Origin of the sequence: Pseudoalteromonas luteoviolacea DSM 6061, from assembly GCF_001625655.1 — a bacterium.
Taxonomy (GTDB): Bacteria; Pseudomonadota; Gammaproteobacteria; order Enterobacterales; family Alteromonadaceae; genus Pseudoalteromonas; species Pseudoalteromonas luteoviolacea.
Genome location: NZ_AUYB01000013.1, coordinates 1 through 57,671, shown reverse-complemented (window position 1 = coordinate 57,671; position 57,671 = coordinate 1). Strand labels below are relative to the sequence as shown.

Genomic DNA, 57,671 nt, shown 5'->3' with positions numbered 1-57,671 from the left:
TATTTGAAGTTGTTTTAGCATTAACAGTAACTGCAACTATTGGTGAAGAGACTGCTTTCCTATGCGAAATTCAGCAAGCAGGTATCTTCTCTGTAGGCGAGCTAGAAGAAATTCAACTTGCTCACATGCTAGGTGCTTTCTGCCCGAACATTCTATTCCCGTACGCACGTGAAGCAGTTGCTAGCCTAGTAAACCGTGGTACTTTCCCACAACTAAACTTAGCTCCTGTTAACTTTGACGCGCTATTTGCACAATACATGCAACAGCGTGCAACGCAAGAGCAAACAGCTGACGCATAATCTATGAATACATCACAGTCTGCTGTGACCGTATTAGGGGCGGGGTCTTATGGCACCGCCCTTGCTATTTGTTTTGCTCGCAACGGTCACCGAGTTACTCTATGGGGGCGCAATCAAGCTGATGTGCAGACATTAGCAAATGAGCGTCAAAACCAACGCTACTTACCAGACATTACATTTCCAGACTCATTGGAGCTGGAGGCGGATCTTGAACGTGCCGTTAAGGCTAGCCAGATCATCTTGGTTGTAGTGCCTAGTCATGCTTTTGCACAGACTCTTAATCAAGTTAAGACCTATTTACAGCCTGGCGCACAGGTGGCTTGGGCAACAAAGGGTCTGGAACCTAATACTGGTCGTTTATTAGAAGAGGTAGCGAAAGAAGTATTGGGTGAGTCCGTATCACTAGCCGTGTTATCAGGGCCAACTTTTGCAAAGGAAATGGCGGCAGGGCTTCCTACTGCAATTTCGGTGTCTGCGAGAGACGAGTCATTGCGAGACAAGCTTGCCAATCTTTTGCATTGCAGTCGTTCATTCCGAGTATATAGCAACGATGACTTTATCGGCATCCAACTTGGTGGAGCGGTAAAAAACGTAATTGCAATTGGTGCGGGTATGTCTGATGGTTTTGGCTTTGGTGCAAATACACGCACGATGTTAATTACCCGTGGATTGGCTGAGCTTTGCAGATTGGGTTGTGCACTGGGTGCTCGTACAGAGACTTTTATGGGTATGGCGGGACTTGGCGACCTGATTTTAACTTGTACTGACAACCAGTCCAGAAACCGTCGATTTGGTTTGGCACTTGGAAAAGGACAGACAGTGGACGGCGCCATGGACAGCATAGGCCAAGTTGTTGAAGGCTATCGCAATACCAAAGAAGTTTACTTATTGGCAAAACGCAGTGGTATAGAAATGCCAATAACAGATCAAATATACCAAGTACTTTATGAAAATAAAGACGTAAAAGAAGCCGCTATGGCACTTTTAGGTAGAGAGCAAAAATCTGAATAGCCATCATAAAAAACCACCTCGAATAAGGTGGTTTTTTTCATCTTTTAGAATACGTACTTAACCGATAGCTGAAGCCTATTTAAATCACCATCTGCACCACTTTGAGTTTCTCTGTTGGCCATTTTATACTCTGCACCGAAGGTGAGTTTTTTGACTGGGGAATACAAAATATTTGCACTGTAGCTCATTGTTGACTCGGTAGGATCACCGGTTACAGTTAGTAAAGAGGTATCGTTGTCGGCACTAAAGAATGAATATAAAAACGTCGAACGCCATTGATCATTCCAATAGTGTTGGTAAGCCACAAAACCAGAGGTTGAGTCTATTGCATGTAATTCATTTCCGTCGTACACCGCGCCATTAGCTACATTTAAGCCGACGTAGCGGCCGAGTCCTTGTCCATGGGTCACCATAAACTTTAAGTTATTCTTACCAAAATTCACACGACCAGAAGCACTGATACCAAATGACGTTTCTGACTCGTCAGCTGCACCAATTTTATAGGTAAGCTGTCTACCTAGTGCTGCAACAGTTAAATGGCCCCAATCTGCTTTGTAGTTATACCTTGCTGTGAAATCAGGCATTTGAGCGTCATCGGTAACAGTTCGTGTACCACCAGCTGTGGTCACGGTGCTTTCAGGGTTTTCTGCTGAAAAGGACCAATTACCTACTGTGTATTTTGCCATGGCTTGTCTGACAAACACGGTACCCTCTGCTGGGCCTACAAAGTCGAGCGTTTCTGGTAGTGCACCGACATTTTGAAAGTTTGACCAAGCTTGGCCGAATAACCAGCCTTTGTAGGTTACAAACGCTTGTCTAATTCGAGGAGAGTATGAATTACTAACACGTTCATTACCTCCAACAGACGCAATAAAATCCAATTCAATTTTAGTTTTTATGGTGCTGCCATCATCTAGCTTTGATGCTGTACCAAAGTTAAACCTTGATTGGCGCGCGTGCATATCAAATACTGCATCTTCTCCAGTGCTTGGCGTAACAGGTGTTGTACCAGGCACATAAAAATCACGACCGATATGTTGCGAACTCAATGTGCCATCAGAAAAGTCACTCCAAATTGCATCAAGCTTGATATAGCCGCCATAGTTTACTTCCGTATCACCAATACTTGCAGCGAGTGCATGACTAGATAGCAATGAAGACACTGCAACAGCAGCAAGAGTTTTTTTCATATTAATTTTAGTTGTCATAATGTTGTTCCTATATTACTGCCTGTTCAATTGCATTGCAGAGAAAGTATTTCATCATCCACTTTTGATGATGGTTGTTAATTGCTCAATTACCCATTGGTCTATAAGACTAAGGTTGAATAGGTTTGTGAATAAGCCAAAAAAGCCTTTGGCAATATATAATTACACTTCATTTTGAACCATATGAGGCCCGTTTCTAGCTTTATTTTGAAAGAGTCAGTATGCTGTTTCTGGTTAATTTATAGTTAACACTTAGGGATTTGAGTAAAGTTAGAGCAACAATTACAACTAAGGTCTAATACTTAAACGCGTAGTAGTAAGTGATCCTTGAGTGAAGCCGTAAGGCAAGTAATTAATATGGAGATAAGTATGTCACAGAGCATTTATCCGGTACCTGAAGCGATCAAAAAGGCTGCACTGGTAGATAACGAGCAATATCAATCATTATACAAGCAGTCTATTGATGACCCTGAGGGGTTTTGGGCTGAGCACGGTAAACGCCTAGACTGGTTCACACCGTATAATAAGGTGAAAAATACGTCTTTTGATAAAGGCCATATCAGTATTAAATGGTTTGAAGACGGTATCCTTAATGCTTCCTATAACTGTATAGATCGTCATCTTGAAAAGAATGCCAATAAAGTGGCAATGATTTGGGAAGGGGACGATCCTAATCAAAGTGAAAATATCACATTTCAAAAATTACATGACGAAGTTGCTAAGCTTGCCAATGGTTTGAAAAAGCTAGGCGTTAAAAAGGGTGACCGAGTCGCAATTTATATGCCGATGACGCCACAGGCAATATATGCAATGCAGGCGTGTGCACGTATCGGTGCAATTCATTCAGTTGTGTTCGGCGGCTTCTCTCCTTCAGCTATCGCGGACAGAATTAAAGACTCTGGTGCAAAAGTAGTTATTACATCTGATGAGGGCCGACGTGGTGGTAATTCAGTACCACTAAAAGCAAACGTTGATGAAGCAGTGGCGCAAGAGTCTGTTACGACGATTGAGCATGTAATTGTGCATCAACTAACTGGTGGCGAAGTTGAGTGGAATAGCCATGATGTATGGTGGCATGAGCTAACTGCTGATGTACCTGCCGAGTGTGCGCCAGAACCAATGAATGCAGAAGACCCACTATTTATTCTTTATACGTCGGGATCAACTGGTCAGCCTAAAGGTGTGGTGCACACCACTGGTGGCTATCTAGTGTATGCCTCAATGACTCACGAGTATGTTTTTGACCTGAAAGAAGATGATGTATTTTGGTGTACCGCTGATGTGGGTTGGATTACTGGCCACAGCTACATGGCTTATGGGCCTTTGGCAAATGGCTGTACACAGGTTATTTTTGAAGGTGTTCCGACCTATCCAAACTCTGGCCGCATTGGTGAAGTTGTTGACAAGCACCAAGTAACAATTCTTTATACCGCACCAACAGCGATTCGTGCTCTGATGGCAAAAGGCGACGAGCCTACAGCCAGCTCTAAGCGCACTAGCTTGCGTATTATGGGTTCTGTTGGCGAGCCAATTAACCCAGAAGCGTGGGCATGGTATTACGAGCAAATAGGCAATAGTGCTTGCCCAATCGTGGATACTTGGTGGCAAACTGAGACTGGTGGCATCATGATCACGCCGCTGCCTGGTGCGATAGATATGAAGCCAGGTTCTGCAACACGTCCTTTCTTTGGCATTGCGCCTGCGTTGTTTGATGCAGAAGGCAATACATTAGAAGGTGCAACAGAAGGTAACTTGGTTATTTTAGATAGCTGGCCTTCTCAGGCGCGCACAGTTTACGGCGATCACGAGCGTTTTGAGCAGACATATTTCTCTGCATACCCGGGCGTATATTTTACGGGAGATGGTTGTCGCCGCGATGAAGATGGCTATTACTGGATCACGGGTCGCGTAGATGATGTATTGAATGTCTCTGGACACAGACTTGGAACCGCTGAAATTGAAAGTGCATTGGTAGCCCATGAAGCTGTTGCAGAAGCCGCTGTTGTTGGTTATCCACATGACATAAAAGGCCAAGGTATCTATGTATATGTCACACCTAATGAAGGTGTGGTTGTTACAGACGAGCTAACAAAAGAAGTCCGCAGTTGGGTAAGAAAAGAGTTAAGCCCAATTGCATCACCGGATATGATCCAATGGTCACCAGGGTTACCTAAAACTCGCTCTGGTAAAATTATGCGCCGAATTCTGCGTAAAATTGCTGCCAATGAATATCAGCAGCTAGGTGATACTTCTACACTTGCAGACCCTGGTGTGGTGGACGAGTTGATTGAAAACCGTTTGAACCGTTAATTGAGCGTTAAAAACTTGAAATTTAGCGAATTCTAAACGTACTATATCGGCTGTCTTTACAACAAAGGCAGCCGATTTTTTAGGAGCTATGCATGAATCAGTTTTTAATTGCGGATGATCACCCCTTATTTAGAGAAGCGCTAAAAGGGGCATTGCAAAATCAATTTGAGGGACTAGACGTCATTGAGTCAGAGAACTTTGAGCAGACGTTAGAGCGGCTGTCTGAGAATGACGATTTAGATCTTTTACTATTGGATCTACATATGCCAGGCAATGGCGACTTGTACGGACTTATCCGCATTAGAGAAGATCACCCTAGTTTACCAATTGTGGTGGTATCGGGTAGCGAAGATCTCAATACTATTTCTAAGGTGATGGGATATGGCGCGATGGGCTTTATTCCAAAAGCTTCTTCTTCGCAGGACATTGTGACGGCGCTGTTGCAAGTGTTAGAAGGGGAAACTTGGTTACCCTCAGACATCAAGGAAAAAATCAAAGATTTAGATGGCGAAGAAAGGCAGTTAGCTCAACAAGTTGCATCTCTTACTCCACAGCAATATAAAGTGCTGCAATACCTCCACGAAGGTTTGCTGAACAAGCAAATTGCTTACGAGCTCAATATTTCTGAAGCAACTGTAAAAGCACATATAACAGCAATATTTAGGAAATTGGGTGTTTATAATCGTACGCAAGCAGTATTAATCGCTTCAAAATTACAATTAGAACCAATCGAGGCGGCAAAGTAGCGACGAGCTACTTTTGCACCTTTCCCTAATCGATTATTTAAAAACGACCGTTTTATTGCCATTAATAAATAGCTTGTATTCAGACGCAAGCTGAAGTGCTTTGCAAAAAACGGTTTTTTCAATATCTCGTCCTATTTTTGCCATTGACTCTGCATTATTTGCATGTGTCACTTGGGTGACATCCTGAACGATAATAGGTCCTTCATCTAATTCGTTATTGACAAAGTGTGCTGTCGCCCCAATGATTTTAACGCCGCGCTCAAAAGCTTGATGATATGGTTTTGCGCCAATAAAAGCGGGTAAAAACGAATGGTGAATATTTATAATTTTGTCTTCAAAACGAGCTACAAACTCAGGACTTAAAATACGCATGTATTTTGCGAGACCAATTAAGTCCGGTGAATATTTTGCAATTAAATCGCCCACTTTTTTATCATGCTCATTACGGCTTAAGCCCTCGTGAGATACACAGTGAAAAGGCACATTAAATGCGCTCGCCAATGGCTCCAAGTCAGAGTAGTTTGCGATGACAGCTTGCACCTCGATGTTAAGTGCATTTTCAAACTGTTTGAGAAGCACTCCTCCTAGGCAATGTGCTTCTTTGGTGGCAAGCAGTACTACTTTAACTTTGGTCGGGCTATGCAAGTGCGTGATAGCACCTTCTGGCAAGTTGGTCTGCAATTGTGAAAGAAATCGCTCGCTTGGCGTGCCTGTAAGCTCAGTGCGCATAAAAAAACGCTTTCCTTCGGTGTCTACAAACTCGTTGTTGCGCACAATATTTAAGTTATGCTCATGACATAAACTGGTAATTTTGGCTATTAAGCCGATTTCATCACGGCATTGTGTGGTTAATATGTAACTCATGGTCCTCATTCCATTCGTTTATCGGTCTTTCAGATTAACCTAATGACACGCAATTGCAATGCGACTTTTGAATCGATTATTCTGTTGTTTGCGTTTAATCAAGCCAAATTATAAAAAGAGCGCTGAACACGCAAAGCGCTTTTGTACTACACTCATACTTCGTGAAAAACAGCCTAGGTCTGCAGGTGCGTATGGCCCGAATAAAAATATTGATCGCGGATGATTCCAATACAATGAGGCAGTTAACATTACAAACGTTGAGAGCATTGGGTTATAGGGAGCTAGATGAAGCAAGAGATGGCCGACAAGCGCTTATGAAACTGAATACTTATCATTATGATGTTTTAGTCACAGATTGGAATATGCCAGGTTTAAACGGATTTGATTTAGTTAAAATTATGAAGTCGGATGAGCGCTTAAGCCGAATTAAAGTGATTATGCTGACGTCAGAAACGTCTTTATATAAAGTAAAGCAGATAGTGGAACTGGGCATTAACGAGTATATTTGCAAGCCATTTTCGCCAGATATGTTGGCGAAGAAGATTTCACGCTTGAACTTAATTTAGAGAGGTTATGGGTCACACCCCAAGTTTTCTGCGTATCCTACTTAGTGCAATTGGTGTAATACCAATGTGAGAGGCAATCATTTTTAGTGGGACTTTGTTGCTTAACTCTGGGTTCCGATCGAGAAAGTCCAAATACCTTTGCTCAGCGCTGTGGTGTGCAAAAGCATATTCTCGTTCTTCTTTTTTGATGAAGAGATTCTCTAGCAATTGACAATAAGCCTCCAAAAAACCTGGCTGCTGCTTCATTGTGCTAAAAAAATTACGCCATTCAAACTCTAAACAAATGACTTCATCCAGAGCTTCAATGCTGAAAAGAGCTGGGGTATTTCTTGTCATGGCTCGAGTTGAGCCTGCTATGCTAGGCGCACTGGCAAAAGACTGGGTGAACTCTTTGCCTTCGACTGACACATTAAAATAGCGCACGTAACCTTGTGTGATAAAAAACAAGTTGGGTGCCGGGCAGCCCTGTGTCATTAATAATGCTCCCTTCTGATAATGTGTTAATTTGCCTTGTAGGCCAAACTTTTCGAAGCTGTCTACACTCAGGGGCTTTTGCTCATCGCTAAAAAAGGCAACAAACCCATCTAGCTGTTGTTGTATATTCAAATCTCAGACCCGCTAATAAATACATTTATGGGTACAATCCTATGTGTCTCGTGAAATGAAGTAAAGCGCCAAAAGTGTGATTAAAAATGCCGGGGTACAGACTAGAAGAGTCTCTACCTGCGAAAGCCCTTGAAACAGTAAAACCAATGTCGGTACCAAGTAAGTGGCGGCCAAAAAGGCATTAGGGTTCAAATGCTTGAGTAAGTACTGTTGCAAAAAAAAAGTGCCCAAAGTGGTAAACAGGGTTAAGTAGATAATACTTAACCAAAAATTGCTGTTACTCCATGCGATACCTTGTAGATTACCAGATAGAAAAAGTGATGGGAGCAGCAACAAACAACCCAGAGAGACGATGAAAAAAGTACTTATTAGTGCAGGTTGTGTACTCGCCCACTTTTTTGCCAGCACAACATGGATAGCGAGGCTAAAACAAGAGAGCAAAAATATGCTATCACCTTCAAACCAGCGATCTGTTATTGTTGCATTGCCGTTTGCAATAGACACTGTCCAAGTGGCACCGAAAATCCCCAACATAAATCCCCATAACTGCCCTGTATTGGGTACGATATTCATTAATAGATAGCTTAAAATTACGCACATAACGGGCAGGAATGTGTAAATTATCGCGGTTCTCTGTGCCGTTGTTGTTCTTAAAGACTCGAATAGCCCAACAAAAAAAAGCACGAGAAATAAACTGATGACCGCATATTTTAATAGTTGTTGAGCCTCAATTTTATAACTAGCACCAACCCCCACGATGGGTATTAGGCATAAACTGGTCAAAAAAAATCGCAACCAAGTGGCGGCTATAGGTGACGCATAAGGCAGCACTTGTTCCGATACAATAAATGAGGAAGCTAACAGGCTAACCCAAAGAAGCAGCAATGCCGTGTGAAAGTAAGTAGAGTGCATACATGCCACCTAGCTTTGCACTGCGGTCTTAGCAAACTTTCTGTACAAGAAAGCTGAGATAGCTAAATCTAAGTTGAGACCAAACACGTGATTAAGTATTTGGTGCAGTTGCTTCTCACTTCGTATGGTTGTGATTTCCGTGTGGAGCGACGTGATGTGGTGGTACTGACTGTTTCTTAGGGAGTATATTTCATCAGGCGTTTTTTTGCTTACTACCAAGTTGTTAACAAATGCCGCATCGGGATGTTTGTGAGAGTAGAAGTGGCTAAGGTCGCAATCTGGCTCCGTATAGTCATTTAAATCAAAGGTGTATAAAGTAAAAAAAGAACCATTTTTAAGAACTTGAAAGTGATACTCACCGTTTTTGTGCTGGCTTATCTGGAAAATGTCATTGCCCTGTTGTTGTGGGGTGTTTAAAACAAACTCGATTGGGTAACAAGCCCCTTGAGGACCAAACCCAACATCTAACAGGTAGTGTATACCCTCGTAGGTGACTAAAGTTGCTCTATGGGTTCTCGGTACATCAATATCTCGGTTGTACACCACTTTTGCTAGCAGCAGCTTCACCTCAAATCCAAGAAACTGTAGCACGTTAAATACCAGCTTATTGTGTTCAAAACAGTACCCTCCATTTTGTTTAGCAATGAGTTTGTTAAACAGGTGCGAGACGTCCAACGGCATTGCCTGGTTGAGTAGCACCGAGATACTGTTGAAGCTGTATCTCGCGACATGTCTACATTGCAATTGGTGTAAAAATTCGAGATCAAGTATGGCGTTTTGAAGCCCCAACTCTGCGAGGTATTGCTCTGTTATTTGACAAAGGTTCATGATGTGCGCTCGGTTTATTAAATAATTGCGTCAAGCTTAAAGCGCAACACGTCGGCTGTAATGAACCTAGGTTTATTTTGTAAAAAAATCTCTGCGGCTAAACCTCGGTTAATTTCTCTTGCTAAAAAGGGCGCTAAAGTAGGCCTCAGTAAAGCCTAAAACACATTTAAAGGAGAAATTCATGCGTATTACAATATTTGGTGCAACAGGTAATATTGGTCGGGTAGTGGTTGATGAGGCGCTTAGTCGTGGTCATCACGTTACTGCTATAACTCGCGATGCTAAAAAAGCGGCCCATTTACCTTCTGGAGCTAACGTTGAAGTTGGGGATGTTAATAGTATCGCAGATGTAATTCGCTTTAGTCGTGGTCAAGATCTGGTGATAAGCGCAACAAGGCCAGCTCAGGGACAAGAGAAACAATTAGCCGCCATTGCACATGCTTTGTTAGAAGGGCTTTTAGAAACTCATACTCGTTTACTGCTTGTTGGCGGCGCGGCATGCCTCACCGTGCCAAACACCAAAGGTAAGTTAGTACTTGATGATGAGCAATTTGTTCCCTTGGCTTGGAAAGCCATTGCACAGGCTTGCTATGAACAGTACCAGCACTGTGTTTCGCACAGAAATCAAAACTGGACGTATATGAGTCCCGCCGCATTAATTGGCTCTGGAGAGCGTACTGGGCAGTTTAGAATCAGCGATGCCGAGTTGCTAATTGATGAAGCTGGCAAATCGCAAATCTCTTGGCAAGATTTTGCAATCGCTTTACTTAATGAGGCCGAGTCTCCACAGTTTCTTGGCGGCAAATTTACGGTTGGTTATTAGTACGTTACAAACTATGTGTAGTTTTCACCTGAAGCACTGAGTTTCGGTATTTGTGTGGGGTACTTATGAAAAGAGATTTAAATGCTCGAATGTAAGCTGTGTCTGAGGCAAAGCCTAAGCTAAGGGCTATGTCATGTATTGAGCGAGTTGTAGTCAGAAGTTCTAAAGACAATACCAGTCTAAGGTGCTGACGCCAAGCACTGAAAGATTGATTAAATTCTTTCGCGAATAAGCGACTTAATGTTCTCTCTGAAGCGCCTACTCGTTTTGCCCATTGCACCAGTGTTAAGCGTGTATCGGGCGCATTGAGTAGCGCCTCGAAAATAGTAAGAGTGCGCCTATCAGTAGGTTTTAAAAGTGGAATTTCATAGTTTGACGCGGTATTAATCTGATCGTTTAACACGCGCAATAAATTCGATGTGGTATCGCAATCGAGTACATCTGCGTTATGGAGTAAAAGTAACACCAGTTCTTTAAAAAAAGGGGTGACCAAACACGACTTAGGTGACTTACCAAAAGAAGTCTGGCCTATTGGATTCAAATAAAGCGCAACAAATTGGGTGTGAGTGATTGCCACTGATTTATGGCGTGTGCCAGCTGGTATATATAACAAAGCATTGTGCGGCAGCACCACACTGCGGTTTTCTATATCCGACTGTAACAGCCCGGATACTGGAAAAATAATTTGGTGCCATGGATGTTGATGGTAGTCATCAAGATAACCTGAAGGCATGCTCATTTTTTTGGCTAACAGTTGAGTATGCGCGTTCTTAGCGATAAGTGTGTTGGCATCCATATGTGGCGGTTTTTATATGTTTTATGTCTTATATATTAAATTAAGCCAGTTCGGTTTGTTATACCATAAACTCATATTCTTATTATAGGGTTGGGTTGGTATGCATCTTCATTTTGTTATCCACGAGCACTTTGAAGCGCCAGGTGCTTTTGAGAGGTGGGCAATACGGTCACAACATCAAGTAAGTTATTCTCTTTTATATCAAGGTGATAGTTTGCCAAATAATGATAAAGGGGCTGATATGTTAGTTGTAATGGGTGGGCCGCAAAGCCCTGCCACTACGCTAGAGCAGTGTAGCCACTTCGACTCAATCGCCGAACAGCGGCTTATTAGGCAGTTTATTGAGGCAAATAAGTTAGTTATTGGTGTCTGCTTGGGAGCGCAACTCATTGGTGAGGCATTGGGAGCCCCGTATCAGACTAGTCCTGAGAGAGAAATTGGCAAATTTCCTATTTATTTAACAGAGGCAGCAAAAATACATCCACTCTTTGAGCACTTTGGGGGGATGCTAGAAGTTGGACATTGGCACAGTGATATGCCGGGCCTTACATCGGAGGCTAGAGTCTTGGCACACAGTGCTGGGTGTCCTAGACAAATTGTTCAGTATCAAGATAAGGTTTTTGGTTTTCAATGCCATATGGAGTTCAATACTAAACTGATTGATCAACTCATTGCACATGAAGACTTCCGTGAGGCCGCTCGGTCCCCTTATGTGCAAAAGCCCGATGAGCTACTTAAGCACGATTATGAGCAAATGAACGAGGTACTTTATGGTTTTCTAGACAAGCTCACAAAAGCTTATGAATAAGCTCAGTGTCTTTAATGTATTGATATATAGCTCAAAGGGGTAAATATGATTATACTGCGACTGTCGTTGTATTTACTGGTCAAAACTAAAATGGAAAAGTACGAAGAGCTCTTGGTTTCGATAAGAAAAGTGATTCGAGCCATAGATCTGCATTCAAAGCAGCTAAATAAGACGTCAGGTCTGACAGGGCCACAGCTGCTAATTATGCAAGAAATTGCGCGAGTTAAAGGCGTTACAGCCAGTCAAATAGCTAAAAATGTCAATTTAAGTGCTGCAACGGTAACAAATATATTGGACCGCCTAGAAAGCAGAAGCCTTGTTGAACGAGTACGCAGTTCGCAAGATAAAAGACGAGTTAGCTTGTTTTTGTCTCAACAGGGTAAAAGTTTGCTGATCGATGCTCCACAGCCTCTTCAAGAGCACTTTATTCAAAATTTTTGTGAGCTGGAAGAGTGGGAGCAATCTCTATTATTGTCTTCGATGCAACGCATTGCGACTATGATGGATGCTAACGAGCTGGATGCTGCACCAGTATTAGAAATTGCGCCAATGAGCCAAAATGAATCAGGTAAATAACTAAATGTGCTACTCGCGTAGCACATTTAAAAAGTGTAAATGTTTTTGGTACTGTGACAATACGTCATTAATAATGGCTGTTTCTGACCATCCCATAATGTCGTAATTTTGCCCCCCCTCACTTAAGTGAACCTCTGCACAATAATATGAGTCACTATCAGTTACATCGCTTTGTGTGAAGTCCGGTTGCAAGCGTTCATTTTTATATACTCCATATATAAAGTCATGCTCGTCACCATGATGAACAGTTAACACAACGGCAGAGTTTTTTACCGTGACCTCGGCATCGACTTGATTGTTATCAAACTCATTTCTGATTTTTTTCAAGGCTGTTTTCACTTCCTTCAAAATGAACTTATCCACTTTGCCCTTTGCTGGTGTGGCTATAAGCAATGCCAGGCTCTCTTGCCAAGTTTGTTCGTCATTAACTTGATTTTCGAAAGTCATCGGCATCGTTTGTGCACTGCGCTTGGTATCATCAATGCGAAGTGCTTTGATCAGGCCATAACAGGCAACCAATAGCACAATAGAAAAAGGCAACGCACTTACAATTGTGAGGGTTTGTAGAGCATCCAAACCACCAGCAAGGCTCAATGCCGCAGCGACGACTCCAACACCTATGGACCAAAATAGTCGTTGCCACAGTGGTGTGTCGTTGTTGCCATTTGAACACAGCATATCTATGACCATTGCGCCAGAGTCACAAGATGTGACAAAAAACACCACAATCATAATGATTGAAAGGCCAATCAAGAGTTTTGAAAGCGGGTAATTTTCTAAAAAGACAAACAAAGCAACGGCTGAGTTATTGCTCACCATTTGTGAGATGTTTGTCAAACCTTGCTCAAAAATCATTGCCAGCGCAGAATTACCAAAAATGGTCATCCACAGTAACGTAAACGCTGTTGGTATGCAGGTCACACCTATCACAAATTCACGAATGGTGCGTCCTTTAGATATACGTGCAATAAAAAGCCCCACAAAGGGCGCCCATGCAAGCCACCAACCCCAGTAAAAAATAGTCCATCCACCTATCCAGTCTTTCTTTTCGTAAGCAAATAAATTAAACGTAGTCGATACAATATCTGAAAGATATTCACCAGTGTTTTGTACGTAGGCTTGAAGTAAAAAAATGCTTGGACCAATAAAGAAAATAAGGGCTAACAACACCACTGCAAGGATCATATTAGTCTGCGATAAAATTTTAATGCCTTTGTCTAACCCTGTCGCCACGGAGATAGATGCCAGCGCCGTTATGGTGATCATAATGAGTACTTGATTTTGCACAGAGACATCAAAAGAGAACAAGTAAGCTAACCCTGAGTTGACTTGTGCTGCACCTAGTCCTAGAGAGGTCGCTACACCAAACACCGTGCCGACAACGGCAAAAACATCCACTGCGTGGCCTATCCAGCCATGAATTTTGTCGCCTATAATCGGATAAAGCGCAGAGCGCAATGTCAGTGGCAGTTTATGCCGATAACTAAAATAAGCCAAAATCATCGCCACAATGGCGTAGATGGCCCATGCGTGAAACCCCCAGTGAAAAAAGGTGATCCGCATGGCTTCTTTGATAGCTTCAACTGAGTTTGTGCCGGCAGAAGGGGGCGAGACAAAGTGCATCACGGGTTCTGCTACCCCAAAAAACATTAAGCCTATTCCCATGCCAGCTGCAAATAGCATGGCCAGCCAAGTAGAAAAACTATAATCAGGGTCTGAGTGATCAGGTCCTAATTTAATTTCGCCAAAACGTGACATGCTTAAATACACAACTAAGCCCAATATGATAGCGACGGTCAAGACATAAAACCAACTGCCATTTTGGGTGATGGCTGATTGGGTGACAGAAAAAATTGACGAGGCGGTTGAGGGACTGAACACGGCAAAAATCACCAACGCTAATACAATCGCAGATGCGCTGTAAAAAACGGGGAGATTGAGTGAGGAATTGTCTTTTTTCATAGTGAAACTCTATTAATTAGACTACAAATTACTTTGTTTGGCTAAGGGTGAAAATAAATACATTTTCCCTTGAAGTAACCGCATCAAAGGTCTTTTGATAACTTCTTGGACCACATGTTTACGGAGTGTAGCTGGTCCTGAACAATAACTTGGTTAGTAAGGCGTCCACCAAAATTAAATTCATGGCGCGCTAACACTTTATTCATTGCATAATCATCAGCAATGCATTGACAGTGTATTGTCTCTACTCCATTGCGAAGTAGTCGGTGAAGCACGAAGTCAATTAAAGTGGTCGCCATGCCTTGATTTTGAACGAAGGAGGCAACAGACAGATCTTGCACAAAGCAACTTTTTGTTTTTTCGTCATACTTGATGTTGACCGCAGCGACTATGTTATCCAAGTAGTCAATGACAATGTATTCATGTTCGCCTTGCATACTTGCTTTAATTCTCGGCTCATCCTCTTGCCATTGCGAGTAAAGCGTTTCATCATTTGCGAAGAGTTTGGCAATTCCCCTTGCATCAGAGCGATTTGCAAGCCGTGCTATTGAGGTATTATGTTGTGTTGTTTCAACGTGTTCGGTGTTGCTGATGACATGCTCAAGGATTTCATCATATAAACCGCTGTTTGCCTCTATCTTGCGCTGATTATCTAAATATTTTGCAGCAAAAATCGCATCTTCATTACAGTATAACTTGGGGATGGTTGCCTCGATTTGATATCCATTCGACATTAAAGCAAGTGAGTTAGACTCTTTAACTTGTAGCAGCACTTTGGTGTTGCAGTTTTGATTTGCAGTATTCTCTATATGATTGAGTGTGTTATCACAAAGGTGTTGAGTTTGTACTTCCATTGCAAGCAGTTTATGTTGCTTGTCATTAGGCAATAATGGTGTTGCCTCATAAGTTTGCATATAACCCTCTATGCCTGTTTTAATATACAGGAATCTATTTAGTTAGAGTTCTAATGTTTTGTATTGTAACTTTTTGGAAGGGATAATTAAAGCTGCGTTATAGATTGCTATAGAATTAAGCAAAAAAGCCCAGCTTTTTACGGTATTTAGCAAGTGTCTTCCTAACCTTAAAGAGGTATGTATTCAGATATTAATGAGTTTGAAATGTTCAGAAGGCCTATTGATTTTAATTGAAACTAAATTTGGTGGGATTATTTATTCTTCTTTGTAAGTTGCAGTTCAGATTGGGCTGATTCGCGCAATTGTGTTTCCAGCTCAAGTGTATAAAAAGGCGCATAGCGCTGAATGATTTCAAGTCGCTTATCATTTTGGTCGAGCTGATCAAGGGCATTTTGCCACTGCGCGACGATGTTATCTGGGGTGTCCAGTGAAAATGCCATGTATAAACCATGGGCGGGCAGCTTAATATTCATCGCCTTGAGGTGTGATAAAGAGTGTCCAGCAGAGTTCAGGACTTCGCGGGTATTCATAACTGATAACATGGTACAATCGAAGCGACTTTTTGGCTGTAAAAGTAGTTGTATTGCACGCTCTTGGCTCTGTGTTTCATGAAATGGAATTTGGTGCTGAGTATAGAGCTCGGTATCTCTTACTCTATGCTGTGTAATGCAAGTAGCTTCGTTCTGTTTAATTTCCTCTAAGCTATTAAACTCTCTAGTATCTTTTGATCTTTGATAGAGTACCGGGCCATCGAATAAAAAAGGCCCAACCCATTTAAACCGTTCTAGTCTGGCGGGGGTTTGAGCTACGATTAAATGTGCACGGTGATAAACAGTGGTTTGTCGGTACCTAGCCCGAATAACCTTGGAGCCTTTTTCTAACATTTTGATCCCGCGAGCAAAGGAACTGATTTGAACTGAGTGTTTACGGCCATTGATCCGCTCTAACTCTTCGAAAATATCGACGACAAACCCGCTTTGCACCTCCCCTTGCTCGGTTATGATAAACGGGTCAAGAGGGTGCATTGATATCAGTAATTTATGTCTAATATTTTGCGCGTTGGCATGTTCGCTAATTACCCAAAGGCACAAGAAAATAGTCAACCACTGTACTTTCATAACGCTTAAAATTAATCCAATCTATGTTTGAGTATTGTGTCCAGAGGTTGATTTGTCTAATTTGACTTAATTGAGAAATAAATTATTTACCCGCTGCAGGTGGAATAATAGAAGGGTTTTTGTGTGCCTACGGAAAATTTCAAACAAGTTAGGGAGTTTTGACAATAAAGCCTAGCTGTAAACAAGGCAAGTGTTTGGGAAAGATGATGGGCTAGGCGTTAGCCCATCATCACAGTGTTATCTCATAGTAACAAATTCTTCAGAGCCCGTAGGGTGAATGGCGACTACTGAGTCAAAGTCTGCTTTGGTTGCGCCCATCTTCATCGCTACGCCAAAACCTTGGATCATTTCATCAACCGCAAAGCCAATACCATGTAGACCGATGATTTTCTCATCTGGCCCCGCGCAAACCAGTTTCATTCTACAAGGTTGACGGTGCTGGGTTACTGCGGTGTACATGGCTGCAAAGGTTGAGTTATACACTTTGATGTTGTCTTCGCCATATTCTGCAATTGCTTCTGGCTCAGTGAGTCCTATCGTGCCGATTGGTGGGTGACTAAATACCACGGTAGGTACTAAGTTGTAATCCATTTTGGCATTCGGTAGCTCTGGGTTAAACAGACGCTCAGCCAGCATTCGACCAGCTTTTACGGCTACAGGTGTTAATTCAATACCACCTTCCATGATATCACCTAATGCATAAATGCCAGATACAGACGTGTTTTGCCACTCGTCAACTTTGACATAGCCTTTGCTGGTGGTTTCAACATCAGTTGCAGCTAAATTGATTTTGTCTGTCACTGGCTCACGACCGATAGCCCAAATGACTTGATCTACAGTATGTGACTCGCCGTTTTCGAGATGCAGTGTGACAGAACCGTCAGCTTCTTTGACAAGCTCCTTAGGTGTTGCATGGGTATGCAAGTTTGGCCCTTCTTTTTCCATCACTTCAGTTAAGGTTTCAACAACCATTGGGTCGAAGTTACGAAGTGGCGCATGTTTTCGCACAAATAAATGCGTTTCAGTGCCTAGGCTATGAAGTACGCCAGCAAGTTCTACCGCAATATAACCTGCACCAATCACAGCCACACGGCGTGGTTGCTCATTTAATTCAAAAAAGCCGTTTGAGTCGATACCGTGTTCAGCGCCTGGAATATTTGGAATACTAGGGCGTCCACCTACGGCAATACAAATGTGATCCGCGGTATATTGTTCGCCATTCACTTCAATAGTTTTATTATCAATAAACTTGGCAAAACCATTGATTACAGTGACTCCATTACTCGCAAGGTATTTGTTGTAACCTTGATGAATACGGCCAATATAGGCTTCGCGGCTTTCAACTAATTTGGCCCAGTTAAAGTTTTTTAGCTCAACATCAAAGCCGTAGTCCGGTGCATATAACTTTATGGCTTCTGCTACCTGAGCGCCATGCCACATAACTTTTTTAGGTACACACCCTACATTTACACACGTGCCACCCATATGTTTTGCTTCGACAAGAGCGACTTTTGCGCCACGCATTGCCGCACGGTTAGCTGATGCGATGCCGCCACTGCCACCACCGATGGCAATGTAGTCAAAATGTTGAGCCATAATTTTTCCTCTTATGAATTCGCTGAACTAGTCTTGATATGACAGGTTAAATACGTCATAACTTTCAACTAGGTTAGTAAGTTTTACTTGTATTTGCGCTATTTGCCCTTATTTCAAGTTTAATTAAGAAATAAAAAATTGAAGAGAGACATTATGAGCAACCCATTAATCGGTTTAGAAGGATTACCACCATTTTCAAAAATCGAGCCTGAGCATATTGTTCCTGCATTAAAGGCGGCTATTGAGCACTGCCGAGATACCATAGACAGCGCCGTGGCGCAGCAGCAATTTACTTGGGACAACTTTGTTCTACCTCTAGAGGAAGCTGATGATAAGTTGTCGAGAATGTGGTCGCCTGTATCTCATATGCATTCAGTTGTTAATAACGAAGAACTAAGAAAAGCATATGATGAGTGTCTGCCTCTGATTTCCGAATATTCGACTTATGCAGGCCAACACCAAGGTTTATATAATGGTTTTTTAGCGTTGCAACAAAGCAGTGAGTTTGCCAATTTATCTACAGCGCAGCAAAAAACAATAACCAACGCACTGAGAGATTTCAAATTATCAGGTATTGCTTTGGATGACGCGGGTCAAAAGCGCTACGGTGAAATCAGCGCGAGACTTTCAGAATTAAGCGCCAAGTTTGGTAATAATGTGATGGATGCGACACAAGCGTGGCATTTACATGTAACAGAAGAAAGTGAGCTAAGTGGACTACCAGAGTCGGCATTAGCGTTGGCCGCACACACTGCGCAGAGCAAAGAGCTTGAAGGGTGGGTCTTTACCCTAGACATCCCTTCTTATTTACCCATCATGACATATGCTGACAACCGTGAGTTGCGTGAACAAATGTATCGCGCCTTTGCAACACGTGCGTCAGATCAGGGACCAAATGCCAACGAATTTGACAACTCTGAGTTAATGACTGAAGAACTTGCACTGAGACATGAAATTGCACAACTGTTGGGCTTTGAGAGTTATGCAGATAAATCCTTGGCAACTAAAATGGCAGAATCACCAGCACAAGTTTTTGAGTTTTTGAGTGATTTGGCAAAAGCGTCTAAGCCACAAGCAGAAGCAGAACTTGCAGAGCTTCGAGCATTTGCTAAAGAGCAGCATGGCGTTACTCAACTTGATGCATGGGACTATGGTTACTACGGTGAAAAGTTAAAACAGTCGAAATACGCCATCTCTGATGAACTGTTACGCCCATACTTCCCTGCCGATACTGTGTTAAGTGGCCTATTTGAAACTGTAAATCGCCTATTTGGAATTACGGTAACAGAAATCGATGAATTTGATACTTATCACGAAGATGTTCGCTTCTTTGCAATTCACGATCAGCAAGGGACGTTACGTGGCAACTTCTATTTAGACTTGTACGCGCGCGAGCACAAGCGTGGTGGCGCGTGGATGGATGACTGTATGGGTCGTCGTGTTGCTGTTGATGGTTCATTGCAAACACCGGTTGCATATCTAGTGTGTAACTTCAACAAAGCAGTGGGTAACAAACCAGCATTGTTTACACATAATGAAGTAACGACATTATTCCATGAGTTTGGCCATGGCATTCACCATATGTTGACACAAGTAGATGCCCCCGCGGTGGCCGGTATTAATGGCGTTGCTTGGGATGCGGTTGAGTTACCAAGCCAGTTTTTAGAAAACTGGTGCTATGAAGAAGAAGCATTGAGTTTCATTTCTGGTCATTATGAGAGCGGTGAGTCGCTTCCAAAAGAGCTACTAGACAAGCTGTTGGCTGCGAAGAATTATCAGTCTGCGATGCAAATGCTCAGACAAATTGAGTTTTCGTTATTTGACTTCCGAATTCACGCTGAATACAACGCATCTGAGCCTTGCCAAATTCAAGCTACGTTAAATAAAGTACGCGAACAGGTAGCTGTGACAAAAGCGCCAGAGTTTAATCGCTTCCAGCATGCATTTAGCCACATTTTTGCAGGTGGTTACAGTGCTGGTTACTACTCGTATAAATGGGCTGAAGTGCTGTCTGCTGATGCGTTTTCTCGTTTTGAAGAAGAAGGCATCTTCAATCCGCAAACGGGTAAAGCATTCATGGAAAATATTTTAGAAATGGGCGGTTCAGACGAGCCTATGGCCTTATTCCAACGCTTCAGAGGTAGAGCGCCAAAAGTTGACGCCCTATTACGCCATAGTGGCATAGGGAAAGCGGCTTAATTTACGCTAAGTATTTTTTGTTTTAACAAAGCGCCTAACTGGGCGCTTTGTTGTTTTTTGCACTCGCAAAATAAGCAGTACCGTCTATGCTATGGTAAAGACCTGATCTTGTAGGGAAAGCCATATGACCAACTTAGTGCTTGCCATTGACGATGACAAGCTGATCCACCATGTTATCGAGCAGTCACTATCTCAAAACTGTAAATTGATCCACGCTAAAAATGGTGAGCAAGGCTTAAGATTGGCAATAAAGTATCAGCCAGACATTATCCTGCTTGATGTTGAGATGCCCGGTATGTCTGGGTTTGAAGTGTGTGAGCGCTTAAAGGGTGGGGAACATACCGCTGATATTCCCGTGATGTTTTTGTCATCTAAAGGTGATATTAGTGAACGCATGCGTGGCTACAATGCGGGAGCTGCGGATTATATTGTTAAACCTTTTGAAGGTTCAGAGTTACTCGCGCGTATTAAAGTGCTGGACGACTATAGACGTCAATCAGTAGCGTTAAAACAAGATATGCAGCGTGCGCAAATCACCGCTGAGATTGCGATGACAGACTCTGGTGATATGGGCCGTATCATGCGTTACGTTGGCCAGTCTTATCATGCGCATGACTTAAATACGCTATCAGAATATTTTTTAGAGTTTTTCACGCCACTTAATTTAGAAGTCGCTCTGGCATTTTGGTATCACAATCAGGCTGTTTTTTTCTCTCAAGAGGGGGCTATACAGCCTATAGAGCAGGAGCTATTAGAAACCAACAAAGATGGTAGCCGCTTTGTTGATTTTGGCCGGCGCACCATTATTAATTATCCGAAAGTGTCTTTGCTGATAAAAAATATGCCGACGGACGACCCTGCGCTATACGGTCGATTTAAAGATTTACTTCCCCATATTCTAGAGGCAACTAATGCCAAAATTAAAGATATGGAAGTGAGTGAAGTTGCGCTCAACAAGGTGGAAGAAATTGGTTTGGCCTTTGCACAGCTAAGCGAGCAGCTCAGTTGCATTGGCGAAGTATACGGTAATAAGGTTTCTGAACTAGAAGAGTTTGTAAAACAAGATGCGGTTAAAGAGGCATTGGGCGAAGACTATAAGGCGTCGATGGAAAGCCTGTGTGAGCACTTTGCTTTTGTGAACGATGAGTTTTCAATTATTCGGTATAAGCTTGGCGAGATCACTCAGGTACGTCAGGAGCTTATTCAGAGCCTCAATCAAATGGCTAAACCTTGGGGTGAAGAAGAAGTCCCCTCACAAACAGACATTGAGCTTTTTTAGTATCACTGAGCAGATGCGTTCTTTTTTATCTTATTAAACGTTATACTCTGCAGGCTTAAACAACAGGAGTCTGCAGTTGTACATTCATACGCCATTTACTGAAAACCGCACTTACCTAGATGAGTTAACTCAACGCTTTAAACTAGATACGTTGACTGAACTCGATAACGAATTTCGTCTTGTTTATGATGAAGAGGGCTTGCAGCTTTTTAAAAAAGATGAGCCTAAGCTTGGGGCAATTCGTGTGGACTTTGTAACTGGTGCCAGTGCACATAGGCGCAAATTTGGTGGCGGAAAAGGTCAGGCAATAGCCAAAGCTGTGGGTCTAAATAAAGGCGTGACGCCTGTTGTTTTAGATGCGACAGCAGGGCTTGGCCGAGACGCATTTGTATTGGCCTCTTTAGGGTGCAAAGTACTGATGCATGAAAGGCATCCAGTCGTTGCAGCACTCCTATATGATGGATTACAACGAGCTTATCAAGATCCTGAAATAGGCAATTGGATGAAAGACAATATGTCCATCGCATTTGGTTCTAGCCATGATTTATTAGAACAAGCAGCAAAAGATGTTTCGTCAAAACCCGACGTTGTATATTTGGACCCCATGTTTCCTCATCGCGAGAAGTCTGCTCAGGTTAAAAAAGAAATGCGTGTGTTTCAGTCTTTGGTTGGAGCCGACGAAGATGCGGACGCCTTGTTGCCTTTTGCAACTGAGCTTGCAACCAAACGAGTGGTTGTCAAACGCCCCGATTATGCGCCGTTTTTAAATGCTCATACCCCTAGTATGCAAATTACAACCAAGAAAAACCGTTTCGATGTCTATGTGAATGCGGCCATGAAGTAGTGGCACAGCTCAAAAGTTAAAAATTTAACCTCATCAGCATAGAAGCTTCAAAAAACTGTCAAACTTGTACACAAAAAGCATACGTAAAAAGTATGCTTTTTCACTTGGGTGAGCAGGAACTATACAATTTACATCAAATTGTCATAAAACATTAATAGTCTAGCGTCGAAATCAACTGATAAGGCCTGTAGTACATATGCGTGTTTCGTCTTTCACCCGGTTGCTTGCTATTTTATTAGCGACAGCCAGTATCATTCTTGCGGTAACTTTATTTTGGGCAAGCCAAGTATTTAGCAAGTTAGATCAACAGGACAGTGCGTATACGCAGTTAAAAAATACGGTGTTGATTGATCTCGCAGGCACAATTGAAGACTATTTAAGTGCAGGAGACAGCCAATATTTAAACCAAGCAAGTGAGCAGATCAGCACCATAAAACGTGTTCATTTGTCAAAAATATCCTCCGATACCATGTCGACCATGACTCAGCAGTTAGACGAGTTAGATGCCGATATACAAGGTAAATACCGTGCGCTGGGTAAGCTATCTGGCAATGAGTTGGCCCTGCTCGACAATGCATTGAGACAAATGGCAGGCTCAGCCTCTTCGTTAATGAATTATGTTGCAGAGGCTAATGGTCATGCGCTGAGCACGCGCTATTATTCGCTGGCGTCAGATTATTACTTTGAAACGACTAATTTAAGTATTTACACTTATCAATTGGTTTTGCACTACGACAAGGCAACTCAGCAAAGCTTGAATCAGTCATTGAGTCGACTGCAAGAGCTTGCGCGTCAAATAGAGCGCCTCGACGATTTAGGGGTAATGACTGAAATCGATGAGGATGAGCTGTTTTTGGGTGAAGAGCCAGAGGACTTGGCGCAAGAAATTAAAGCGGAGTTGACCAGTTGGCCTAATCGTTTTAGTCGCGATTTACAAAATACCCTTGTACAAGCCCAACAAAGGCAACAGGGGATCACCGCCTTGAGGGACGATATCAAACAGCTATCAGCTTTAATGCTAGAAGCTGGCGAGGAGCTGAAGAGCCAGCAGACAGCTGTTAAATCTCAGGTATTTACGATTTTTGGTGCGGCAATTGGTTTACTGGTGCTACTTGCAGGAGGTATGTATTGGGTGCAGTTTAGTCAAGTACTGACCCCACTGCGTAACTTGCGAGATGGCTTTGCATTTTTGATTGAAAGTAATGAGCTCAAGCAAATTAAATGTAAGCGCGCAAATACCGAAGTAGGTGAAATTGCCCAGTACTTTAATCAACTCATTGAAAGACAGCGCACAGAAGCGCAAGAGCGTGAGCAAATGCTACAAGTCATTAATGACTTTATGCAGGAGATGAATCGTAACTTGGCCAGCATAGGGCACCAGTCTGAAAATACCTATACGCAGGTGGAGCACAATCAAACTCAATTGGACGAAATTAAAGTCATTGGTGGCGAAGCGAGTAATATTAATCAACAAGTGGCGGACAATGCCAGTGATACATACAATGCCATGACACAGAGTGTTGGTTTTGCTGAGTCCATGCTTAAAGCCAGTTCTAGCACACAACAGCGGGTCGAGCAGGGCCTAAGTAGTTTGAACGAATTGCTAGTCGGGGTTGAGGATGTAGGTAAGGTCATTGAGATGATCCATACCATTGCCGAGCAAACCAACTTGTTGGCGCTGAATGCTGCGATTGAGTCAGCTCGTGCGGGCGAGCATGGGCGAGGTTTTGCGGTGGTGGCAGATGAAGTAAGAAAGTTGGCGCGCCAGACTCAAGACTCTTTAACAGACATTAACGAACAGCTGAATATTCTGAGTGACAATTCAAGTAAGGTATCTAATCAAATAAGTGCTTTGGCGTCAGAAGCACAGCAACAAACAGAGCATGCACAAGAGCTCAAACGCAATTCCGAAGGTGTTGCAGAGCGAGCACAAGGTGCAAGCCAAGTTGCAGCAGACGCGATGGTTTTATCTAACCAACAAACTGAGCTGGTGGATAGTTTCAGTAGTTCAATGGCATCAATGAAACAACAGGTCAACAGCTCGAATCAGCAAATACAACAAATTCAACAAAGCCTAGAGCAGCAAATGGCTCAAATCAGAGACAGCTTAGGTTTGTAAGCTAAAGTATTAACGTGAGAGTAAGCGAAAGGCCAAACTTCTGTTTGGTCTTTTTTTATGGGTGTGACAACGATACGGCCACAATAAGTGGGCACTTATTGCCACTCCACAAGAGTAACGCATGCAAAAAACGCCTGAGTGAAGACAAAAAAGGGGCCGAACTATGTCGGCCCCGCATTTACTGCAAGTTGTAGGGGATTACTTGTATTGAGCGTCTAGTGTTACACCTGAGAAAGTGCGGTACGCTCTTACACCGAAGTGCCAAACGCCAGCTGCTGGGTTTGTGATAGTACATGTTTCAGCGTTACCACTTTCGTAAGGACGACATTGGTAAGTTGAAGTAGAAGGTGCAGCACCTGGATTTACATAAAGGTCAGCATCACCAGAACCACCTGAGATTTTAACTGTAAGGCTAGACATGCCAGCTGGTACAGTTAGTTGGTGACGGCTCCAGTTACCTGTAGACGCTGAAAGGTTGTTTTCAGTAAGGCCACCTGGTTGCGTAGTACCAGAAGTTTCTGCGTTAGCAACAAGGCTTACACCGCTGTATGCTGAGTAACCGCGCATCATTACATGGTAAGTACCTGATGGGTTGTCGATTGTACATACTTCGTTGTTACCACTTTCGTATGGACGACAGTCGTAAGTTGACGTTGTAGGCTTAGAACCCGCTCTTACGTATAGGTCCGCATCACCTGTACCACCGCTCATAGTGAAAGTGATTTTGCTTGCATTTGCAGGCGTTTCGAAAGTGAAGAATGCTTCAGCATTTTTCGCACCGCTTAGGCCTGTTTTCGCTTCGCCGTTAACTAGCGCGTTGTCACCTGGGTTTGTATTACCATTACCAAGTGCCATATCTACTGCTGCGTTTGCATCGACAATACCAGTACCACAGTTAGTACACGTTGCAGGGAAGCTACGTGTTGTGTCTTTTAGAATTGTTTCGATTTCATCCGGCGTTGCAGTTGGTTTAGCTTGCTTAATTAGCGCAGCAATACCCGCTACGTGTGGCGCAGCCATTGAAGTACCCTGAGAGTAGCTGTAGCTGTCGCTTGAAGGTGTGTTGCTACCAGAGTTGTACGTTGAAAGGATACCTTCTGGGTCGTTAGCAAAGCTCTGAGCGCCACCTGGTGCTGCAACGTCGATTGAAGTACCGTAGTTTGAGTAGTAGGCACGGCCACCGTTACGACCAACAGAAGCTACGTTTACAACGCCAGAACAGTTACCTGGGTTGTAGTTGTTAGCATTATCGTTGTCGTTACCTGCTGCGATTACAACTACAGTGCCATTTGCACGAGCTTGGTTGATTGCACTTTGTGTTGTTGAGCTACATGCACCGCTGCCACCTAAACTCATATTGATTACGTCAGCTGGATTTGCGTTTGCAGGTACACCTGATACTGAGCCACCTGATGCCCAGATGATACCGTCAGCGATATCAGACGTTAAACCACCACACTTACCAAGTACACGAACTGGTACTACTTTAGAGTCATACGCAACACCCGCAACACCTTCACCATTATTTGTTACCGCTGCAACTGTACCTGCAACGTGCGTACCGTGCCAGCTTGAGCTACGCGCGCTGTGTGTGTATCCACACTCGTTTGCTGTTACTGCATCACCCGGGTCACGTGCATCGCTATCACGACCGCCACCATCATTCGCTACAGATAGGTTAGAGATCATGTCGTAACCTTGTAGGATATTCGGGTTTAGGTCAGCGTGTGGACGGTAACCAGTATCTAGTACCGCAACTACAACACCACTACCTGTCGCTTTATCCCAAGCTGCTGGTGCGTTGATACCGCCCGCAGCTTCAAAGTAATGCCACTGTGAGCTGTAGCTAGGATCGTTTGGTGTCGCAAATGGTTGTAACATTTGGTCAACTTCGATGTGTTCAACGTTGCCAGATGCGATCATGTCTTGCATGAACTTTTGCGTTTCTGCTGCACTTAGCTTTTTGTCTGCACGCATTACGTGGTGGTTAGAAAGCGCCATCGGACGAACGTACTGCGCTTTAGCTGCTGCACGTTTGCTGTTGAAGCCTTTAACGAAGCTACGAGCGCGAGTGTTCATCATTGCTGGTGACATATCAGCGCTTGAAAGCGACATAATGTCGTTGTTGTTATTTTTGTACTTGATGATGAACTGAGTGCCAAACCCGCTTTGTGATTCTAGTTTTTCAGCGAGTTGTGCTTGGCTTGGTACGCTTTGACCAAATTGCTCTGCTTGCATGTTTGCTAGCTCTGGTAATGCCATTGCTGCGTTTGCAGAAAGTAGTCCTGTTACTGCCATTGAAAGAGCAGCTAATTTGAAATTTCCTGTTGTCATGTTTTTTACCCTTGTTTTACTTGTTGTTATCTTGGCAACCTTTGCTCGCCAAGTGGTTAACAAAAGTAAACTTGGTGTGATTTGTGTGAAAGTATTGTTTTGTTATTTACACTATTGTTTTGGTTATAAGGGGATGGATAAAAGTCTTTATTATTTCATTATCATTATGTTTTCATTACATTTTATCAAAATATTCCTGATTAAAGAATAAACTATTTCTTTATGTAAACGATTGTAAATGATTTATCTCATATTCTAAAAAGTGATAAAAATATGTCTTTTTGATTGTCTTTTGAACTATAAACTCCCCCTCTAGCTTAAAAATAGTTATAATTGCGACATAAGTTTTTCGTTTCAGAGTATACAATGTTGCAATATGACGTAGTGATCATCGGTGCTGGTGCGGCCGGATTAATGTGTGCGGGACAGGCGGGCTATCGTGGACGCAAGGTAGCCATCGTTGATATGGGTAAAAAAGTGGGAAGAAAAATTCTCATTAGTGGTGGTGGACGTTGCAATTTTACCAACGAAAATGCCAGCCCAGATAACTACCTATGCGCAAATCCACACTTTGTTAAGTCGAGTTTGAGTCGTTATACCCAACATGACTTTATTGAGTTAGTAGATCGCCATGGACTTGCCTATCACCACAAAACACTTGGTCAACTATTTTGTGATAACAGCGCACAAGACATTGTGGATATTTTGATGACTGAATGTGAATGGGCTGGGGTCGAAGTCTTCTTACGTAACGAAGTACTTAAAGTGTCCCGCGATGAGCAAGGTACATATATAGTCAAAAGCTCTGATCATACATTTACCTGTGAATCTTTGGTCGTGGCATCTGGTGGACTTACGATGCCAAAGTTGGGTGCCTCTCCAATTGGGTATAAAATTGCGGAGCAGTTTGGCCTGCAGTTATTGCCTACCACCGCCGCATTGGTGCCTTTTACCTTGCACGATCATGACAAGGCACGTTTTGAAGGGCTATCAGGGATCAGTGTAGACAGCTTAGTAACCAGCGAAGATGGCACACAATTTAGAGAGAACATTTTGTTTACCCACCGCGGTTTGTCTGGCCCTGCTATATTGCAGATCTCCTCATTTTGGGAAGCTGGGCAAGCGGTGAGCATCAATTTGCTCCCAGACACGCACATTGCAGATCTATTACATGACTGGCGCCAAACCCAAGGGCAAAAGTCAGTCAAAAACCTACTGGGTCAACTATTACCCAAGCGTTTTGTTGAAGCGTTAATTGCAGAAAATACCGTACCTGACAAACCCGCTAACCAGCTTTCTCATGGCGAGATTGACACCATCTCTAGCACATTAAGTCGCTGGCAAATCAAACCTAATGGCACAGAAGGCTATCGCACCGCTGAAGTTACATTAGGCGGTGTTAACAGCGATGAGTTGAGTTCCAAAACCTTTGAAGCAAAAAAAGCCAAAGGCCTCTACTTTATTGGTGAAGTGACCGAGGTCACTGGCTGGTTAGGTGGATACAACTTCCAATACGCCTGGTCAAGCGGCTGGGCATGTGGGCAGGTGTGCTAGTTGTTGCCCAATATATAGATTGGCACTTGTAGAATGAGGTAAGCACTCCGTTTTTACTAAACAAACACCATTGGGGTTTACAGCAAGCCAAAAATAGTTATTACCTATAAAAGCAGTGTTTTTTGTTTCTATTAAAATTCTTAGTTCAAAGTAGTCCTGCGCTCATAGGGCTTATCAGGTAACTTTGTTTTTGGCACAATTATAAAAACTCAGTGTGGAGAGCCTATAACTGCGATTAGATGGTTTGCGTCGTAGCAAGTAAATCCAACAGCTTAAATGCTGCACCACAATAGTCAAAAAGTGGGTTGGTCAAGTTAAAGTCTCATGTTTTAAGTAAGGAGTGTCGAAATTGACGCTCCATGGATATCCAATTCAGCCCACGTGAATACTTTGTACTAAAAAGCCATCTTTATCTGATCTTTTAAGTCTAGTAATAGATTTTGGTTGCCACTCTTGTATAGCAAGAATGTTGAAATTGCATAATTTATATCTTCTATTTTTTGGGATTGAGCCGAACTGTCCATGCGTTTAATCACTGCCGCTTGTTTTTCACATTTTAAGTTGCTGAGGAGTGAGTGAAAAGCTTCTTGATATAAGTTAAATGATGGCTTGGTTTTTCACAATTAAAGCGTTTTTATATCTCTGGGTAGATTATTACCATACCTTGATTTTATCTTGTATGTAAGTATTTGCTTACTATGTGTTTCTTTATTTGTTTACCTTTAATCTTGAAAGCTCGAGCTGTGTTGTGTTTTTTATAACTAAAGTAAATTAACATATACTTATATATTATACATTAAATAGGAACGCTCCTATTTGCATAGATACCTGCACAGGTTGATTTTTTATCCGCTATATCCTCAAAGTACCGAAATTACATTCACCTTGGCGAAGAGGTATTTTTTATGCGTTGAATTTTTGTACTTGTTATAATTGTATATTTTATACATTCTAATTTTGCTTCATCAAAATGTAACAAGGTTCATTACATCAATATCAACTAGGGGAGCCTCCAAGTTGTATGGAGGAGGGATTAAAATGCGAAACATCTTTATAAGAAAAACAATACTGGGTATAGCGATAAGCAGTGCTCTAGGCGCAAACCAGCAAGCTGCTGCACAGGAAAGTGGTGCACAAGAAGAAAAGATTGAAAAAATTGCCGTAACCGGTAGCCGAATTTTACGCCAAGGTATGACAACGGTTGCGCCAGTTATGGTGATAAGCTCTGATGAGTTGAACGTCGGTGGAAGCTTGAATGTTGGTGATGTTCTCGCAACATTACCGCAGTTTGCGCAGGGGATTGAATCTACAGACAATGCCTACAATCCTGCCAACGCGGGCTTGTCAGTCCCTGATTTGAGAGGGCTTGGTGAAATTCGCACTTTGGTGCTTATTAATGGTCGTCGTCCTGCACAAACGGTAGATAGCAGTGGCTTGTTAGTAACAGACGTCAGTAATATTCCCGCAAGGCTTATTGAGCGGGTAGAGATTCTTACTGGTGGTGCTTCCTCTATTTATGGCTCTGATGCGGTCGCTGGGGTGATCAATGTCATTTTAAAAGAAAGCTACAATGATTTTACCGTGGATGCGCAAGCGGGCACGTCTGAACAGGGAGATGCAGAATCACAAAGCCTGACATTGACCTACGGTAAAGAAATCGATGGTGGCAACATTATGATGAGTTTCGATTTCTTTAATCAAGAAAGCCTTAGAGTTGTCGACCGTAAAGGTGCTAGAGGCCAAACAAGCTATATTCGCAACCCTGATGGCGATAACCCGAGAAATATCATTCTTAATAATGTGGGTTGGTCGGACTACAATATCACGCCAGACCGTCCGACTTTTATGATTGATAAGACCTACAACTATTATCAATTTCAACGTCAAGATGACGGTCAGCTGGGTGAAGGGTATCTCGCCATTTTAGATTCTGAACTACATTCATATTACAAGCAGTCCCATGATTTAAATCCTAATTTGTATTCCAGCGCAGGTCCTACAGAACCCATTCAGCCATATCAGCGCTACAGTGCGTATGTGACGGGCAACTATGAATTACCCTCTGATATTTATATGACGGGGAGTGTGTCATATAGCAAGGTCAGTGCGACAACACAGCTTGACCCTGAGTTTATCTTTAGTAATAAGGGCTGGGTTGATATTACCGATGCGCCATTTACTGTTCCACAGCAAGTTATTGATACGGTGAAGCAAGCAGGTACAGGTTCTAACTGGATTGCGATCCCTTATACGTTTAATGATTTTGGTAATCGAACAACCGACACAGAGCGGGAGTATTTTGGGGTGTCGCTCTCTTTTGAAGGCGAGTTAAACAACGGTTGGGTGTGGGACGCATACGTTGCAAGCGGTCAAACAACCTCCCAGGCGACGTCATTTAATCGTATCAATAGTGAAAGGTATGATGGTGGTTATACCTTGATTGGTGAGTGCGAACCGAATTGCCCTGAATTCAACCCATTTATGCCTTTGAGCAAAGAGGTGGTAGATTACTTGCGATTAGACCCTTTTACCGATGAGCGAGTGATCTCTCAGCATACATTCTCGGCAAATATTACGGGTGATATTTTTGATTTACCTGCGGGATACCTCTCTTTTGCAACTGGTGTAGAAATACGTAAAGAGGGCATGGAAGTTAACTTATCAGAAACCACATTACTGGGCTTGAACCGTAACAAGAAAAGCCAAAATAACGATGTGGATCGTACGGTGAAAGAGGCCTATGTCGAATTAGTCGTGCCAGTTTTGTCGGATGTACCAGCGGTTAAACAGCTTGACATTGAAACCGCCTACCGTAAGGCCAACTATACTTATGCTGGCACAACGGATAGTTGGAAGTTGGGAATAAATTGGGCTGTGACCGATGATCTGCGTCTGCGCGCGGTTAAATCAAAAGCCGTGAGAGCGCCTCAGTTAACCGAGTTATTGAGCCCAAGTTCGATTACCTTTATTCGTGGCGATGACCCGTGTGATGCGACGGAAATTGATACCATATCTACAGACAAACAAGCGATCCGTAAAGCCAATTGTCAGGCCTTAGGTTTATCTGCAGATTTCAATGCCGCGACGAATGTCACAACCGGCGTGGATGTGACTGTGTCTGGAAATGAACAGTTAGAAGTCGAAACGGCTTACACAAAAACGGTTGGGTTGGTTTTCACACCAAGCTTTATTGAAGACTTAAGTTTGACAGTGGACTACTTTGATATTGACTTGAACGACGGTATTGCGCGATTTGGGGCATTCGATACCGCAGAAATGTGTGTTGATTCTGCAACCATTAATAACGGGTTTTGTGCGCAGGTTACGCGCGCTGCAGATGGCAATATCACCAATATTAACGACACTTGGGTAAATGCGAACCTACTTTCTCGAAGAGGTGTTGATGTCGGCGTTTACTACCCTTGGAAGTTGGGTGACTACGGCAGCCTTCAGTTGAGCGCTTATGCTACACGTATTATCAATTCAACCTTTGTGGACTCTCCTTTAGAGGGAGAAACTGTTTTTGAATATGCCGGCTCATCTGGCACGCCTGAATGGAAAGGCAGTTTCGTCGCAAAATACAGCCTAAATGACTTATCAGTGCGTTGGAAAACCAATTACGTCCATTCTGTTTTATACAGAAGAGATGTTACTGCTGAAGACTACGAGCAGCATGTTTTACCAACGTCAGTCCTTCATCATTTGCGTGTAGGTTACTACCTAAATGATGACTTTGAGGTTTATTTCAACGTAAACAATGTGATGGATAAGGATTGGTTAGGCCACCCTGGCACGAGTTCAGGTGGCAGCACTTATCCAATTACAGGCCGTAGCTTTATCTTAGGGTTGAGTTACACACTTTAACCACTTACAGAGCTCCGCCACAGGTGTTTCCCCTGTGCGTAAATGCCAGCAAGGTTTCTTGCTGGCATTTTTCAGTTTTGAATTTGAGATGTAAAATGAAGCTGGTAGTTCAATCATTTAATTTGAATGAGCCATAGCTTTGTTATTGGACACGTTTAATATCGTATTCATAACATGTTTACTGTTACTTTTTGCCCATTCGATAGTCTTTCACCGCCACGTACAACAACTTGTTCACCAATCTTTAGATCCCCTTGAACTACAGCCCATATACTGTCGCCAAACCCTACTTTCACGGGGACTTTCTGAACTTGCTGTGTAGATTGATCGTATTTAAATACATAAGAGCCTTGCTTGCGAATAATGAGAGCATCGCGTTTGACCGTTAATTGATTCTGTTTCTTATTCACTGGAATAGCCGCGCTGACTAACTCTCCTATGTTTAGGTGGATGTTTGCTGATTCAGGTAGCGAAACTCGCATCTCAAATGTTTGTAAATTACTGTCAAAAGAAGGAATTAATGCAGAAACAGGCGCTTTAAACTGAGAATCAAGCGTTTTAAATATAATCTCATCACCCATTTTTATGTATGCGCGGTGCTTCAATGGAATATCCAACCTAACTTCTAAATTTTTGGTATCTAACATATTGATGATGAGATCACTGTTATTGATGTATTCGCCAACTCGATGCCAGCGCTTTGTTACTATCCCATCATAGGGTGTTCTAATTGCTGCGCGTCTGACTTTGTCCTCAAGTTGTTCTAACTGAACGTTAAAAAGCTCCAAATCACTTTTGGCAATATTTCGCTCAGACTCTGCTTTATCGATCTCAAAGTCAGTAACATTCTTTTGCTCTATTGAGGTCAGTCGTGCGAGGTTGCTGTTTAAATGGTCTAACAGTAATTCTGCTTTTTGTATCTGTAGTTTCTTTTCTCTTATTTCAAGATCTAAGACAACTGTATCCATTTTGGCCACGATGCCGCCAGCCTCTACTCTGGTTCCAACTTCAGCTACATAAGTTAATTGTCCATCAATAGCAGCTGTTATACGTGTTTCATGTTTACTGAATACTCTCGCATTCATATTTATTTTTGGTGCTTTTTGGACAGAGCTTACTTCTGATAATTTGACCCAAGCATTATTTGCAGAAGCCTTGGTAGGCATCAACTGGCACGCTGCAGCTATTATCATAATTGTATATATACTTTGTTTTAAATTGTGCATGTGTTCATATTCCTTCTACACTGACTGCTAGAATGTTATGGCAACTAGCAATCGAATTAATTTCTAATAGCTATCTTTTAAGAGTGGTTGGCAATATTAACGCCTCGTTTATTAAATAAACGAGCAAGTTCGATTTTTAGTAAGCTTGGAAGTAAGACTAAAGTGAATGTCGCACTTACTAACATGCCCCCAAAGATAACGGTGGCCAGCCCTCGGTATACTTCTGCACCTATTCCTGGGACCAAAATGAGCGGGATCATGCCGCATAAGCTAGTAAGCGTACTCATGAATATTGGTCTTGCACGTACTTTCACGGCTTCTTTCACAGCCCTATCCCTACTTAACCCCTCTCGCTCTGCATTTCTGGTTTGCTCAACTAATAAAATTGCGTTGTTAACGACCAAGCCCAATAAAATGATGAAACCTATCATGGTCAGCAAATCTAGAGACTGAAATATAAATATGTTTAGTATCTCTAAACCAATTACTGAGCCGGCAGCAGCTAATGGCAACACAAGTAATACCAACAAGCTGTCAGTAACTGATTTAAATAGCGCAGACATAATCAAAAATAAAATGAACAGAGCGAGCGAAAAGTTAATAGCCATTGTTGAGATCGCTTGCTTCATTTGATCGGCATTACCACTTATTAGAATTCGAGAGTCACTTGGCAGTGCTTGCTGAATTTTGGGCGTGATTTCATTTTTAACAATATCAAGTGCTTCTTGCATAGAAACGCCTGTCGGAGGGCTCAGTGAAATAGTGAAAGTCCTTTGCCCTTCATATCTTGAAAGTTGAGTTGGTCCTACAGTTCGGGTTAATTCAGTCAATTCGCCTATGGTTCTTAGGCCTGCCAACGGAGTATATACCGGCATTTCAACGAGCCTATCTGGCTCAACCCACTCTTGAGAGCGCATTATGATGTCGAGTCTTTTGTTGCCGTCAAAATATTCTCCGATGAATAACCCGCCCGTTAACGCTCTGATTATTTGACCCAATGAATCTCGGTTAAGACCAGATTGAGAAACTGTATAATCGTTGGGGGTCAAATTAAGTTCAGGTTCCGCAATTTGTAGGCCGGGGAAAGGGCGGGGAAATGCGCCTGGTAGCTTTTCGTTGATTTCTTCCATGCCTATTTTGGCTGCCGCTATTAACAGTTCAATATCGGGACCTTGTATGTTGATATCTATGCTTTGAGCTCCGTTACGTCCCATACGAATCATTGAACCCCGAGAAAGGAATACTTCAGTGCCGGGCAAGTCAGCGAGTACTTCACTTCTGACGATGTGCATTAACTCTTCAACGCGTTTGGGATCATCTAGATATATGAATCCCCCTGTATTACTCGGGCCATAACTAAAAAAATTGTGGTCTTTAATTTTCGGTTCACGTTCACCTAATGCAAAAGGTTCTAAACGGTTTTGGATGATAGGCGCTAATTCACTTTCTATAGTTTCGACATTGACACCAGATGGCAAATCGAATCCCATAAAAAAGCCATCAGTTGGTACGCGAGGTAAAAAGTCAGCTTTGGGAGTAAGTAAAAAGACAATGCAAATTGAACTGCCAATTAAGCCAAAGATCCAAAGTAAGCGTTTTACCAATGAGTTAGTGAGTTTATCTGAGAGGTTAGAAATAGTTATCCATAAATTTGAGAATGGATCTGCTTTGTTTTCTACCTTCATCCATAATTTACTTGCTACGGGTAATACTGTTATTGCAGATATCAACGAAGCGATCACAGCTACAGCCAGAGTAATTGCTAAGTCAGAAAATAATTGTCCCTCGATACCCTCCATGAAAAGGATCGGTAAAAAAATAGCGACACTGGTAATCGTTGAAGCAAATAATGCCCCTGAAACTTGCTTGGAGCCCTCAATGATAGATTTAACTTTGCCAAGCCCGTTACTTCTATACCGTACAATATTCTCTTGAACTATAATTGCTGCATCCAATACTAAACCTACTGAAAATGCTAATCCAGCCAAGGAGATAACATTTAAGCTTCTTCCCAACACGTTTAAAGCTATAAATGCGAACATTAACGAGACGGGAATAGTGGTAGCAATAATGAGGGTAGTTCGAATATCTCGTAAAAATACATTGAGAATCAATAAAGCCAGAAAAACACCCATGCCCAAATTACTTAATACTAGAGCTATTGCATTTCTGATGTGGACAGATGCATCAAAACTTAAATCAATTTGTAATCCAACTTCTTTCAAAGCTTCTGAATTTAACTCATTTATTGCTTGGTTTATACCATCCATGAGCTCGACAGTATTGACGTTATTACCACTATCAATAGTAATGTAGTATGCAGGCATACTATTTCGCAGGGAAAAGCCTCGCCTCTCACTTAATACCGTATCAATTGTGGCAATATCTCTTAAGTAAATCGGTGTGTCACCTTTAAATAAAATGATTTTATCGCTTAGACTATCTGTGTCTATTCGTCCGGAAAATCGAACTGTATACTTGCGTCTGCCGACATTGACAAACCCGCCTGACATATCAGAGTTGCTTGATACAGCATCTGCAACTTTGTCCAATGAAATACCTAATGATGCTATTTTAAAAGGGTCAAATGTAACTTGTAATTCTGTTCTACGATGACTCATTAAGTTAACTTGACTAACACCTTTTATTTTCCCTAGCCTTGGCTTGACAACATCTTCAATTAGCTTCTGATACTCATAGATACTTTGTGAATTATTTTTATCTATAGGACGAATCAGTAATGAAGCTGCATTATTACTGCGGCCTTCTGAGATGATTGACTCATCAGCATCTAGTGGCAGAGGGGGGGCCTGATTCAAGCTATTAATAACATCTAATCTCGCTTTATCCATATCAGCACCTGTTTCGAACGTGAGGGTGATACTGCCGAATCCCTGTTCAATATATGAGCTTATTTCTTGTAATCCCGAGATACTTTTTAGTACAAACTCTTGAGGTTCTATAATGGCAGATTCCAGTTCTTCAGGTGCTGCAGCTCGCCAATTTGTTGATACATGTAACTGAGGGCGTTCTATAGTCGGTAGAAGTTGGTTGGGTAATTTAAATATGCTTAAACAACCAAGCATAAATACTAGGCAAGTAATGACTGCAATTATTGCAGGGTTGTTTATTGATTTTGATGTCAAATTCATATGCTTATCCACAAAGGGTCATCTTTTATTAAGCAAAAACACGGCTTTTCTTGTGTGACGTGATGTTATTCACTGGCCTAGCTTCAAACTTAAACTTACTGAGTGGAGGGTAGGGTTTTTAACATTATGAGTAATGAATTCAGAGGTGATTTTTTATGATAATAGGTGACTTTATTGCTTATGGGGTGTTACATTTATAATTTTAAAGTGACTTTTCAATGCGTTGGAAACTTGGTTGTTATACATACTGTGAGACGAAACGAGAGCTCATTAAGGAAGATGGCACTGTTACTGAGCTTGAACCTCTTTTAGCAGAGCTACTTAGTTACTTTTGTCGAAACCCTGACATCGTCATCAGTAGAAACCAGTTGATGGAAGAAGTCTGGCAGTCAAGAATAATTACTGACAATGCAATTAACAGAGTTATCGCCAATTTACGAAAAGCTTTACAGGATGATGTTAAATCACCAAGTTTTATAGCAACCTTCCCCCGAAAAGGGTATAAGTTTGTGGCAGTAGTGGAGGAGTGTGATGAGGCAAGTGCACAGTCTGAAACGACCAACACATTGATAGCAAGTAAAAAAAATAGCCATATTTTCAGAGTTTTAACAGTTGTTCTTGGCCTTTTCTGTATCGCATTACTCAGCTTGTATATCTTGGATACAGATAGCACTGACAAAGTGCCTAAAGTGGTGTTGTCTGAAGCGCTGACCCGGGATGGGGAGCAGGAAGTTTTACCTTCTGTATCACCTAATGGAAGGTTTTTAGCGTATTCTAAGCTAGTAAATGGCAACTTAAAGCTCTTTGTAAAAGATCTTCATAGCCAAAAAATTGAAGAAGTCGGTCGACAAAAAGGTGGCAGTGGTCCAGCAAGCTGGTCAATGGATAGCAAAGAGCTGGTTTATCTCAACACGACAGATAATAGCTGTATCTACTACAGGGTAATTTTAGATGGGCTTGAAGTGGTTCGCAGTGAGCCAATTCATACCTGTCCCGTAGGAAGCTTTGGAAAAATGCTTTTTACTCATGATAATAATCGACTTATTTATACCGAAAATACGGGGCCCAATACACCATACTCCATCTATGAATTGAATTTAACAACCTCGGTTAGTAAAAGGTTGCCCCAACCCGAGTTAAATATTCAGGGCAATTTCCAATTTGATCTTCACCCTCAAAATAATGAAGTATTGATATCTTCACCGAATGACCGCCAATGGCTAGGTTTATACAGTTTGGACCTGTCCACAAACCAGCTTTCAGCTCTTTTTAAATTGAACAAATATGCGTGTTGTGCGATATGGAATCATAAAGGAGATGGCATAATTTTAGTTGGGGAGCCTCCTTCTGAGCAGTTGTTGTCTTATACCCGCAACGGACAGCAGAGTAACGTAATTTACCAAGTAACCCATTCTATTAGTCACCCTGCTCGTTTTCCAAATGGTAAAGACTATGTTTATTCTGGTGGAATCGTGAATAGAGATATCAGTGCATACAACCTAGAAAACAAGCGCAAACGTATCATCGTAAATACTTCGGTTAAAGATCAGTTACCAAGTATATCGAATGATGCAAACAAAATTGCCTACGTTTCTTTGGAGTCAGGTGTTCAAGAAATTTGGATACGTAACCTCTCAACATCTCAAAGCCGCAAACTAACAGAGTTTAATAAGAAAATGCACTTTTTCGATATTAAGTGGTCACCAGATGATCAATTTATTGCAGCGCTGTCGGTAAACGAAATGTATCTAATTGACATAGAGCAAGAGCGTGTCTCAAAACTGGATATGCCAGAGCAAGATATGCGCTACATTTCATTTATTACACCTACAAAGCTGTCATACAGCGTAAAGAGAGAAGATGCGTGGGTTATTGAAAGCTACGATACGAATAGTGGGGAAATAGAGCAAATTAGTGACTTTGCTGCTGTGTCGCATGCAAGGAACTCCGAGGACACGCTATGGCTAGATGGCAAAGGTGGTGTTTTCTTTGGTATGGACGCGACAAAAGTTGAAGGTATAGAAAACCTGTCTAATAAAGGTAGAAACTTTAAATTACTCAAACAGGGCGAGCATATTTTTTACCTATCCAACGAGAGTGATGGGCAGAATCTTTACCAACACAACTTATCGAGTGGCTTGTCTGTAATGGTGTATTCTGGAACAGACGTAAGCAACTTTACTTATTCTAACGGCGTTTTGTTTATTGAAGAAGAGAGCGCGTTTAGCGCAGATATTATTAAAATTACAGTGCATTAGAGCTAAGCCTAGGGGGAGCGGGTGCTCTTTTGTAAATCATGTAGACTTTCTCATCTATATTCTAGTTTTTCCCAAAACATACCTAATAGCGCCTTTTGGGTGGTGTAGTTAATACAGTCTGCACACCCGATGATTTGGCTGTTTTACTTACTTGCATTAAGTACTAATCCAGTTATACCTGAACATGATTTTTTGTTAGGTTTGTTCGAATAATGAGCGAATTTTGCTTGAGAGGGTATGACACTTATGTGAAAGCTGAAATTCAACTTAAACTTGAAATAAATAAAACAATAACTGAATAGAAATATATACGGCTAAGCAAGGCCCAAGAAAATGCCTATTTCTCTATTAAAGAGTTGTGCCGCAATGGATTTTACAGCGGCTAACCTTATCAAAAGGCATAATTTTTATTTATATTTCAGCTTTTAACTTATTGTGAACCTGCTTTTTATTCATAAAAGATTCAACAGATATGCTTACAATCAAATGGCTGGATGAAATTTGAACGATTGCGTTTTTTAACAAAACCTCACTTAATTTCGTCATAAAAATGTGATTTATTATTGAGTTAATGTATCCAATGTTTATAATGTGAGAATTGGGATAGGGTGAGTTGTATGAATTGTGTCTCATCGTTATTATTCAAATAACGATGAGACACAATTCGGTATTCTTCAGGATGAAGAATGCTTATGTATTGAAGATGCAAATTAGCTCATCGGCCCAATAAATATAATAAATATAAAATAAAGATATAAAAATTATACTAAGGAAAGACTAATGAACTCTTCATCAGGAGGGCACCCGATCCTAATCAGGTTCGGGTTGTTTGTATTTTTGCCGATAATTGTCTTGTTACTGATGTCTGCATGGTACATAGGGCAATCACTTCCCAAATCAACAGGGGAATCATATGTTACGGGGCTCACTAACTCAGTTAAGGTATCTCGTGACGAAGATGGCATTGTTTATATAAATGCTGAAACAAATGAGGATGCATATTTTGCTTTGGGGTATGCTCATGCCCAAGACAGGATGTGGCAGCTCGAATTCCAGCGGCGTATAGTTCAAGGCCGGCTCAGTGAAGTATTTGGCACAGACACGGTGCCTTATGATGCTTGGATGCGCACATTAGGCTTAGATAGAGCTGCCAAATCATCTTGGGAAGTATTAAGTCCCAACGCAAAAGCATCTTTAACATCTTATGCTGCCGGAATTAATGCTTGGCTTGAAGCTAAACCACAATTGCCAGTTGAGTTTGAAGTACTGGGAATAACGCCAGAAAAATGGACCGAGTATGACTCCTTAGCGTGGATAAAAGTATTTGCACTTAATTTATCAGGGAATTTGTCCGTTGAACTAGCCAATTCTCTAAGTATAAATAAAATGAGTGAGGAGCAGCGCTCACAAATCTACGGCGACTATCCAAAGGGTGCCCCAGTCACCGTTTCTTATCTCAAACAACATTCAATTGACTCCCTCACTGCGCTTTTGCAAAACAACCTCAATATTGAAAAGAACCTAAAAATTGGCGGTAAGTATGTTGGCAGTAATGCATGGGTTATATCTGGGGAACATACAGCTAACGGCGCTCCTCTACTTGCCAATGACCCTCATTTAGGGTTGCAGTTACCTTCACCATGGTATGTAGCTAGTCTTAAGGGTTCTACGCTCAACGTAACAGGAATGACACTCGTTGGATTGCCCGTCGTTATTTTTGGGCGAAATGAGCAAGTTGCTTGGGGCGGTACGAATATGATGGCCGATACTCAGGACTTGTATGTAGAGCAGCTTAACCCGAGCAATTCATCAGAGTATAAATATGAAGGCGAATGGATTCAGTTTGAGACACGTACTGAGCTAGTTGATGTCAAAGCTGAATTTCCAGAGTCGTTAAGGTACCCACTGGAGCCTGTAAAGGTAGAAGTAAAAACAAGTGTAAATGGTCCTATTATTACAGGTGTGAATGGTGCTATCGATCAGCCAGTAGCACTGAAATGGACAGCTTTGATGCCTAAAGATACGTCTTATGAGTCTTTCTTTAAAGCTAACTACGCTAAAAACTGGGATGAATTTAAACATGCATTTTCATTTCATGTAGCGCCTGCACTTAATATTGTGTATGCAGATCAGGACAATAACATTGCTTATATTGGTATAGGTAAAATCCCTAAGCGAAATCATGGAAATGGGCAACTGCCGTCACCTGGTTGGTTAGAAAGCCATCAGTGGAAAGGGTTTATTCCTTTTGAAGAAATGCCTTCATCGTTAAATCCTGAATCTGGATACCTTATCAATGCAAATAATAAAGTGGCTGATGAAAATTACGCTTACTTTATATCAAATGATTGGGCTCACCCCGCAAGAGCGGAGCGTATTGAGCAGCTGATTGTGGAAAAAATTGCATCTGGCCAAAAAGTCGATATTGACTATACAAAACGTATGCATGGCGATGAGATCGATATTAGCGCTGTGAGACTGGCGAAGTATCTCAGTGGTTTTAAAGGTGAGACTGAATCTCAAAAAGACGCTATTGAAAGGTTGCAAAACTGGTCTGGCAATATGGCTCAAGATAGCATTGGTGCAACCGTATTCTATATGTGGGTCAGAAACCTACGTGAAGCGCTATTTAAAGATACTTTTACTAGTTCGTGGGGAGAGGATGAAAAGCAAGCTATCTTGCAGTCTGAACTTGAACTTATTGAGTACGGAGAAGTTTTAACCGCAATAGAACAGTCACCTCAGGACTGGTGTAAGCCTGATGGAGATTGCCGTTCACTAATATTGTCTTCATTAGATTCAGCAACAGAGCAAATATCAAAACTTGTAGGAGGAAACTCAAACGATTGGCAGTGGGGTCGTTTACAGAAAACGACATACGAACACTCTGTATTTAGTCGAGTTAATTTACTAGACATTATTTTTAACAGGGAAATTAGTAATGGTGGGGCACCTAATACGATAAATGTTGCTTCGGGTAGATTTGATAAATCCGAAGGCTTTCAACAAATTTTCGGGGCTTCATTTAGGCAGATCATATCAATGGGCAAAGTCGAAAAACGACACTTATATATGAATTCAACAGGTCAGTCTGGAAACATATTAAGTGACCATTACGATGATATGATTAAGCCCTTTCAAGAAGTGAAATACTTCAAACTTGAAAAGCCTTCTCAAACTAATCACCTGTTAACTCTTTTACCGGAAATAAACGGTGGAGGTAAAAAATAATGAAACTATTTGCCTTGTTTGTAAAAAGTGCCCCTAACAAAGTATTCCTGTCTTTAGTGTTAGGAATAGTGGCTGGTATTAGTTATGCATTGCTTATACCCACTGTTTTAAATGGTATAAAAAGCTCTTCTGGCACTGTACGTGAAGATGTTAGTAATATTTATACGTTATTTGGATTCGAAATAACTAATTATAAGTTCGCTGCTTTGTTTTTCTTTATTTGTATTTTCATATTAGTGACTCGTACAGTATCTCAAGTGCTATTAATGCGAGTTGCCACTGATGTGATGAGTGAGCTTCGCACAAGTACATATTACCGCGTAATGAAAGCGCCTTTAAACGGGCTTGAAAAAGTAGGCGCACCAAAGTTAATTGCTAGTATTACAACAGATGTAGGCCGTATTGTGACTGGGGCAAGAATGTTGCCTGACATTCTAATTAGCATTGTGACGGTTGTTGGGATGCTAGGGTTTCTACTGTATCTAAACCCTGAGGTTTTCGGCTTTTTAATGCTCGCGATTCTTTTTGGTGGTGTTAGCTACCAATTATTAATGTTTATTGGTGGGCGCTACTTCTCAAAGAGCAGACAATCAATTGATGAGCTACACGAATCGATTAAAGGTTTGATCCAAGGCGCTAAAGAATTGAAGCTTAGTGAGCAGAAACGAGAAAGCTACTTTAACGATATTCTACTTAAGCATGAAAAGAGTGTTAATAAACACGATAAATCAGGTAATACAGTAGTTAGTAGCGCCATTAACTACGGCGATATGATCAGCTTTTTCGTCATTGGAATGATCTCATTTATATTCGTCAGCTATCATGAGGTTAACGAGCAAGCATTAGTCGGTGTTGTGATGGGCCTGCTATATATTACTGGACCCATTGGTACAATTTTAAACTCTTTGCCAAATATCACTCTTGCAAATATTTCTTATCGGAAAGTGACTGAATTGTTTAATCGTCTACCAGACGAAAACATCAATGCAACGATTAAAGATATTAAACCATGGGAAACGGTGACGTTTTCTGAGATAGAATATAGTTATGGTGCTGATACTGATTTCAAGTTAGGCCCCATTACGTTAGAAATAAAAAAATCACAAATAACCTTTATCATTGGTGGAAATGGTTCAGGTAAATCAACACTTAGCAAAATATTGTCACTACATGAGCAGCCAACTTCAGGTTGTGTACTGTTTGATGATGAGGCTGTTACAGCTGATAACCTTAATAGTTATCGTGAACAAGTTTGCGCTATCTATACCAGCTTTTACTTGTTTGATTGTTTGCTTGGTGAGATCACCCCTGAAAAGTTAGAGACTGCGCAAAAGTACCTAACTGAGCTTGGCATGGACGATAAAGTTACAATCGATAATGGTTACTTCTCCACTACACGTTTATCAGATGGACAACGTAAACGTTTAGCACTTCTTGTTACCTTTTTAGAAGATAGGGATATTTACCTATTTGATGAATGGGCAGCAGACCAAGACCCACAGTTCAAAGCTGTGTTCTACAGACAAATACTTCCAGATCTTAAACGAAGAGGAAAAGCTGTCATCGTTATAAGTCATGATGAGCGATATTTTGATGTTGCTGATCAACTGATAGTGATGGAAAACGGTTCTCTAGTTAAGAGAAATCAAATCGATGCGGTGCATAAGATCTTAGAAGGTATTCAATAGTACCCATAAGCTAAACACGACAAAAGTAATAATAAAATTTCGTAAACATACCTAATTTATACTCTCCAATTTGGAGCGGTACGGGTGTGTACGTCTAAAAGGATATGGAATGAATAACAAAAGTACTTTTCCACTTACGCTTACGCAAATGGATATATACCTTGATCAGGTAAAATATCAGGGGAGCCCACTGTATAACGTTGGCGGCTATATTCGGCTGACTGAGGTTGAACTTGAGAAGCTAAGCTGTGCACATGCTCAGCTGGTATCGCAATTTGAACTCTTTGGTTTACGCATTGTTGATACTGACTCAGGTGTGGCTCAGTCATTAGGCAATGAAGTTGATAGCCATTTGCCTTTCCATGATTTCTCCGAGCATGACAATGCGCTAGAACTGGCTGAACAATGGGTTTCAAAACTGTTTCAGACGCCCATTGAGTATATGAATGCCCCTTTGTTTCGTGCAGCTTTGATAAAAATTAAAGAGGGAAGCTATTGGTATGTAGGCTTTGCTCATCACTTGATGGCCGATGGGTGGGGGTTCTCCAATTGGGCGCGCCAACTGGGGAAAATTTATAATGAAGAGTTTGATGTTCAAGGTGCGCAAGGCAGTTGGAAAGAAATATCAGATGCCGATGAAAAGTATAAACAAAGCAAAAAGTATTCTGCTGACCAAACATATTGGAGTAATCAGCTTAAACATCATCCTGAACAGGTGTTTGCTCCAAGCTATCAGACACAGTTTGCCAAAGCCAATTTAGCGCGCAGTCAGCGTAAAACGGTTGCGATTGAAACTAGATTATTTAAACAGTTAACTGCGCTGGCAGCTGATTTGTCAGTGACATTACCACAGCTATTTATGGCTGCGGTAACTTTATATATTTCAAAAGTGTATAAGAAAAACCGTCTAGTTCTTGGAGTGCCTTACCACAACCGTAAAACACACAAACAAAAACAGATGATTGGTGTTTTCACCAGTGTTAGTCCTTTAGCAATTGAAGTGAGTTCAGGTGCGACTGTTGCCGATGTGGTTCGGGAAATTGCAGATTGCCAGAAAAGTAGTTTGAGGCACCAAAGATACCCAATTGGTCACATCAGTAATGATTTATCGGAGACTGGGTTTAGTGGCGAGATATATGATATTGGATTCAACTTTCTCAAGTTTGATAGCCAATTAGAAATTGAAGGCCATGAAGCAGATCTGGTTTACGTTAGCCATCAACATGAATCAACGCCTTTGATGGTGAATGTTTGGGACTATGGTCAAGAGCAGTTACTTGAGCTTCAACTAGACTACAACTTAGCGTATTTCAATGAATCAGATATCTCTCTGTTAGAGTTGCGATTATTGCATTTGCTAGAGCAAATTTCGCAAATAGGTTTAGACAACAAAATTGCTGAAATTGACGTCATGCCGCAAAGCGAGCAAAAAGATATTTTGGTCAATTGGAATGATACAACCGTTAGCTATGATTCTGAGCAAACTTTTAATCAACTCTTTGAACAGCAGGTTGAAAGTCACCCCGACAAAGTAGCGACTCGTTTCAATCAAGAAGCACTCACTTATAAAGAGCTGAATCATAAAGCTAATCAGTTAGCACATTACCTTCAGTCTCAAGGTGTGCAAGCTGGGACGCTCGTAGGGGTGAGTGTTGCGCGATCTAACCAAATGATTGTTTCTCTACTGGCTGTTGCAAAAGCTGGTGCTACTTATGTGCCTTTAGACCTAGATTATCCCAATGACAGACTTGCTTACATGGTCGAGCACAGTGGTCTGAAAATCATCTTGGCAGACAATGAAGAAAGAATACAATTCGATTGTACTGGTTTGACAGTAATTTCACTGGAGAATCAAGACACTCAAAAAATAATTTTATCTCAGGCGATTACCGATTTATCAGTGTCTGATTCATCTAACCAGTCTGCATATATTATCTATACATCAGGTTCTACTGGGAAACCAAAAGGGGTTGAAGTTGGCCATAAAGCGGTTTCAAATTTCCTTCGTTCTATGGCTGTCAAGCCAGGTCTAAATCATACTGACCGATTACTTGCTGTTACCTCAATCAGCTTTGATATCCATGTTTTGGAATTATTCCTACCACTTTGTACAGGTGCAGAATTAGTTGTCTGCCCACAAAGCTCAGTAAGAGATGGTAGTGCATTACGCAGCTTGATAGAAATGTATGACATAACAGTCATGCAAGCAACGCCTGCGACATGGAGGATGTTGTTGGCTGCGCCAAGCTGGGGCGGTGCAAAAGGACTGAAAGCGCTGTGTGGCGGGGAAGCATTGAGTTCAGAGTTGGCAGATACGCTGCTAGAAAACGTTAGCGAACTTTGGAATATGTATGGCCCAACAGAAACAACGGTGTGGTCTAGCTGTGACAAAGTGACAAATGCGGAACAAATCTCCATTGGTCAGCCAATTAATAACACTGAATTTTATATTTTAGATACAGATATGAAGCCGGTGCCAATTGGTGCTTATGGCGAGCTCTATATCGGTGGGCAAGGTGTTTCTAATGGCTATTTTAAACAGCCTGAACTAACAAAAGAACGATTTATAGCAGCCTCCGTTGCCGAAAATAAAATCATCTACCAAACGGGAGATTTAGCGAGGTGGACCTCTGATGGCAAAGTTGAATGTGGCGGGCGGATTGATGACCAAGTCAAGGTGCGTGGGTATCGAATTGAGCTGGCTGAGATTGAGAGTCAACTTGCGCAGTTAGATGTGGTTAGCAGTGCTGTTGTTAACGCATGCACCGTCAATGGGCAACAACAACTTGCCGCATATGTAGTGGTTAACAATCAAATTGATGCGCAGCACAAGTCCATCAGCAAGTATTTACGTTCAAGCTTAAATGCCTGCTTACCACATTACATGGTGCCATCATTTTATGTTTCCATATCGGAAGTCCCACTGACACCAAATGGTAAGGTCGATAAGAAAGCTTTGCCTGAAATAGATGTCAGTGCACAGTTACATGAGCAATACGAAGCACCAAAAGGAGCTATCGAGCAACAATTATGTGGAATTTGGCAAGAGGTGCTACAGGTTGAAAAAGTAGGTGTTTCCGACAGCTTTTTTGACTTAGGTGGAAACTCATTGCTTTACGGTAAAGTACAAACCTTAATAACTCAAAAAACGCCCTATCAAGTATCTTTAGTTGACATGTTCGAGCATACGACGATTGAACAGTTGGCAAGGTTCATTGGTGAAAAGCCAAGTCAGGGAGAAGTTGAATCTGATTGTCAGTTAGATACCTCGGACTTTATTCAAGACGATATCGCAATAATTGGCTTAGCTGGACGTTTTCCTGGTGCAAAAGATGTGAATTCATTTTGGGAAAACATTGTACAAGGTAAGGAGAGCCTGAGTACATTTTCAGATGAAGAGTTACTGGCAGCTGGCGTAGAAGAGAGTTTAATAAACAATCCAAACTACGTGAAAAAAGGCGTTGTACTGGAGAACGTGAAAGAGTTTGATGCGGATTTCTTTCATTTTACACCGAGAGAAGCGGAAATTTTAGATCCGCAACATAGGCTATTGTTGGAGTGTGCGGTTGAAGCGCTCGAAATGGGGGGATATGGAGACTTAGCCCAACCACAAAATGTGGGTGTGCATGTCGGTGTTGGTGTAAATACCTACCTATTTAAAAACGTCATGAGCTCCAGTGATGTGTTTGGTCCGGACCGCATGGCTTACTTTCAAAGCAATGAACGAGATTTTCCAGCAACACGTTTGTCGTATAAATTGAATTTGACAGGGCCAAGCACAAATATTTCTACAGCCTGCTCTACTTCTCTTGTTGCTATCCATCAAGCATGTATGAGTTTAATGCGTGGCGAATGCAGCATGGCTCTAGCAGGTGCTTCTAGATTGTCTTTATTTGAAGCTGAAGGGTATGTATATCAAGAAGGTGCAATTAACTCAAAAGATGGCCACTGTCGCGCGTTTGACCAAAATGCCAGTGGAACTCGTTGGGGAGATGGTGCCGGGTTAGTTTTATTAAAGCCGTTGCAAAAAGCGCTTGCGGACAAGGATACAATTCATGCTGTTATTAAAGGCTCTGCTATAAACAACGATGGCGGTGATAAAGCTGGTTTTACAGCGCCTAGTATCAAAGGCCAATCAAAGGTTATCCGCAGTGCGCTTAAGTTTGCTGGTGTTTCTGCTTCGGATATCGGCTATGTAGAAGCGCATGGCACGGGCACTGTCGTTGGGGATCCTATCGAAATAAAAGCGTTGAGCGATGCATTTGGTGTTTCCACAGCTGAGCGCTGTGCACTCGGTGCAGTAAAAAGCAACATTGGTCACCTTGATGCTGCTGCGGGGATTGCAGGTGTCATCAAAACGGTTATGGCCCTAAAAAATAAGCAGTTACCTCCAACAATTAACTTCGAAACAGCTAACCCAATGATTGATTTCGAGAATACACCTTTTTATGTGAATACGGAGGTTAAAGATTGGGATGATTTAGGAAAGCCGAGAAGAGCAGGTATCAGCTCCTTTGGTATTGGGGGAACAAATGCCCATGTTATTTTGGAAGAGGCACCTGAACCAGAGCGTGATACAGCAGACTCAAAAGAGCTTATTGTGCTTTCCGCTATGTCTGAAAATACGTTACAAGACCAGATTGAAAACTTAGCTGACTACTTATCAAATGCTGATTCAGAATCTTTGAGTGATATTGCCCACACTCTCAGTAATGGCAGAACAGGTTTCCGTCACAGAATATCATTGGTCGCGCAGAGCATATCTGACGCTCATCAACAGCTTACAAAGCTCGACGCGGCGAAAGGGTATCAACTAGAACAGCCTAAAAAACGCACTGCAAATGTATTTATGTTCTCTGGGCAAGGTAGTCAACACCTTGCTATGGGAAAAGGTTTATATGAGCAGCAAGCCATATTTCGCGCGTCATTTGATCAATGTGCCGAGCTTATTAAGGAGGAAATCGGAGAAGATATCAGAGACTGTATCTTCTCTGAAGATCCAGATGCTTCCAGTAAGTTGAGTCAAACTTTAATCGCACAGCCAGCACTGTTTGCGGTGGAGTTTGCAATAGTAAAACTACTCGAAAGCTGGGGTATTAAACCTGATCTCATGATTGGCCATAGTTTAGGCGAATATGTGGCTGCATGTATCGCGTCTGTCCTCTCTGTAAAAGAGAGCGTTAAGCTCGTATGTGCAAGAGCTAAATTAATGCAAGGAGCAGAAGCTGGTCGTATGCTTTCTGTTGCCGTTTCTGCTGAATCTATCGCATCACTCATTAAAACTACGGGATGTGATTTAGCGGCGATAAATGGCTCGGCATTATGCACCGTTGCTGGTGAGGCACTTAATATTCAGCGGCTAAGTGATGCATTAGCTGAGCGAGATATCGAATATCGACCTTTGGTTACTTCCCACGCTTTTCACAGTCGAATGATGGATGGGATTTTAGACGCTTTCAAAGCCGTTGTCAGTGAGCTGTCATTCCAGCCACCTACAGTAAAGTATGTATCAAACGTGACTGGCCAATATATCAGCGCTGATGAAGTTATGAGCGCAGATTATTGGGTTAAACATTTGCGTGGCACGGTTCAATTTTTTAACGGTGTAGAGCACATAATCAATGATGAAGCGTTCGTATCTAACACATTAAACTTTATCGAAATCGGTCCAGGTAATGCGCTTTCTTCTATGGTTAGAAAAAATAGCAGTTCAAAAAACTGTAATATTTTTAATAGCATGAGGCACCCCAAAGCCGCTGGCGATGATGATTCAGTCATACTTAAGTTGTTAGGTAAATTGTGGGAAAGCGGTACGGAGTTAAATTGGCAAAAAGTACAAAATGAAGGTACGCGATATCGTATTGCTTTGCCTACTTATCCGTTTGAAAGACATACATATTGGTTGGAGAGAAATACGACTCAGCACAAGCAAGGTACTGCAATTAATCAAAAAAGCCCAATAGCTAGCTGGTTCTATGCTTCTCAGTGGCAGAGCCAAAAAGCGTTAGTGGAAACTACAGCACTATCTAATGCAAGCAAACAATGGCTTCTTTTTGCTGACACAAAAGGGGTTGCGAAAAAGTTGGCGGACCAGTTGAGTGCACAGGGCCACAATGTAACATTAGTTTTTGCAGGTAATGGAACTCAAAGATTAAGTGATAATCAATTTACCGTTGATATTGGCTCCGATTACGATGCTTTGTTTGAAATTTTTGCAAATAGCCATTGCACCTTTGACCATATCGCACATTTGTGGAGCTTGGATCTGGACTTTGAACAGTCAGAGTTGGATTTTGACACATGTCAGACATTAACCACATATAGCTTACTCGGAATAACGCAATCACTGGTTAAACATCAGCCAGAGAACAACACAGTCTTGGATGTGATAACTAGTCATGTATATCGTGTAGCTGGATATGAAGATATTCGACCAGCCTTGGCACCAGTTGTTGGCCTTTGCAAAACAATCTCTCAAGAATTCACGCAAATACACTGCCACCTAATTGATATTTCAATGGTCAGTTTTGTACATACCTGCGCAACTGCTTCAGTCGCAGATTGGTGTGCCGGGCAGCTGGAGGTTGAGTTTAAACAAGCAGAGAGGGTGCCAACGGTAGCAATCCGCCTTGGGAATAGATGGGTTGAGAGGTTTGAATCTTATCAGTTACAAAAGCACGCTGCACAGAATACAAGGTTGCGTGATAGTGGTGTGTATCTAATTACGGGTGGCCTTGGGAAGATGGGGTTAGCGTTGGCTGAGTATATATCTTCAAAACAACAAGGCGTGCATATTGCTTTTGTATCTAGAACGCAATTTCCTGCTCGTGATGAGTGGTCATCATTGACCGATGCTTCATCAGATTCAAGTCAATTTAAAGAACAAATTCTCAGATTAGAAGCGCTGGAGAAGATGGGATCTTCGGTAAGTACGCATTGTGCCAGTGTTGATGATTTGGAACGCATGACACAGGTATTTGAGAGGGTTGAGTCTCAATTTGGTGCAGTCAACGGTGTTATTCATTGTGCAGGTAAATTACATGGCGCGATGGCTTCACTACAGTCTATGTCGACAGAGAGTTTTCGTGAACAGTACCAAAGCAAAGTTAAAGGCGTACTAGTGCTCGATGCGCTTCTTAACGGCAAATCGATAGACTTTTGTCTTCTAATGTCATCTCTTTCATCCCAACTAGGTGGTCTAGGTTATGGCGCATATGCAAGTGCCAACATCTTTATGGATGTTTTCACAAACTACCTGCATAGCACAGGCAATCATAAATGGACTGCCATTAATTGGGATGCATGGACGTTTGAAGGAGAAGACTACAGTAATGCATTGGTCGACAACTATGCGATGAGCGTGAGTGAAGGCCAAGCCGCATTTGAGAAAATCTTGACGTTAGGCTTTGTACCACAAGTTATCAACTCAACAGGGTCGCTCCAAGCAAGATTAAAAGTGTGGGGAGAAGAGCCTCAAAGTACGGATAAAAAGCGATATAGCCGACCAAAGAAATCGGGCAAATATGTGAAGCCTTCTAATAGCGTGACCGAAAAATTAGCTGCACATTGGAGTGAGCTACTAGGGATTGAGCACGTTGGTGAAAAGGATAACTTTTTTGATTTAGGTGGAGATTCACTATTAGCGACACGTGCGTTAAGCATGTTGAAGCGAGACTTTCCTGAAAGTGGCAAGGATCTGTCAATTCAGTGCTTCTTTGAGCAACCAGAAATTGAACTACTTGCTGCAAAACTCACTGACAACTTAATGCAACAACAGCTCAGTGAGAAAAAAGAACAATTAAAACAAGATGGCATTGAGGTCGAAGAGGGGACATTCTAAGTGAAACTAGTCAATGAAATTTTAAAGGAAGCAGAGGCGAATAAGATTACTTTGTATGTTAAAAACGGAAAGCTGGCCTATCTTAGTGAGTCCGGCGGATTTCCCGAAGAGCTGAAAAGTAAAATCGCCAAGCACAAGGAAATTATAATATCGACCTTAGTAGAGTCGGCATATGAAAATGAAGCGAGTACCAACGCATCTTCTGCAATTGAACTGGCGGATAGAGAGCAATTAATTCCTCTATCTTATGGACAGCAAAGGTTGTGGTTAGTAGATCAACTCAACAATGATAGCCGTGAATATAACCTATCGTTTACGCTACAACTTAATGGTTTGCTAGATCTTAATGCGCTGCAAAATTCATTGGATTGCTTGGTTAAAAAGCATGAAATACTAAGAACGACCTACCACATAGATGAAACTGGCAGTGAGGTCGAACAAAAAATCAATGAGCGTTCGACTTGTCCGCTAAAAGTAATTGATTTGTCTAATCTAGATGTGCAAAGGCAACAAGACAAGCTTGACAATGTAACCGCTGAAGAGTCTGGAGAAGCTTTCAATTTAGATAGTGACTTAATGTTGCGAGTGGTACTAATACAGCTGGCTGATAACAAATATGAATTGCTATTTGTACAGCACCATATATCCAGTGATGGCTGGTCTTTGGCGTTACTTGTTCATGAATTTACTTCTGCTTATAAAGCATTTGTTGCTGGAGAAAAGTCGCCTTTACAACCTCTCAATATTCAATATGCGGATTTTGCAGCTTGGCAAAGGAATAGCTTGTCTCATGCAACCTTGGAAAAGGACCTTTCGTTTTGGGAGCAGCAACTGAAAGGTGCGCCTGCTTTACATAGTTTACCTATTGATAAAGAGCGCCCACTTATTCAAAGCAATTCAGGCGCAGTAGAAATCCTCCCATTAAGTCGAGAAATCACAACAGCATTAAAAGCCTTGAGTGAACGTGAAAGTGTCACTTTATTTATATTGTTAGAGACCATTTTTGCTGTGTTGGTGAGTCGTTATAGTTTAGACAATGATGTGGTAATAGGTACGCCCGTCGCAGGCCGAGATCATGCAGACTTAGACCCGCTTATTGGCTTTTTTGTAAACAACCTGCTACTTAGGTGCAATGTTGATTCCTCGCTGCCATTTACGAGCTTACTCGCAAATAATAAAGCCACAATCTTAGAAGCTTATGATCATCAGCAAGTGCCATTTGAAATGCTGATAGATCACTTAAATGTTGAGCGCAGCTTAAGCCACTCAGCGTTATTTCAGATTATGTTTGGCCTTAATAATAATGAGATTGAGGATATTGAGTTACCAGGTTTGCATACAGAAGTGAAAGTAAATGACACTGACACTGCGAAAGTAGACCTAGAGGTAGCGATTGTAGAAAAAGGCGATGAGCTTCAGGTTAAGTGGATTTACAACACAGATCTATTTGAGCCAAGTACGATACAAAGCTTATTGGGAAGCTATTTACAGTTAATCAAAGCCGTTCTTCAAGAACCCAGCCAAGAGGTGGGTCGGTTACCTCTGCTAGCGCCGCAACAGTTAGAAGCGCTTATTACTGAAGGTCAAGGCCAGTCGGTAGAATTCAACCATGTCTGTATCCATGAGTTATTTAATGCTCAGGTGATTGAAAAACCAAACGCAATAGCGTTGGAGTTTGAAGGACAAGTTTTAACTTATGCAGAGTTGGACGACAAAGCAAATCGATTAGCACATTATTTAATAGAGTCTGGCGTAACACCAGACACCCTAGTTGGTTTGTACATGCAACGCTCTTTTGAGCTCGTCGTTGCAATTTGGGCTGTACTTAAAGCTGGTGGCGCGTATGTACCTTTAGAGTTTACGTACCCTAAAGAAAGACTAAACTATATAATTGAGGATACAGGTCTAAGTACGATTATCAGTCAAACAGTATTTGAAAATATTGATCTAGCTGCAGATAAAAACTGGATTTACTTAGATTCAGCGCAATGTGACCAACTGTTAGACTCCCAGAGCTCAACGCAACCTATTGTTCCCGACTTAGCACCATCGAACCTTGCATATGTAATTTATACATCTGGGTCTACAGGTATGCCTAAGGGGGTCCAAATTGAGCACCGTGCATTGGTGAACCGTGTTGACTGGATGCAAAATGAATATCAATTAACGTCCACGGATAAAGTCCTGCAAAAAACTCCTTTTAGTTTTGATGTATCTGTTTGGGAGTTTGTCTGGCCAATGGTTACTGGCGCACAATTAGTTATTGCAAGGCCAGAAGGTCACAAAGAGCCAGAGTACCTATGCGACTTAATAAACACATCTGGCATTACAACATTGCACTTTGTCCCCTCAATGCTGAGCGCAATACTGCAATTCGAACAGTTTGCAACATGCTCTTCACTGACTAAGGTATTTTGCAGTGGTGAAGCATTGCCAGTAACCGTTCAAGATCGTTTTTTAAATACTCTCTCAGCAGAGCTACACAACCTATATGGTCCCACAGAAGCAGCAATCGATGTGAGCAACTGGCAGTGTGAAATTATCAGCGGTCAGTCGTCGGTACCAATCGGTTTGCCTATACAAAATATCGACCTTCATATACTGGACAAATACAATGTTCCGCTGCCAAATGGGGTTGTGGGTGAGTTACATATTGGTGGTGTTGGTCTAGCTCGTGGATACCTAAACCGTGAAGCGCTTACAGAAGAGAAGTTTATCCACAGCACTCATTCCGGTACACGACTTTATAAAACTGGTGATTTAGTTAAACGCTCAAAATCTGGGGCTATTGAGTATATTGGGCGTATGGATGACCAAGTTAAGCTTCGAGGGTTTAGGATAGAGCTAGGGGAAATCGAACACACCTTACACGCAATGGACGAGGTAAAAGATGCTGCCGTAGTGGTGTGGTCGGGCACTGGCAATGAGCAGGATAAGAGTCTCGTTGCTTATATTGTGCCGCAAGGTGACATTAACTCAGAAGGTGAAGAGCAGCTTTATCAGGCTTGTTTGACGCATTTAAATAGTCAGTTACCGGCACATATGGTACCGATGACTTATATGGCGGTTGAATATCTACCAGTAACAAGCAATGGTAAGTTGGACAGAAAAGCACTGCCAACTCCGTCTATAGGAGAGCAAAATAGCTCTGAATATGAAGCTCCTCGCAACTCAATTGAGCAAAACTTAGTTGATGTTTGGCAAGAAGTACTGAAGATTGAAAGAGTTGGGATCCACGATAACTTCTTCGCTTTAGGTGGCGACTCTATTTTATCTCTGCAAACTGTTTCTAAGTCCGCACAGTATGGTATTTCGTTTACTGCACAACAGGTTATTAGTAATCAAACCATTGCAGAGTTGGCTGCTGTCGTAAATGTGGCTGACACGGTGAGCTATAGCCAAAAAAGTGTTATGGGCGAGCAAGTATTGCTGCCAATTCAACAAGAATTTTTTGCAGCCAATCATGGTGACTTTAATCACTATAACCAAGCCGTATTGCTCAAAACAGAGCAACACTTTAATCATCAAGTGTTGGCGGATGTTTTTAGTGCGATTTACCAGCGTCATGATGCGCTTCGATTGCGATTCAATTGTGAGCAAGAGACATGGAACGCAAACTATGTGCCTTTTAGCGATGATATTGTTTCAGCATCTTGTTTAATTGAAATGCTAGAAAGCGGTGAGGATGAGGCTGTACAAATTGAGCGAAGATGTAACTTTCACCAAGCTTCACTCAATATAACCGATGGCCCGGTCTTTAAAATGGTATATTTTAAAGGTTCCGAATCTGGCCGCTTATTTTTGGTTGCACACCATTTAGTTATCGATGGATTATCGTGGCGTATATTGCTCTCTGATTTAGAGTCTGCATACGAACAGGCAATAGATGATCGATCTATTGTGTTAGCTAATAAGCAGTTGTCTTTCCAAAGCTGGGCTAATGCATTGCAGGAGCAAGGCACATCAGAAGAAATTCTTGAACAAGCGGCATTTTGGCAATCTCAATTAAATGAGAGTTCTGCGCCAATTGCAAAAGCTCAAAGTGAAACAACAGCTTCAACCTATAGAGATTTATCCTTGGTTGAAGTTAGCTTAGATGAGAAGCAAACAACAGCATTATTGACTCGCTCTAACCAAGCTTACTTGACTCAAATTAATGAGCTTTTACTTTGCAGTCTATTTCTGGGGTTTGAGAAGTGGTCTTCAAGTCAGGAACTTAATGTGATGATGGAAGGCCATGGCCGTGAACATGAACAGCTGGCGCAAGGTGTTTCAGAAACCGTAGGGTGGTTTACATCTAAATACCCACTTAAGTTAAGCTCTGACAGTGTTGAGCTCAATAAGCTTATTCCAAATATTAAAGAGCAATGTCGCCAGATCCCGCACAATGGCATTGGTTACGGGTTACTGAGCAAATTCAATCCAGAATCTGGGTTGTCTGAGCTTGAAAGTAGTGACGGGCCTCAAATTATGTTTAATTATTTGGGTCAGTTTGATCAAGCATTGGCAGCAGACAGTGTATTTCAAATCGCATCTGAATCTACAGGCCGAGCAATTGGTGAAGCGTGTGCATTATTGTATGCATTGGAAATAAATGGGTTAGTACTAGATGGACAGCTTCGTTTCTCTTTCGGCTATGATCGTAGTGTACTTAGCCAAGAAGCCGTTTCTAGATTAAGTATTTGTATTAAAGAAAGCTTACAAGATGTTATCAATCACTGTGTTTCGATTGAGAAAAGCGTATTTACACCTATTGATTTCCCTCTTGCAACAGTTTCATTTGAACAACTCAATGAATTACAGGCACGCTTTAATATTAGTAAGTTATACCCTGCAACTTCTATGCAGCAAGGTATGTACTTCCATGATTTAATTGATAAATCTTCTTATGTAACCCAGGTGTTCCCAACCATCTGCGGTGATCTTGATATTGCTTTATTTAAGCAGGCATGGGAGTTAGCTGTTCAGCAGTTCGATATACTCAGAACCGCATTTATTGACATTGAAGGTGTACTACATCAGCTGGTTGCTGAAACTGCACATTTGAAATGGCTTGAAGAGGATTGGAGTACAAAGTCAACTGATCAGCAAACTGCAGATTTTGTTCAATTGCGCCAAAACGAAAAGAGCCAGGGGCTTGATGTCGAGACCCCTTCTGTAATGAAAGTGAGCGTGCTGAAATTAGGCGCAAACAAATATCAGGTACTTTGGAGCCATCACCATATGCTTTTGGATGGTTGGTCAATGCCTCAAGTATATCACTTCGTATTACAAAGTTATGGCGCTCTGTTGGGGAATAGTCAGCAACCATCGAAGCCGAACGCAGAGTTTGAGGATTATATTCGCTGGTATCAAAACCAAGATGCGGACGCAGCCAAGCAGTACTGGCAAAGTTACTTGGAAGGTGTAGACGAGGCTACTTTTGTTTCTGATAAAAGCCAGACACCGGGGGCTAAACGTATTCATGCGAGTAAAAAAATATCGTTAGATAGCACTAGCTCAGAGGCTTTAAGGACATTCGCTAAAAAGCAAAAAACAACCTTGAATACTTTAATTCAAGTTGCTTGGGGGATTGTACTGCAACGTCTAACAGGGAATGAGAGCCCAATTTTTGGCGCTATTATTTCTGGTCGACCTGCTCAAATCCCTAGTGTTGAAACCATGGTTGGGTTGTTCATAAATAACATTCCTGTACGCGTTTCGGGACTAGAAGGAACGTTGTCAGAGGTTATTGAACAGCTTCATCAACAGTTTAATACAAGCCAATCTTTTGGTTATTTACCTTTATTAGATATTCAAAAACAGGCCATGCTGGGAACTGAGTTGTTTGACACGTTGCTTGTTTTTGAAAATTATCCGCTTGGCGCAGGTGAGCAAGCTGGAACTGGGTTACAAGTTGAAAAAGTTGAAGTAGATATCAGAGATACCTATCCACTTGTATTAGAAATTAATGATAATGAGTCTTTAGATTTTTCGTGTAATTACTTTGCCGAAGAATTGAGCAGTGGACACGTTACCTCAATCTTAACTGCTTTTCTTAGGACGTTATCTCAATTACCTAATGTCGAATATGCTGCGCATATCTCGCTACTTGATGAACAAGCAAGTGCTGATTTTGTCGCATTGAATGACACGGCGCG

Annotated in this window: 32 protein-coding genes (1 of these 32 running past the window's edge); 19 read left to right on the top strand and 13 right to left on the bottom strand. The window is 41.8% G+C overall.

The genetic code is table 11. From position 1 onward, the window contains the following. Together secB and gpsA are read left to right on the top strand one after the other, a co-directional pair. On the top strand, positions 1-299 hold the 3' portion of the coding sequence (secB, locus tag N475_RS00670) for a protein-export chaperone SecB (protein WP_063356628.1). 184 nt of this gene lie to the left of the window's left edge; 299 of the gene's 483 nt are visible here — the last part of the coding sequence; the start codon falls outside the window, past its left edge; it ends in the stop codon at positions 297-299. Positions 300-302: 3 nt separating this feature from the next. Next, complete coding sequence (gpsA, locus tag N475_RS00665; protein WP_063356627.1) at positions 303-1,310, top strand: NAD(P)H-dependent glycerol-3-phosphate dehydrogenase; 1,008 nt, start codon at positions 303-305, stop codon at positions 1,308-1,310. A gap of 44 nt (positions 1,311-1,354) precedes the next feature. Here the strand turns inward: gpsA and N475_RS00660 are convergent, their stop codons facing one another. Then, positions 1,355-2,518, bottom strand: a complete 1,164-nt coding sequence (locus tag N475_RS00660; RefSeq protein WP_063356626.1) for a DcaP family trimeric outer membrane transporter — start codon at positions 2,516-2,518, stop codon at positions 1,355-1,357. Positions 2,519-2,887: 369 nt separating this feature from the next. On the opposite strand from N475_RS00660, the gene acs reads away from it, so the two are divergent. Together acs and N475_RS00650 are read left to right on the top strand one after the other, a co-directional pair. Further along, the gene (gene acs / locus N475_RS00655) at positions 2,888-4,828 is read left to right on the top strand and encodes an acetate--CoA ligase (RefSeq protein WP_063356625.1); all 1,941 of its coding nucleotides are present in this window, start codon (positions 2,888-2,890) and stop codon (positions 4,826-4,828) included. A gap of 92 nt (positions 4,829-4,920) precedes the next feature. Then, positions 4,921-5,574 carry a response regulator transcription factor gene (locus N475_RS00650; RefSeq protein ID WP_063356624.1) on the top strand — a complete coding sequence of 218 codons (654 nt, stop codon included), beginning with the start codon at positions 4,921-4,923 and terminating at the stop codon, positions 5,572-5,574. A 33-nt stretch (positions 5,575-5,607) separates the two neighbouring features. Here N475_RS00650 and purU read toward each other — a convergent pair whose 3' ends face one another. Then, the gene (purU, locus tag N475_RS00645) at positions 5,608-6,438 is read right to left on the bottom strand and encodes a formyltetrahydrofolate deformylase (protein ID WP_063356623.1); all 831 of its coding nucleotides are present in this window, start codon (positions 6,436-6,438) and stop codon (positions 5,608-5,610) included. A 191-nt stretch (positions 6,439-6,629) separates the two neighbouring features. Between purU and N475_RS00640 the strand changes: the two genes are divergently transcribed. Continuing rightward, positions 6,630-7,004 (top strand): response regulator, encoded by a 375-nt coding sequence (locus N475_RS00640; protein WP_063364522.1) that lies wholly within the window; start codon positions 6,630-6,632, stop codon positions 7,002-7,004. 12 nt (positions 7,005-7,016) lie between these two features. On the opposite strand, the gene N475_RS00635 is transcribed toward N475_RS00640, so the two are convergent. From N475_RS00635 to N475_RS00625, 3 genes are read right to left on the bottom strand one after another with little or no spacing between them, the layout of a single operon-like run. After that, positions 7,017-7,610 carry a Crp/Fnr family transcriptional regulator gene (locus tag N475_RS00635; protein WP_227008480.1) on the bottom strand — a complete coding sequence of 198 codons (594 nt, stop codon included), beginning with the start codon at positions 7,608-7,610 and terminating at the stop codon, positions 7,017-7,019. Positions 7,611-7,649: 39 nt separating this feature from the next. Next, positions 7,650-8,522, bottom strand: coding sequence for a DMT family transporter (locus tag N475_RS00630; RefSeq protein WP_063356620.1), 873 nt, complete (start codon positions 8,520-8,522; stop codon positions 7,650-7,652). 9 nt (positions 8,523-8,531) lie between these two features. Further along, on the bottom strand, positions 8,532-9,350 hold the full coding sequence (locus tag N475_RS00625; protein WP_063356619.1) for an arylamine N-acetyltransferase family protein: 819 nt from the start codon (positions 9,348-9,350) through the stop codon (positions 8,532-8,534). 181 nt (positions 9,351-9,531) lie between these two features. Between N475_RS00625 and N475_RS00620 the strand changes: the two genes are divergently transcribed. After that, positions 9,532-10,173 (top strand): NAD(P)-dependent oxidoreductase, encoded by a 642-nt coding sequence (locus tag N475_RS00620; protein ID WP_063356618.1) that lies wholly within the window; start codon positions 9,532-9,534, stop codon positions 10,171-10,173. Between the two features lie 4 nt (positions 10,174-10,177). On the opposite strand, the gene N475_RS00615 is transcribed toward N475_RS00620, so the two are convergent. Next, entirely contained in the window at positions 10,178-10,969 is a 792-nt protein-coding gene (locus N475_RS00615) for an AraC family transcriptional regulator (RefSeq protein WP_063364521.1), read from the bottom strand. 100 nt (positions 10,970-11,069) lie between these two features. Between N475_RS00615 and N475_RS00610 the strand changes: the two genes are divergently transcribed. Both N475_RS00610 and N475_RS00605 read left to right on the top strand, forming a co-directional pair. Further along, positions 11,070-11,777, top strand: a complete 708-nt coding sequence (locus tag N475_RS00610) for a glutamine amidotransferase-related protein (RefSeq protein ID WP_063356616.1) — start codon at positions 11,070-11,072, stop codon at positions 11,775-11,777. 90 nt (positions 11,778-11,867) lie between these two features. Further along, the gene (locus N475_RS00605; RefSeq protein WP_063356798.1) at positions 11,868-12,353 is read left to right on the top strand and encodes a MarR family winged helix-turn-helix transcriptional regulator; all 486 of its coding nucleotides are present in this window, start codon (positions 11,868-11,870) and stop codon (positions 12,351-12,353) included. A 9-nt stretch (positions 12,354-12,362) separates the two neighbouring features. On the opposite strand, the gene N475_RS00600 is transcribed toward N475_RS00605, so the two are convergent. The 4 genes from N475_RS00600 to gorA all read right to left on the bottom strand — a co-directional run bounded on the left by N475_RS00600 (position 12,363) and on the right by gorA (position 17,943). Further along, positions 12,363-14,315, bottom strand: coding sequence for a BCCT family transporter (locus tag N475_RS00600; protein WP_063356615.1), 1,953 nt, complete (start codon positions 14,313-14,315; stop codon positions 12,363-12,365). An 83-nt stretch (positions 14,316-14,398) separates the two neighbouring features. Continuing rightward, the gene (locus N475_RS00595) at positions 14,399-15,229 is read right to left on the bottom strand and encodes a GNAT family N-acetyltransferase (protein WP_063356614.1); all 831 of its coding nucleotides are present in this window, start codon (positions 15,227-15,229) and stop codon (positions 14,399-14,401) included. Between the two features lie 251 nt (positions 15,230-15,480). Continuing rightward, positions 15,481-16,347: a substrate-binding periplasmic protein gene (locus N475_RS00590; RefSeq protein ID WP_063364520.1), complete on the bottom strand. Its 867-nt coding sequence runs from the start codon at positions 16,345-16,347 to the stop codon at positions 15,481-15,483. Between the two features lie 237 nt (positions 16,348-16,584). Next, complete coding sequence (gene gorA / locus N475_RS00585) at positions 16,585-17,943, bottom strand: glutathione-disulfide reductase (protein ID WP_063356612.1); 1,359 nt, start codon at positions 17,941-17,943, stop codon at positions 16,585-16,587. Positions 17,944-18,096: 153 nt separating this feature from the next. Between gorA and prlC the strand changes: the two genes are divergently transcribed. The 4 genes from prlC to N475_RS00565 all read left to right on the top strand — a co-directional run bounded on the left by prlC (position 18,097) and on the right by N475_RS00565 (position 24,384). Beyond that, on the top strand, positions 18,097-20,142 hold the full coding sequence (gene prlC, locus N475_RS00580) for an oligopeptidase A (protein ID WP_063356611.1): 2,046 nt from the start codon (positions 18,097-18,099) through the stop codon (positions 20,140-20,142). 124 nt (positions 20,143-20,266) lie between these two features. After that, positions 20,267-21,421, top strand: a complete 1,155-nt coding sequence (locus N475_RS00575) for a response regulator transcription factor (RefSeq protein ID WP_063356610.1) — start codon at positions 20,267-20,269, stop codon at positions 21,419-21,421. Positions 21,422-21,497: 76 nt separating this feature from the next. Beyond that, positions 21,498-22,265, top strand: a complete 768-nt coding sequence (locus N475_RS00570; protein ID WP_063356609.1) for a class I SAM-dependent methyltransferase — start codon at positions 21,498-21,500, stop codon at positions 22,263-22,265. 196 nt (positions 22,266-22,461) lie between these two features. Continuing rightward, the gene (locus N475_RS00565; protein ID WP_063356608.1) at positions 22,462-24,384 is read left to right on the top strand and encodes a methyl-accepting chemotaxis protein; all 1,923 of its coding nucleotides are present in this window, start codon (positions 22,462-22,464) and stop codon (positions 24,382-24,384) included. 198 nt (positions 24,385-24,582) lie between these two features. Here the strand turns inward: N475_RS00565 and N475_RS00560 are convergent, their stop codons facing one another. After that, positions 24,583-26,718, bottom strand: a complete 2,136-nt coding sequence (locus N475_RS00560; RefSeq protein WP_063356607.1) for a S8 family peptidase — start codon at positions 26,716-26,718, stop codon at positions 24,583-24,585. A 366-nt stretch (positions 26,719-27,084) separates the two neighbouring features. Between N475_RS00560 and N475_RS00550 the strand changes: the two genes are divergently transcribed. Together N475_RS00550 and N475_RS00545 are read left to right on the top strand one after the other, a co-directional pair. After that, positions 27,085-28,272, top strand: coding sequence for a BaiN/RdsA family NAD(P)/FAD-dependent oxidoreductase (locus N475_RS00550; RefSeq protein WP_063364518.1), 1,188 nt, complete (start codon positions 27,085-27,087; stop codon positions 28,270-28,272). Between the two features lie 1,038 nt (positions 28,273-29,310). Beyond that, entirely contained in the window at positions 29,311-32,136 is a 2,826-nt protein-coding gene (locus N475_RS00545; RefSeq protein WP_063356604.1) for a TonB-dependent receptor plug domain-containing protein, read from the top strand. A gap of 167 nt (positions 32,137-32,303) precedes the next feature. On the opposite strand, the gene N475_RS00540 is transcribed toward N475_RS00545, so the two are convergent. Both N475_RS00540 and N475_RS00535 read right to left on the bottom strand, forming a co-directional pair. Beyond that, complete coding sequence (locus N475_RS00540; RefSeq protein WP_063364517.1) at positions 32,304-33,362, bottom strand: efflux RND transporter periplasmic adaptor subunit; 1,059 nt, start codon at positions 33,360-33,362, stop codon at positions 32,304-32,306. Positions 33,363-33,439: 77 nt separating this feature from the next. Continuing rightward, complete coding sequence (locus N475_RS00535) at positions 33,440-36,514, bottom strand: efflux RND transporter permease subunit (protein ID WP_063364516.1); 3,075 nt, start codon at positions 36,512-36,514, stop codon at positions 33,440-33,442. 218 nt (positions 36,515-36,732) lie between these two features. On the opposite strand from N475_RS00535, the gene N475_RS00530 reads away from it, so the two are divergent. From N475_RS00530 to N475_RS00510, 5 genes are all read left to right on the top strand, one after another. Beyond that, complete coding sequence (locus N475_RS00530) at positions 36,733-38,772, top strand: winged helix-turn-helix domain-containing protein (protein WP_063364515.1); 2,040 nt, start codon at positions 36,733-36,735, stop codon at positions 38,770-38,772. 780 nt (positions 38,773-39,552) lie between these two features. Continuing rightward, positions 39,553-42,003, top strand: a complete 2,451-nt coding sequence (locus N475_RS00525) for a penicillin acylase family protein (RefSeq protein WP_063358778.1) — start codon at positions 39,553-39,555, stop codon at positions 42,001-42,003. After that, the gene (locus N475_RS00520; protein WP_063358779.1) at positions 42,003-43,691 is read left to right on the top strand and encodes a cyclic peptide export ABC transporter; all 1,689 of its coding nucleotides are present in this window, start codon (positions 42,003-42,005) and stop codon (positions 43,689-43,691) included. Before N475_RS00525 ends, N475_RS00520 begins: the two co-directional genes overlap by 1 nt. Before the next feature lie 109 nt (positions 43,692-43,800). Then, on the top strand, positions 43,801-51,531 hold the full coding sequence (locus N475_RS00515; protein ID WP_063364514.1) for a non-ribosomal peptide synthetase/type I polyketide synthase: 7,731 nt from the start codon (positions 43,801-43,803) through the stop codon (positions 51,529-51,531). Next, a partial coding sequence (locus tag N475_RS00510) for a non-ribosomal peptide synthetase (RefSeq protein ID WP_155732514.1) occupies positions 51,532-57,671 on the top strand: 6,140 nt, incomplete at its 3' end.

Bases quoted from the DNA above. Each gene is read 5' to 3' on its own strand.
- N475_RS00615 (WP_063364521.1), bottom strand. From the start codon at position 10,969: ATGGATGCCAACACACTTATCGCTAAGAACGCGCATACTCAACTGTTA.
- prlC (WP_063356611.1), top strand. From the start codon at position 18,097: ATGAGCAACCCATTAATCGGTTTAGAAGGATTACCACCATTTTCAAAA.
- N475_RS00610 (WP_063356616.1), top strand. From the start codon at position 11,070: ATGCATCTTCATTTTGTTATCCACGAGCACTTTGAAGCGCCAGGTGCT.
- N475_RS00550 (WP_063364518.1), top strand. From the start codon at position 27,085: ATGTTGCAATATGACGTAGTGATCATCGGTGCTGGTGCGGCCGGATTA.
- N475_RS00625 (WP_063356619.1), bottom strand. From the start codon at position 9,350: ATGAACCTTTGTCAAATAACAGAGCAATACCTCGCAGAGTTGGGGCTT.
- N475_RS00525 (WP_063358778.1), top strand. From the start codon at position 39,553: ATGAACTCTTCATCAGGAGGGCACCCGATCCTAATCAGGTTCGGGTTG.
- N475_RS00600 (WP_063356615.1), bottom strand. From the start codon at position 14,315: ATGAAAAAAGACAATTCCTCACTCAATCTCCCCGTTTTTTACAGCGCA.
- N475_RS00560 (WP_063356607.1), bottom strand. From the start codon at position 26,718: ATGACAACAGGAAATTTCAAATTAGCTGCTCTTTCAATGGCAGTAACA.
- purU (WP_063356623.1), bottom strand. From the start codon at position 6,438: ATGAGTTACATATTAACCACACAATGCCGTGATGAAATCGGCTTAATA.
- N475_RS00520 (WP_063358779.1), top strand. From the start codon at position 42,003: ATGAAACTATTTGCCTTGTTTGTAAAAAGTGCCCCTAACAAAGTATTC.
- N475_RS00545 (WP_063356604.1), top strand. From the start codon at position 29,311: ATGCGAAACATCTTTATAAGAAAAACAATACTGGGTATAGCGATAAGC.
- N475_RS00575 (WP_063356610.1), top strand. From the start codon at position 20,267: ATGACCAACTTAGTGCTTGCCATTGACGATGACAAGCTGATCCACCAT.
- N475_RS00595 (WP_063356614.1), bottom strand. From the start codon at position 15,229: ATGCAAACTTATGAGGCAACACCATTATTGCCTAATGACAAGCAACAT.
- N475_RS00530 (WP_063364515.1), top strand. From the start codon at position 36,733: ATGCGTTGGAAACTTGGTTGTTATACATACTGTGAGACGAAACGAGAG.
- gorA (WP_063356612.1), bottom strand. From the start codon at position 17,943: ATGGCTCAACATTTTGACTACATTGCCATCGGTGGTGGCAGTGGCGGC.
- N475_RS00535 (WP_063364516.1), bottom strand. From the start codon at position 36,514: ATGAATTTGACATCAAAATCAATAAACAACCCTGCAATAATTGCAGTC.
- N475_RS00540 (WP_063364517.1), bottom strand. From the start codon at position 33,362: ATGCACAATTTAAAACAAAGTATATATACAATTATGATAATAGCTGCA.
- N475_RS00565 (WP_063356608.1), top strand. From the start codon at position 22,462: ATGCGTGTTTCGTCTTTCACCCGGTTGCTTGCTATTTTATTAGCGACA.
- N475_RS00640 (WP_063364522.1), top strand. From the start codon at position 6,630: ATGGCCCGAATAAAAATATTGATCGCGGATGATTCCAATACAATGAGG.
- N475_RS00660 (WP_063356626.1), bottom strand. From the start codon at position 2,518: ATGACAACTAAAATTAATATGAAAAAAACTCTTGCTGCTGTTGCAGTG.
- N475_RS00620 (WP_063356618.1), top strand. From the start codon at position 9,532: ATGCGTATTACAATATTTGGTGCAACAGGTAATATTGGTCGGGTAGTG.
- N475_RS00630 (WP_063356620.1), bottom strand. From the start codon at position 8,522: ATGCACTCTACTTACTTTCACACGGCATTGCTGCTTCTTTGGGTTAGC.
- N475_RS00590 (WP_063364520.1), bottom strand. From the start codon at position 16,347: ATGAAAGTACAGTGGTTGACTATTTTCTTGTGCCTTTGGGTAATTAGC.
- N475_RS00650 (WP_063356624.1), top strand. From the start codon at position 4,921: ATGAATCAGTTTTTAATTGCGGATGATCACCCCTTATTTAGAGAAGCG.
- N475_RS00515 (WP_063364514.1), top strand. From the start codon at position 43,801: ATGAATAACAAAAGTACTTTTCCACTTACGCTTACGCAAATGGATATA.
- gpsA (WP_063356627.1), top strand. From the start codon at position 303: ATGAATACATCACAGTCTGCTGTGACCGTATTAGGGGCGGGGTCTTAT.
- acs (WP_063356625.1), top strand. From the start codon at position 2,888: ATGTCACAGAGCATTTATCCGGTACCTGAAGCGATCAAAAAGGCTGCA.
- N475_RS00605 (WP_063356798.1), top strand. From the start codon at position 11,868: ATGGAAAAGTACGAAGAGCTCTTGGTTTCGATAAGAAAAGTGATTCGA.